Here is a 56,147-nt window from a genome sequence, read left to right as displayed (position 1 = left end):
GCCGGAAGCGCATCGGCCGGCCCGAGACCTGCGGATGCAGCACGGTCGTCACCATCGCGCCCCAATCGCGGACTTCGTCCAGCTCATCCTTCCACATCGACAGCACGTGCTCTTTCGGAAAGATCGAGCGCGGCGAGAACCGCGCCGACAGGCCGTGCATCCAATCGTCATAGCTCGCGGTCACCGGGATCTCGATCGTGCCCGGCGAGCCGGAGGCCAAGCGATGGCGATAGGGCCTGACGTCATCGCGGAACGAGGAGGTGTAGACGATGCCCTGGCGCACCAGCGCTGTCAGCAGCTCCTCGCAGAACTCGCCGAACGGCGCGCGGTAGCCGATCGGCCGGATGCCGAGCCGGCGCTGGATCGCCTCGAAGCCGCGCTCGATCTCCTCGACGATGAAGGGATCGCCGGGATCCGGCAGCAGATGGTGATAGCCGTGATGGCCGATCTCGTGGCCCGCCTTCAGCACCGCTTCCGCCATCGCCGGATGCGCGTCGACCGCCCATCCCGTGATGAAGAACGTCGCCTTGAGATCGAGCTCGGCGAGCAGCTCGAGCAGCTTCGGCGTGCCGACGCGCGCCTCGAAGCCGCCGAAGCTCATCGTGACCAGACGCGCCGCATGCGCGGGATCCTTCGAGGTCCAGGCGCTCTCGGCGTCGATGTCGAACGACAGGAACATCGCCGCTCTGTGCGGCGCAGGCCATGGATAGTCCGGCGCCGGCGGCGCGGTGTTGGCGGGAACGACCGGGATTCCCGCGAGCGCCTTACTGTCCAGCATTGATCAGCACCTTCTCGATTCCGTTGTCGCTCAGCTTCCACTTCGCCAGCAGCGCCTTGTAGCTGCCGTCGGCAATCAGGCCCTCCAGCGCGGCGCGCAGCGCCTCGCGCAGTTCGTCCGCCTTCACCGGCGTCGCCAGCCCCGTATATTGGTACGCGATGGGCGTGCCGACCGGCACGTAAGTGTTCGGCTCGAGATCCATGATGTAGGGCAAGGTCTCGTTGCCCTGCACGGCGGCGTCGATGCGGCCCTGCTTGAGCTGCGTGCGGGCGTCGGCCGAGCCCTCGGTGCCGACGAACTCGATTCCGCTCGCGCCGCAGTTCTTCTCGCTCCAGGCGGCGATGTCCTTCGGGAACATCGTGCGCCTGGAGGCGCCGACCCTCTTGCCGCACAGCGCCGTCGGCTCCTTGAACTCGCTGGCGCGCGAAGCCTGCACGAAGAATCGCGGACCGCTGCGCAGGTAGTCGATGAAGGTCGCGGTATCCTGCCGGCTCTTGTAGTCGGTCATGCCGGTCAGGATGATGTCGAAACGCTGCGTGGCGAGGCCCGGCATCAGCTGGTCGAAGCTGGTCTCCTGCCACACCGCGTTGACGCCGAGCTTCTTGGCCAGCGCCTCGCCGAGCTCGACGTCGAAGCCGGTCAGGGTCGCGGTGGCCGGATCCTTGAACTCCATCGGCGGATAGTTCGGCACCACCGCGATGCGCAGGCCGTTCTGCTTGATATCGGCCGGCAGCTCGGCGGCGAGAGCCGCGCCCGCCACGGCCGCGCTCATGAGCCCAGCCAACACGATCGACTTCAATTCCATCACCTCACCCCACTTCAGCTGCCAGAAATGCCTTGGTCCTCGCCTCGCGCGGCGCACGCAGCACCTCGCCGGCCGGACCACTCTCCACGATCACGCCCTGGTCCATATAGACAACCCGGTCGGCGACCTCGCGCGCGAAGCCGAGCTCATGCGTGACGACCAGCATGGTCATGCCGGACCTCGCCAGCTCCTTCATCACACCGAGCACCTCGCCGACCAGCTCCGGGTCGAGCGCCGAGGTCGGCTCGTCGAACAGCACCAGCCGCGGCTTCATTGCGAGCGCGCGTGCGATCGCCACGCGCTGCTGCTGACCGCCGGACAGTTGCGCCGGATAGGACTGCGCCTTGTCGGCAAGGCCGACCCGGCGCAGCAGCGACAAGGCCTCGTCCTTCGCCTCGGCAAGCCTGCGCCTCTGCACCTGCACCGGCCCCTCGATCACGTTCTCCAGCGCCGTCATGTGCGGGAACAGGTTGAAGCGCTGGAACACCATGCCGCAGGCGAGGCGTTGCCGCGCGATCTCGCGCTCCGACAGCCGATGCAGCCGACCGGCCGTCTCGCGGAAGCCGAGCAGCGCGCCGTCGAGCCAGATGCCGCCGCTGTCCGCCGTGGCCAGCTGGTTGACGCAACGGAGCAAGGTGGTCTTGCCGGAGCCGGATTGCCCGATCAGGCACACCACCTCGCCCTCGAAGACATCGAGCGAGACTTGCTTGAGCGCCTGGAATTCCCCGAAGCGCTTGCTGACCTGACGGATGGCGACGAGCGGCGTCATCAGCGCCCCCGCGCGATGCCACGGGCAAAACGGTGTTCGAGCAGCATCTGCAGCGGCGTCAGGACCGAGACCACGAGCAGATACCAGAGGCCGGCGACGATCAGGAGCTCGATGACGCGCGAATTGGCGTAGTAGATGTTCTCGGCCGAGTGCAACACCTCCGGATACTGGATCACGCTGGCGAGCGAGGTCGCCTTGACCAGGCCAATGAACTCGTTGCCGAGCGGCGGGATCACCACGCGCATCGCCTGCGGCAGGATGATCCGGCGCAGCGCCTGCAGCCGTCCCATGCCGATCGCCTGCGCCGCCTCGTATTGCCCGATGTCGACCGAGAGCAGCCCTGCCCGCATCACCTCCGAGGTGTAGGCGCCCTGGTTGATGCCGAGCCCGAGCAGCGCGGCCAGGAACGGCGTCATCACGTCGACGGCGCGCGCGCTCCACAGGCCGGGGATGCCGATGGTCGGAAACACCAGCGCGAGGTTGAACCACAACAACAACTGGAGGATCAGCGGCGTACCGCGAAACAGCCAGGTGTAGCCGGCGGCGACCGACCGCAGCACCGGATTGGGCGACAGCCGCATGATCGCGACGACCACGCCGAGCGCGATGCCCAGCGCCATCGCCGCGACGGCCATGACCATGGTGTTGACGATGCCGCGCAGGATCACCGGCGCGGTCACGAAGCGTTCGACGTAAGACCATTCGATCTGGCCTCTGGCGAAGGCGCGGCCGATCGCCAGCAGGATCACGACAATGACGGCAGCCGTAAGCCAGCGGCCCCAATGCGCCTTGCGCGCGATCCTGTGCGCCGACAGGTCGGGAAAGCCATCGGCCAGTACGTCGGCGCGGCTCATTGCGGCGCCGCGTTGAGCATCGGCTCGCGCACCGCATTGGCGCCGAGACCCCATTTGTCGAGAATGGCCTTGTAGCTGCCGTCGGCGATCATCGCCTTGAGCTGTTCGGTCACGACCTCGCGAAAGCCTGCATCGTCCTTGCGGAACATGATGCCCTGGTAGCCGAAGGCGATGGGCTCACCGACGATGCGATACTTGCCGGCCTCCTGCGACTGCGCATAGGGCAAGGTCTCGCTGCCCTGCACGGCGGCATCGATGCGGCTCTGCTTGAGCTGATTGCGGACATCGATCGAGTTCTCCCCCGGCACATATTGCGCGGCAGGCTTGCCTGCGGCCTCGCAATTGGCCTTGCTCCATTTCTCGATCTCCTGCGGGAAGCTCGTCGAGCGCGTGGTGCCGATCTTCCGGCCGCACAGATCGGTCGCGACCTTGGCATCGCTCTCCGCCAGCACGAAGAACTGCGGGCCGGTGACGAGATAGTCGACGAAGTCGGCGGTCTCGCGCCGCGAGGCACGGTCGGAGATGCCCGAGATGATGAAGTCGGCGCGCCGGGTCTGCAGCGAGGGAATGAGTTCGGCGAACGCCGTCTCGCTCCACACGATCTTGACGCCGAGCCGCCTCGCCAGTTCGTTGGCGAGATCGATGTCGAGCCCCTTCAGCTCGTTGGTGGCGGGGTCGTGATATTCCATCGGCGCGTAGGTCGAGTTGACCGTGAGCTTGAGTACGCCGGCCTGCTTGATCTCAGCGGGCAGCTCCGCGGCCCCCGCCGGAGCAAGCGAGGTGAGGATGACGAAACCTGCGAACAACGAACGGCGCATCCTGCAACTCCCCACGTGAACGGCTAATCGACCACGGCCGGCTCGACGGCGCCGGCGCGCTCGGTGATGAGCCTGTACTGATCCGGCCGGCGATGCGCCGCGAAGTTGAACATCTTGTCCTTGCCCTGGCGGCACAGATCGAGGTCGATGTCGGCGACGACGACCTCGTCGGCGAGCGTCTTCGCCCGCGCCACGATGCAGCCATTGGGATCGACGATGCAGGAGCCGCCGATCAGCCCGCTGCCGTCCTCGTCGCCCGCCTTTGCGACCGCGATCGCCCACGTCGCATTCATGTAGGCGTTGGCCTGCGCCACCAGGGTCGAATGGAAGGTGCGCAGCGAGGCATCCTCGGTGTTGCCGCCATTCGGATCATAGGCCGCGGAATTGTAGCCGACGCAGACCAGCTCGACGCCCTGCAGCCCCAGCACCCGCCACGATTCCGGCCAGCGCCGGTCGTTGCAGATCATCATGCCCATGATGGCGCCGCCCCACTCGCGGCCGGCGCGCACGGCCGGAAAGCCGAGATCGCCATAGCTGAAATAGCGCTTCTCCAGCTGCTGATACTTGGCACTCGGGCGCGGCTCGACGGAGCCGGGCAGATGCACCTTGCGATATTTGCTGATGATCTCGCCGTCGGGATCGACCAGGATGGAGCTGTTGAAGCGGCGTCCGTCCGGTGTCAGCTCGGCATAGCCGACATAGAAGCCGACGCGAAGCGCCCGCGCCCGGTCGAACAGCGCGGCAACGGACGGGTTCGGCATCGCGCGCTCGAAATAGCTGTCGAGCTCATCGCCTTCGAGGATCCAACGCGGGAAGAAGGTCGTGAATGCGAGTTCCGGAAACACCACCAGCTTCGCGCCCTGGGCGGCCGCCTGTTCCAAGAGCCCGATCATGCGCGACAGCGTGTGCCCCCGGCTGTCGGCGCGCTGGGTCGGCCCCATCTGGGCGGCGGCGGCGCGGAAGATACGGCTCAAAACTCTGCCTCCGATCTGTGCGTCATGCCTTTCCAGCAGGCGGCAGCACCGCCCCCTGCGACGCGCAAGAGAAGCATCAATGAAGCGAAACCGGCGCAGGAATTGCAACCAGTCGGGACGACCTCGGTCTATGATATTTTGGCCGAGACCATCACCCGGGCTAATAGGGCGACCATGCCATGAACCTGCGCCAGTTGGAGATCCTGCGGGCGGTCATCCGCCACCACACCACGGTCGCTGCGGCCGAGGAGCTCGCGCTGTCGCAGCCTGCGATCAGCAATGCGCTGAAGGCGATGGAGGCGCAGGCCGGCTTCACGCTGTTCGAGCGCGTCAACAACCGGCTGTTCCCGACACCCGAGGCGATGACGCTCTATGAGGAGAGCGAGGCGATCTTCACCCTGCACGTCCGGCTGGAAAACCGCGTGCGTGACCTGCGCGAGCAGAAGACGGGTCATCTGTCGATCGTCGCCACGCCGCCGCTCGCCTACAGCATCATCCCGCCGACCTTGTCAGGCTTCCTGCGGCGCCGGCCGCAGACGCGGATGTTCTTCGACGTGCGCCGCTACGAGGGCATCATCGAGGGCGTGCTCGGCAACGTCGCCGAGCTCGGCTTCGCGCTCGGACTGTCCGATCATCCCGGGATCGCCCATGAGGTCGTGCATACCGGGGAGATGGTGTGCGTGATGCCGGCCCGGCATCCGCTTGCCGAATGCGACGTGATTTCAGCGCGGGATCTCGCCGGCTCCCCGCTGATCGGCCTCGAACGCGGCACGCGCCTTGGCGAAGCCGTGCGCGAGAGCTTCCGGCAAGCCGATGCCGACTTCCAGCCGACCGTCGAAGTGCGTTACTGCAACACGGCCTGCGTGCTGGCTTCGACCGGCGTGGGCGTCGCCGTGGTCGATCCATTCTCGCCGCGCCAGGGCGCGCATGATCTCGCGGTACGGCCGTTCACGCCGAGCACCAAAGTCTCGGCCTATGTGCTGTGGTCGGAGGCGCGGCCGCTGTCGAACCTGGCGAAGACGTTTCGCAGCGAGGTGCGAAACGCGAGCCGCAGTCTTGCGGACGGCCTCGACGCGATCGGGGCTCCGAGCCTCGCCGCTTCCGCGCAGCGCGGCTGAGCTTGCCGATCGGCATGCGTCCATCAAACCCGTGGACGTATCGTTTGCGGCGCATCATCCGAAACGCCCGCCTGCGACGGGCTTCTCGGGAGGATGCTCCGCGTCACTGTCATCTTGCGGCTGGCGGCGGAATTGGTGCAGTGGACCATGGCTCGCCCGCCCGCAATCGCGCCGCCAGCGCCGCCGCGCAGCCGGCGAGCAGCTTCTCGCCCTTTGCAGCAGATGCCTTGCGCGCATCGCCTGCGACGCCGGAGGTGGTGATGTCGGCGAACGATCTGAACATTTTCAGCGACGGGACCAGCGAGCCCATGATGTCGAAGCTCGGCCCAAAGGCAGCGTCGAGCCTCGCCGCGTCGACGAGGCCGGGATGAGCCGCCATCATCATCGAGGTCTCGGCTTCGCAGGCATGCATCACGCCCTCCTGATCCTCGAGGACCTTGGCCATGGTCTCCCGCCCTTCCATGAAATAGGTCGTCGTCGCGATCGGCGCATTGAGCTCGCGCGTCAGTTCGCCGGTGAGGGTGGCCAGCGCCTGGATGTTGCCGCCATGGCCGTTGACGATCACGATGCGGCGGAAGCCGGCATTCAGAATCGAGCGGCACAGGTCTCTGAGCACGGCGTGGTAGGTGGAGAGACCGAGGGTGAAGGTGCCACCGAACGGAACGTGATGGTCGGCGAGCCCGCACCAAACGGTCGGCGCGACCACGATGGGATGGTCTGGAGTCAGCTCCAGCGCGGTGCGACGGCAGACCTCGCTGCACAGGAAGTCGTCAACTCCCGTCGGCAGATGCGGGCCGTGCTGCTCGGTCGAGGCCACCGGCAACAGCACGATCGCGTCTCGGGCCGCGAGCGCGCGAAGCGCTGCGGCGGAAAGTCTGTTCCAGGCGGTTTCGGTCATGATGGCTGCTCGCATGGTCGGAGATGAGGCAGATTGGCTCATATCACGCAGCCACCGCAACAGCCCATCTCGGCGTATCTGGCGCGCAGGCCGACAGTCGCCTGCGTGCACCCCAGCCCGCACGCCACTGCGCGATACTGCGCCCTCTCCCACAGGGACGAGGACGCGGCGACCGGCACCGTACCCTCGGCTACATCAGGAGCATGCTCTCCATGCACTCAAACATCGACAGCGATTGCGGCCTCGACAAGGTGCAACGGCCTTGCCGTCCTCACAACACCACGCCCCGCGCGGCAGGCCAGTCTCACGCCCGCGTCAATTCGATGTCGTGGGTCTGCTTCGTCTCCGCGTCGTACACCCTGATCTGCAACATCGGAAACCGGCGCTTGAGGTCATGCGCGCCGTTGTGTGCGCCATCCTTGGTCTTGAATTCGGTCTTGATCTGACCATCGACCACGACGGCATAGCCGGTCAGCGGAAGGTCTTTGCCGGATTTGTCTTGAGCAGGCTTGTTGTGAACAGACTTCTCTTGGGCAGACTTGAGCATTGCGAGCCGACGTCGATTCGTGAGTTGAAGGGGTGTCGAGCGCGCGATCTCTCCGCCTCGGACGACTCCGATGTAAGGTGAGTCTGTCGCGACGAGCAAGCGAAGACGTGTTCTTCACAAGCAGGGCGATTACGGGTTCAACCTGACGGCGCAGCGCCGGCTCGCGATGATCTCGGGATGTTCAGCGTGACCGAGGCGCGCAAGTTCCGGACTTGCAACGCGAACGTTCCGGTCGCTCGCCATCATGCTCGCCACCGCGAACGAGGAGCGCCGTGGTCGCGCGTCTCTCAGCGTCCGCAGCGCCCACCTCGCGCCGCCCCCAAGGCAGCAGCCCGATTCCAACTCGAGATGCGCTCTCCGACTGAGCACGGGTAGACGCAAAATCCCGGGGCCATCGGACGAACGAATCAGCATGACCGCCATGCGCGAATTGCCCGTCGTGCCAGTCTGCCGCAGATAAACAGCTTGCACCGTCGGGCAAATCAGGACGACATTTCCGCGCATCCCGCCTCATGAAGAGGGGCGTGTCGCGAACGTCACGAGACGTGGAGTGCGGGATGCGATGGACGCGACGTGTCGCAGCGGGTGTCATGCCTGCGGACGAACGGCACGGCGCGGACGGCGAAGTCGCATGGTCCTGGCGCCGCGACGCTGGCGTCAAGCTCGTGACGAGGTTTCAGCCTCGCGCGGGTGACGGTGGCAAGACAGCCCGTTCACCGGGGAGAATGCGTATAAGCCGTAACACTATCGCGCAGGGAAGGCCGGGATGTCTCAGCCGAACCTGTGGTTCCTGCCCCGTGCATTCTTTCCGCACGGGGGCCACGGGGGCGGCGAGCTCCCGGCCTTCCCTGCGCCCTCTCACTTGAAGAGGGCTCCGTCAAGCAAGACTCGGGCGCGATAGGCGCCGCGAGATCGCGACGTGCTGATTTGTAGACGTTCTGTTTGTCGATGGCTGTTTGTCGATGGCTGTTTGTCAGAGTGAACTGCTGACCATTGTCACGTGCCGTGCACGGGACCACGACGATCCCCGTAAGATGACGGATGGGCTTGCCGACCGCCGGTGCCGCTGCGGTAGCAAGGGATCGTAAACGACTGCGCCGGACGTTGACCCGCCATTTACCTCACGGTCCAACCACGACATCGTGATTTGATGCAGGTCAACATGCCCGGCCCGAACGCACCACCTACTGACAAGGCGTTCAAGCGAATCAGGCCTTGCCGTTACCTCGTTCGGCGTCCCTCGAACGGTCCTGTGCACTTGTCATCATGGAGAACCACATGAGCGAGACCGGCGTGACCGCCCTGGATCACACCGTCCAGGAAACCAACATCTGGCTGAAGGCCATCGAGCAACGCCTCGCGCTGGCGAGCCGGCAGCAGGCCTACAATGCACTGCGTGCCGTGCTGCATGTGCTGCGCGACCGTATGCCGATGGCCGTCGCCGTGAATTTCGGCGCCCAGTTGCCGATGCTCATTCGCGGGATCTACTACGAGGGCTGGCACCACGCGGCAACCCCGACCAAGGACCGCCATCTCGAATATTTCGTCGATGACATCTTCCGCCAACTGCCGCCGCAATTCCCGGTCGATCCGCTCACGGCTGCGCGCGGCATCTTCGAAATTCTCTGGGAGAAGCTCGATCCCGGCGAGTTCGACAAGCTGATGGGCCACCTGCCGGTGCCGCTGCGCAATCTGCGCGAGCCGGCGACCTGAGGGCCGGACCCCTTCGATCAGCTGGCCGGTATCGGTCGTCGGTACGGCGGCAGTGCGCCTCTCGCCTTCAATGCGCGAGCTGCCGGTACAGCGCCGGCAGCGCGGCGGGCAGTCGCCTGATGTTGCCGACGATGGCGTAGCCGCCGCGGCCGAACAGGGTGGGAAAATACGACTGCGCCGACGCATCGATGGTCACGCCGAACACCGCGACGCCGCCGCGCCGCGCTTCCTGCACCGCCTTGCGCGTGTCCTCGATCGCGAACCGTCCCTCATAGTGATCGACGTCGTTCGGCTTGCCGTCGGTCAGCACCAGCAGCAGGCGCTTGCGCTCGGATCGCTCGGCGAGCTGGCTGGCGGCATGACGCACCGCCGTGCCGATACGCGTATAGTAGCCGGGCCTGAGCGCGCCGATGCGGCGCTCGACCCGCCCGCTCATCGGCTCGTCGAATGCCTTCACGGTCTCCAGGCGGACCCATGAGTTGCGCCGCGAGGTGAAGGTGAGAATGCTGTGGCTGTCGCCGCAGGCCGACAGCCCATGCGCCAGCACCAGCAGCGCCTCCTTCTCGACGTCGAGAACGCGCACGCCGTCGATCCACGCATCGGTCGATAGGGACACGTCGACCAGGAGAGTCACCGCGAGATCATGCGCGAGCGGGCGCATCGCCAGATGCACGCGATCAAGTCCGCCATGGCCGGCATTGAGATCGCTGCGCGCGCGCACCAGCGCGTCGATGTCGAGGTCGTGGCCGTCGGCCTGCGCGCGCATCACCTCATGACGCGGCCGCAAGGTCTCGAACCTGCGCCGCACGCTGCGGATGCGCCGGCGCATCGCATCGTCCGGAGACCACGCCTCGCCCGCCTCGGCGGCATCGCCGGTCACGACGCGGCAATGGTCCGGCAGATAGGCCCCGCTGCGATAATTCCACTCGGGATACAGCCGACCGCTGTCGAGCCGGGCCGTGTCCACCGCCTCGGGCGGCAGGTCGAGATCGAACTTCAGCTTGCTCGCCGGACACCCCTTGCGCCTGGCGATCGCGAGCTCATCGAGATCGTCGGCAGCCTTGCGGGCGTCGTCATCGTCGGTATCGTCGGAAGGGCGATCGACATTGACCATCTCCGCCATCGCCAGGATCTTCTCGAAGCGGTTGAGAATGAATGGATCGCGCTTGGCCGTGTCGTCGCGCTCGCGCCGCGCGAAGCGTTTGCGGGTGTCGGGTGCACCCTCCTGCTCTGCGGGCGTCTGCGTCTCGTCGTCCTCGCGCGCCGCGGCAACGGCATCGCGGCTCCAGCAATCGCCCCACAGCGGACACGGCAGCATCGGCCGATAGCCGGGCGGGGCGGCCTCCGGCAACGCGCCGCCAGCGATGACCGCATTCCACAGCGCGCCCTTGGGCGGCGCGCCGGCGCCGAGCAGGGCCATGACGATGTGCTCGACCTGCTGCTCGAGCCGAGGCAGCGGCCGCCGCGGACGCGCCACAGCCAGCGCTTCGGCGAGTTGCGCATGCGGACGCGCCAGTCCAGGGAAGCGCGCCAGCACCAGCGAGGTCGTCTCACAGGCCCGGCGCAGCGCCAGCAGATCATGCCGCAGCGGATCGCGCTCCGCGATCGGCTCGACCGCCATGGTCGCGAACCACGCCGCGAGCCAGTGATAGAGCTGCGTATTGAGCGCGCGACCCGGCAGCAGCGCGATGGTCTCCGGCAGGAACACGGTGGCGCCATCGCGCCCGGCCTGATCGAGGCATTCGTCGCCGAGGCCAATGCGCTGGCGCCAGCCGAGCCGATGGCCCGATTTGCGCGCCTTGGCTCCGGCGACCTGCACGCCGCTCTCGCCGCCCAGCGCGCGGAACATCACGGCGATGCGGCCGCTGATCTCGTTCAGGGCGACGGCCTGATCCGGATGGACCGGATAGCTCGAGGTCGTGCCGACCAGGCGATGCCAGGCGCGGCCGACGGTCTCCTCCAGTTCGAGGAAGTCGAGCATGGCTCACCCGATCACGGCATGCGCGACCTCGCGCAACGCGGCCTTGACGTCGGCGTCGTCGGTGAGCGGCTCGATCATCGCGGCGAGCACGGCGTCCGCGATGGATGCTCCGGCAGCGACGAGCGTCGCGCAATAGACCAGGAGCCGCGTCGAGACGCCCTCCTCCAAGTCATGGCCTTGCAGCGCTCGCAGCCGATGCGCGAGCGCCACCAGCGGCCGAACGCGCTCCGGCGCCAGCCCGCTCTCGGCGGCAACCACCGCGATCTCCTGCTCGGCGGGCAGGAAGCCGAATTCGATGGCGATGAAGCGCTGCCGTGTCGATGGCTTCAGCGCCTTGTGCAGCGACTGATAACCCGGATTGTAGGACACCACCAGCATGAAGCCGTCGGGCGCGAGCAGCTCCTCGCCGGTGCGCTCCAGCGGAAGAATGCGGCGGTCGTCGGTGAGAGGATGCAGCACGACGGTCACATCCTTCCGCGCCTCGACGACCTCGTCGAGATAGCAGATGCCGCCCTCGCGCACCGCGCGGGTCAGCGGGCCGTCGGTCCACACGGTGTCACCGCCCTTGAGCAGATATCGCCCGGTGAGGTCGGCGGCGGTGAGGTCGTCGTGACAGGCGACCGTGTGCAGCGGCAGGCCCAGTCGCGCCGCCATGTGCGCGACGAAGCGGGTCTTGCCGCAGCCGGTCGGCCCCTTCAGCAGCACCGGTAAGCGATGTCGGAACGCATGCTCGAACAGCGCGCATTCATTGCCGGTCGGCGTGTACGAGGGGAACGACAGGACGGTATCGATCGCGTGCAGCACGAGCTTCATGATCACTCTCCGAATCGGGGGATGCAGGCGGCGGCATCGGAGCCGCCGCCTGCGGGGTTTTACTCCGCCGGCTGCAGGGCGCCGGGGATGATCGCCTGCTTGGCGCGGCCGGGCACCAGCACGGCCCAGACGAACATCAGCGCCGCGATCGCCACGAACACACCGGAGCCGAGCCGAACCCAGTAGAACATCGCGAGCTGGTCCTGCACGTCCATGTAGCTCTGGCCGAGCACGCGCTGCAGATGCACCTGGATGATGCCGGCGAAGGTCAGCGCAAAGGTCATCGTCATCATCGCCGTGCACATGATCCAGAAGCTCGCCATCGAGAGCCACTGATTATACGGCGCACGCTGGCGCAGCTGCGGCACCGCATAGGCCATGACCGCGAGGTTGAGCATCACATAGGCGCCGAAGAAGGCGAGATGGCCGTGCGCGGCGGTCACCTGGGTGCCGTGGGTGTAGTAGTTCACGCTGGACAGCGTGTGCAGGAAGCCCCACACGCCGGCGCCGAGGAACGCCATGACGGAGCAGCCGACCGACCACAGCAGCGCGGCGCGATTCGGATGCTTGCGTCCCGCCTTGAGCGTCATCTGCACCGTGAAGATCACCATGGTGAAGAACGGCGCGACCTCGAGCGTTGAGAACAGCGAGCCGATCCACTGCCAATAGCCGGGCGCGCCGATCCAGTAGAAATGATGGCCGGTGCCGAGGATGCCGGAGAACAGCGCCAGGCCAATGATGACGTAGAGCCACTTCTCCACCACCTCGCGGTCGATGCCGTTGAGCTTGATCATCAGGAAGGCCAGGATCGAGGCCATGATCAGCTCCCAGACGCCCTCCACCCAGAGATGGACGATGTACCACCAGTACATCTTGTCGACGGCGAGATTGGCTGGGTTGTAGAAGGCGAACAAAAAGAAGATCGCGACGCCCCACAGACCGAACAGCAGGATGTTGGTCACCGTCGTCTTGCGACCCTTCAGGGCGGTCATCGTGACGTTGAACAGGAACATCAGGCAGACGACGACGATGCCGACCTTGATGATGAAGGGCTGCTCGAGGAACTCACGGCCCTCATGGTAGTGGAAGAGATAGCCGACGACGGCCGTGCCGGCCGCGCCGAAGAACATCCAGAACTGGATCTTAGCGAGCAGCGGGCTGTAGAGCTCGGTCTCGGTCTCCTCGGGCAGCAGGAAGTAGGTGGCGCCCATGAAGCCGATCAGCGACCACACGATCAGCGCGTTGGTGTGGATCATGCGGACGATGTTGAAGGGAAGCAGGACCGACAGCGTGTTCGGCAGCACGTAGATGGTGCCGGCGAGCAGGCCGAAGATGACCTGGGCGAGGAAGAGCGTCAGCGCGCCGTAGAAATACAGCATCGCGACCTTCTGGGTCTCATATCTCATCGCGGATCTCTCTCATGACGGGGACGGGATGCCGGCTCAGCCGGCCTTGTTCGGCGGCCAGTCCTGGCGCTTGATCGTGTCGGTCCATTGCAGGAAGTCGGCGAGGTCGTTGAGCTCCTGGTCGGACAGATTGAACTGCGGCATCTGCCTGCGGCCGGGCGCACCGGAGGGTTGCGACTGCATCCAGGATTTCAGCATCTCGCGCGCGGCGGCCGGGTCCTGCCTGCCGCCCCAGCGGTCCCAGACATTGCCGACCTCTGGCGCGAAATAGGCGCCCTCGCCGAGCAGGGTATGGCAGTTGATGCAGGAGTTTCTCTCCCAGACGTGCTTGCCGCGAGCGACTCCGTCGGACAGCGTCGACGCATTGGTCGAGGTCGTGACCATGTAGTAGTGGCTGTGCGCTGTGAGCCCGAGGAAGATCGCAAAGAAGAAGGCCGAACCGCCGTAGAAGACGTTCCGTGCGGCCGACTTGGTCAGGCGTTCCGCCATGACACGTCCTTTCCGTTTTGGTGAAGGTCGATGGTGAAGGCAATCTACCGGCACTGCCGGGAGTCTCTTTGTCGCGGCGCAAGCAGCACGGCGATGGCCCGTCAGACCAGCGCGCGGAGCGCCACCGCCAGCCCGGCGAGCGCAACCAGGCCTAGGAGCCACGATGCGAGCAGGCCGCGCCACAGCGCGGGCGCATGGCGCAGGCCGAGAAAATCCAGCACGATCACCCTGCCCTTTGCCAATGCGAGCGCGAGCACGAGGGCATCGGCGAGCCAGCGATTCGGCAGCAGCAGCGAGGCCGCGAGCGTGGCAACGGCGAAGCTCAGCAATTGAAGCCAGGCGAGCGTGAGGCGATCGCGGACCATGACTCATCCCACCAGATAGAGGATCGGGAACATCACGATCCAGACCAGATCGACCATGTGCCAGAACGCCGTCCCGGTCTCGACGCTGGTGGGCGCGGCATGACGACCGACGATTCCGAGGATGACCATCCCGAGTACGACGTGAAGCAGATGGAAGCCCGTGAGCAGAAAATAGAGCGTGAAGAACGGCGACGTCTCCAGGCCTGCGCCGGCGGCAATCTCCCTGCCATACTCGGTCAGCTTGACGGCAATGAAGGCCGTGCCGAGCAGGATCGCCAGCATGATCCAACGCCGTGCTGTGGCCGGCGATCCGCCTCTCGCCGCCGCCGCCCCGCGCGCCGCAGCCCACCCGCTCGTCACAAGCACGATCGTGTTCAATGCGGCGAGAGGTCCGTCCAGCATGGCCTGCCCGGCTGCGAACACGACTGGATTGACTGCGCGCGCCACGACGAAGGCGCCGAGCAGCAGGCCGAAAGCGACAAGCTCGCTGAGGATCAGGACCCACATCATGGGGTCGCCCGGCAACCCGTCGAGCACGCCCCAGCGCTCCGTTGGTTCCGGTTCGTATGTGAGTGCCGACACCGCCACCTCCGATCAGATGTCGGCAAAGCTAATCGGGGCGGCAGACATGCTCTTTGTCGGCGCACAAACAGCACGGCGCCTGGATGCGCTACGGGATCGACATCAGGAGCATGTCCATGACCGAAGCGCAGCTCGGCCTCGTCACCGCTACCCCGATCATCATCGTGTTTGCAGCGGCGCTGCGGCGCATGGGCGTGCTGTCGACCACGGGGACCGTGTCCGCGATCGCGCTCTCCGTTGCGATTGCGGTTGTCCTGTTCACCACGCAATAACCTGGCCTGGAACCTTTGCCGTCCTCGGGCGTCAGATCGTCCGGAGGTGCCGCATGGACGACAACCGGTTCGCAGAGCTGCTCGGCAACGCCGCCATCGGCGTCTGGGGCGACATGCCGCGCGACATCCAGGAAGCGCTGTTCGAGACGGCGATGCGCGGTCACGACGATCTGAGGCACGAACTCGCCAAGCTGCTTCACGACCGGCATCCGCGGACACAGCATCCGCCGCATCCGGCTTGAGCGGTCTCAGTCGCGATGATCATCAGCCCCGAACTGTGATGGCTCGTCGTAGCCCTTGCGGCTGCTGTAGAACAACAGCACCATCAGCCCGATCCCCACGATGAGCGAAAACACCACGCCGAGCGTGAGCGCGATCCAGCCCTCGGTCGGCATCGGATCGCCGGGCAAGGTCATGCCCTGATAGGCGAAGACGACGGCGGCCGCGAGAATCAGCAGCAATGCGACGATGATGGTGATGGGTCCTGCACGCATGGCGGTCGCACTCCTGACACGAGAACAGGACGCGACCACGATCGTTCCTGGACGGGTGCGGTAACGGCGCACGGCGGCAGTTCCGAAATTTGAGGACGGCGTCCCCATCCTTCTCGCTGCGCCGCCGAAAGCATCGCGCTGCATCCAATCGCGGCATCATCTGCTCAAGGATGACGCGCGCTCCACCGCGCCTTGCCGCGCGCCGCATGGCTGCTCTCGCGGCGGATCGCTAGGCGTCGGGGAACTTAGCTGATAACCATACCGGCCCCCTATCGGCAGCAGAGGACAAGGACCGGAGATGGACAACCGCAGCGAGATCTGGCGCGGCGTCGACGCGATCAAGACCCGTTTCATCGAGCTCAGCGACCGGGTGTGGAGCATGCCCGAGGTCTGCTACACCGAGGCCCGCTCGTCCGCCGAACACCTCGCCGAGTTGAAGCACCAGGGTTTTCGGATCATCGAAAAGGTCGCGGGCATCCCGACCGCGCTGATGGGCGAATGGGGCGAAGGCGGTCCGGTCATCGCGTTCATGGGCGAATACGACGCCCTGCCCGGCCTCAGCCAGGAGGCCGGCGTCGCCGAGCATCGTCCGATCGAGACCGGCGGCCATGGCCATGGCTGCGGCCACAATCTCCTGGGCTCGGCGGCGCTGCTCGCGGCAACCGCCGTGAAGGACTGGCTCGCCGCCAACAAGGTTCCGGGACGCGTGCGCTACTACGGCTGCCCTGCCGAGGAAGGCGGCGCCGCAAAGGCCTTCATGGTGCGCTCAGGCGCGTTCGAGGATGCCGACATCGCAATCACCTGGCATCCGTCGAGCTTCTGGGAAGTGGTGATGACGCCCTCTCTCGCCAACACGCGCGCCGACTTCATCTTCACCGGACGCACCTCGCATGCGGCCGCCTCGCCGCATCTCGGCCGCAGCGCGCTCGACGCGGTGGAGCTGATGAATGTCGGCGTCAACTACATGCGCGAGCACATGCCGAGCGACGCCCGCGTGCATTACGCGCTGCTCGACACCGGCGGCATTGCGCCCAACGTCGTGCAGGCGCATGCGCGCGTCCGCTACTCGATCCGCGCGCGCGACCTGCCCGGCATGAACGAGCTGGTCGGGCGCGTACACAAGATCGCGCAAGGTGCCGCGATGATGACCGAGACCAAGGTCGAGATGAAGATCATCTCGGCGGTCTCCAACATCCTGCCCAACACGCCGCTCGAAGAGGCGCTGCACGGGATCATGGAGGAGCTGGGGCCGCCGCATTTCGACGCGAGCGACAAGGATTTTGCCGGTCAGATCCAGGCGACCCTGACCGACAAGGACATCGAATCCGTCTACTACAGCATCGGCATGGATCCGACCGACAAGCCGCTGGCCGACTTCCTGGTGCCGCTGAACGCCAAGCGCAATCCGCAGATCGGCTCGACCGATGTCGGCGACGTCAGCTGGGTGGTGCCAACGGTGCAGGTGCACGCGCCGACGGTGGCGATCGGCACGCCGTTCCACACCTGGCAGGTCGTTGCGCAAGGCAAGACGCCGGCCGCGCACAAGGCGATGGTGCAGGCCGCCAAGGCGATGGCCGGTCTCGGCATCAAGGCGCTCAATGAGCCGGCGCTGATCGCAGCCGCCAAGGCCGACCTGAAGAAGCGGACGCTGCGCACGCCCTATGTCAGCCCGCTGCCCGCCGAGGTCGAGCCGCCGCTGACCATGTCGGTCGTTTGAGAGATACACTGGGGGGAAACACAATGGCGAAAACAGCGACAAGGAAGAAGCCGGAGGCAAAGACCGCCAAGCCGGCTCCGAAGCGCGTGGCCACGCGCGCCACGGCCAACAGGAAGCCCGCAAAGGCGAAGCCGCAGGCCAGACCACAGGCGAGGGCCGCCGCGCCGAAGCCGCGGCTGCCGAGAGGACCGGTCTGGCAGTGGTCGGCGCTCGACACCGCCGCTGCGATCCGCTCGGGCGCGGTCTCCTCGGTCGAGGTGACCGAGGCGCACATCGCGCGCATGCATGAGGTCAATCCGAAGCTGAATGCGGTCGTCGTCGATCTGTCCGAAGAAGCATTGAAAGCTGCGCGCGCCGCGGACAAGGCGCGCAACAAGGACGGCCTGCTGCATGGCGTGCCCGTCACCATCAAGGAGAACGTCGACTACCAGGGACGGCCAAACCCCAACGGCGTTCAGGCGCAGATGGGAATCATCGCGCCGTCGGACGCGCCCGTCGTGCGCAACCTCAAGAACGCGGGCGCGATCGTGCTCGGCCTCACCAACACGCCGGAATTCTCATTCCGCGGCTTCACCGACAACCCGCTGCACGGACTGACCTTGAACCCGTGGGATCCCGAGATCACCTGCGGCGGCTCGTCGGGCGGCGCTGGAGCTGCGGTCGCCGCCGGTATCGGCACCATCGCGCATGGCAACGACATCGGCGGCTCGCTGCGCTGGCCGGCGCATTGCAACGGCGTTGTCACGATCAAGCCGACGCAGGGGCGCATCCCGGCCTACAACGAAAGCGCCGCGGCCGAGCGGCCGATGCTGGCGCATCTGATGTCGTCGCAGGGCCCGCTGGCGCGTAGCGTCGCCGACGTCAGGCTGGCGCTGGAGGTGATGAGCCGGCGCGATCCGCGCGATCCCTGGTGGGTGCCGGCCCCGCTCGAGGGCGAGAAGCCCAAGCGGCCGATCAAGGTCGCGCTCGCCAAGATCCCCGATGACATGGACGTCGATCCTTCGGTGCAGGCCGCGCTGCGGCAGGCCGCCGATCATCTGGAACGCTCCGGCTACCGGGTCAGCGAGGTCGAGGTCCCCGACATCTCCGGCGTCTGGCAGACCTGGTGCGACGTCATCACCACCGAGGTGGTCGTGATGCAGGAGGCCAAGATGCTGGCCGTCACCTCGGAAGACTTCCACAAGGCGTGGGGCGGGATGCGGGCCAAGGCCGAGATCCTCGACCTCGCGGGCTGGATGAACGCGACGGCGCAGCGCTCCACCCATATCCGCGCCTGGCAGCTGTTCTTCGAGGATTATCCGGTGGTGCTGGCGCCGACGACGGTCAAGCCGACGCCGGGCCCGCGCGAGGACACGGTAAGCCCGGAGCGCGTGCGCGAAATCTTCTTCAACGAGATCCGCTTCATCTCGGCCATCAACGTGCTCGGGCTGCCCGGCGCGGTGGTGCCGGTGGCGGTTCACAATGGCCAGCCGATCGGCGTGCAGCTGATCGCCGGCCGCTATCGCGAGGATCTCGCGCTCGATGCCGCCGCGGCGATCGAGAAGCGTGCGGGCATGCTGGTGCGGCAGCTCTGGGAGCGGATGGCTTAGTCTCGCGCCGGCCCGAGAACCCCGGCTCTCGGGCCGTCATGTTTCCAACATCGCTTCAGCCTCGATTGTCGAAAGTCGTACACTGACGCCCATCGCGTTTGCCCGAGGGGCCCCTCGGGTTGACGGGACGTCGCCGACCTGTCTATTTTGATGTATACGAATGAATATAGCACGGCATCGGTACGGGCGCTGCGCCGGAACGGGACTTGCAATTCACCGAAGCGAACCCGTCTCTGCGATATGAACGAGGACAATTGTGATGAGATCGATGCGCTTCGTCGCCGCTGCCCTGTGCGCGGCTGCCGCTCTCCTGACTGGCGCAAATGCGTTCGCCGGGAGCGCCAACATCGCCGTGGCCGCCAACTTCACCGAGCCGGCCAAGGAGATCGCCGGTCTGTTCAAGGCCAAGACGGGACACGAATTGGTGCTGAGCTTCGGCGCGTCCGGACAGTTCTACACCCAGATCAAGGAGAACGCGCCGTTCGCGATCCTGCTCTCCGCCGACGACGAACGGCCGAAGAAGCTGGTCGACGAGGGCCTCGGCGTCGCCGGGAGCCGTTTCACCTACGCGATCGGCAAGCTCGTTCTGTGGAGCAAGGACCCGAACGCGGTGAGAGGCGAGGAAACGCTGAAGGCGAACGCGTTCAACAAGCTGTCGATCGCCAATCCCGCCGCCGCGCCCTATGGCGCGGCTGCAGTGGAGACGCTGAAGGCGCTCAATCTCTATGAGACGATCAAGCCCAAGATCGTGCAGGGCAACACGATCTCGCAGGCGTTCCAGTTCGTCGATACCGGCAATGCCGAGGTCGGCTTCGTCGCACTGTCGCAGCTGATGCCGAATGCGGGCGGCTCGCGCTGGCTGGTGCCGCAGAACCTCTACAGCGAGATCCGTCAGGATGCCGTGCTGCTGAAGGCATCCGCCGGCAACGAGGCGGCGACCGCGTTCCTGACCTTCCTCAAGACTCCGGAAGCCCGTGCGGTCATCGAGAAGTTCGGCTATGCTCTGGACCCGAAGTCCGGCAGCTGAGCGCTCACGTCGATGAACTTCCAAGGATGAACTTGCACGTCTCGGCCGATATCTGGCAACCGGTCAGTCTGACCCTCGAATTGGCAGCGATCACGACCGTCATTCTGATGATCGTGGGAACACCGATCGCATGGTGGCTGGCGCGGTCGCAGGCGTGGTGGAAGGAGGCGGTCGCAGCCCTGGTGGCGATTCCGCTCGTGCTGCCGCCGACCGTGCTCGGCTTCTATCTGCTGGTCGCGCTCGGCCCGAGCGGTCCGGGCGGGGCGCTGGCGTCCTTGTGGGGTGCACGCACCCTCGCCTTCACTTTCCCAGGCCTCGTGATCGGCTCGGTGCTGTTCTCGATGCCGTTCGTGGTGCAGCCGATCCGCAACGCCTTCGAGGCCATGGGCGAGAAGCCCCTGGAAGCAGCCGCCACGCTGCGGGCCACGCCCTGGCGCGCGTTCTGGACGATCGCCGTGCCGCTGGCGAGCCCCGGCTTCCTCACCGGCGCGATCCTCGGCTTTGCCCACACCGTCGGCGAGTTCGGCGTCGTGCTGATGATCGGCGGCAACATTCCCGGCAGGACAAAGGTGCTGTCGATCGCGATCTACGACTACGTCGAGACCTCGCAATGGACCGAAGCCTCGGTGCTGGCGCTCGGCATGGTCGTGTTCTCGTTCGGCGTCATTCTGACGATGATGCTGATCGAGAAGAAGATGACGCGACGCGCGTCATGAGCACCGTCAAGGTCGATTTCCGCGGTACGCTCGGGCGCTTCGAGCTGAACGCGCGGTTCGAGGTGCCAGCGCGCGGCGTCACCGCGATCTTCGGCCCGTCCGGCTGCGGCAAGACCGCCGTCATGCGCAGCATCGCCGGCCTCAACCGCCTGGACGGACGATGCTCCGTCGCCGGCGACGTCTGGCAGGACGAGAAGACCTTCCGCCCGGTGCACCGGCGCCCGATCGGCTACGTCTTTCAGGAAGCCAATCTGTTCCCGCACCTCTCCGTCCGCCGCAACCTGATGTACGGGCATCCCGGCCCGTCCGGCCCCACCGCCATCGGCTTCGATGAGGTCGTGTCGCTGCTCGGCATTGCCAAGCTGCTGGAGCGCTCGCCGCGCCATCTGTCCGGCGGCGAGCGGCAGCGCGTGGCGATCGGCCGCGCGCTGCTCAGCCAGCCGAAGCTGCTGCTGATGGACGAGCCGCTGTCGGCGCTCGACCAGATCACCAAGGACGAGATCCTGCCCTATCTGGAGCGGCTGCATGCCGCGCTCGACCTGCCGATCCTCTACATCAGCCACGATATCGCGGAGGTCGAGCGGCTCGCCGATCAGCTGGTGCTGATGCGCAATGGCAGCGTCCTGGCTTCAGGTCCGCTGTCCGTGCTCCAAGCCGACCTGACACTGCCGCTCGCGCTCTCCCGCGATGCAGCGGTCAGTCTCGACGCCACCGTTCTGAAGCACGACGCCATCGACGGCATGGTGACGCTTGCGGTGCCGGGCGGGCATTTCGTGCTGCCGGCCGAGCCGCTTGCGCCGGGAACACGCCGCCGCCTGCGCGTGCTGGCCGATGATGTCAGCCTCGCCTTGGAAACGCCGAGCCGCAGCACCATCGTCAACGTGCTACGCGCGAAGATCCTGGAAATCCGCAGCCAATCGGACCACCGCGTCACCGCCCTGCTCGGCCTCGGCGAGGACGGCCAGGGTGCACGATTGCTGTCGCGGGTCACCCAACGCTCGTGGAACGAGCTCGGCCTGCAGGCAGGGCTTGCCGTCTACGCCCAGGTCAAGGGCGTCGCGCTGGTGCGCCGCGAAGAGCCCATCGCCTGATCGGCACGCGCCGACCTGCCCCACCATCACGACATGTTGTATAAGCGACAATATAGCATCCGCTGTTATATCCTAGACAATACAGCTCTGGATCAGACAAACCGAGGCATGCCTGCTTTTCCTCAATACAATGAACAAGTTGATCGGCGCGCAACGATCTGGCCCGCGGCTTGCTCATTCGATCTCGCAACACGAGGTCATCAGCATGAAAGCCGCCGCCGTCACTTGGCATCCGAACGCGCCCAAGCCGCTCGCGCTGGTGCTGGGCACCAACGAGATCGCCTCCGCGATCGCGGCCAAGCTCAACCATGAGCGCTTCGCGCTCGTCCTCTGTCACGACGCCTTTCCGCCGGTGATCCGACGCGGCATGGCCTTCCACGACGTCCTGTATGGCGAGGCCTGCGACATCGACGGCGTGGTCGGCTGCCGGGCCGAGGGCATCGCGGACGTCGTGCGCATTCATCGCGAGCCCAGCCAGGTCGCCGTCACCGGGATGCATCTCACCGACATCATCGCGTTCCGCTATCCCGCGGTCATCGTCGACGCACGGATGCAGAAGCATCTGGCCACGCCGGATCTGCGCGGCGTTGCCGGCATCGCCCTCGGCATCGGACCGCGCTTTGCGGTCGGGCACAATTGCGACATCGCGATCGAGACGCATCCTTGCGAGACCGGCGCGATCGTGGCGCACGGCACCACGCGCGACGCTGACAGCAAGGCGCGCGCGCTCGGCGGCGCCGGCCGCGAGCGCTTCGTCTATTCCAATCAGGACGCCGTCTGGCATACGCCGCTCGACATCGGCACCCGCGTCTACAAGGGACTGCAGCTCGGCTCGCTCGGCGGCACGCCGGTGCTGGCCCCGCTCGATGGCGCACTGCGCGGCATCGCGCGCGACGGTTTGCGCGTGCCGGCCAACGTCAAGCTGCTGGAGATCGATCCGCGCGGCCGCCACGCCGCATGGACCGGCATGGACGGCCGCGGGCGATCGATCGCCGCGAGCGTCGTCTCGGCTGTCCACGAGATCATGCAAACCGGTCGGAAGGCGGGCCGCGTCTCCGCCAACGTGTGAGGAGGACTGCCATGGGTGTCGCGGAGGTCGGGACGTGTCAGATCGTGGCGCTGCAGGGCGCTGCGTCCACCGTCATCCAGGAGCTGCTCGATGAGCTCGCCACGCGGCTCGCAGGCATCGGGCTGCGCGTCTCCGGCGTGATCGAGAGCAGCGCCGACAAGACCAGGCCGTGCAAGGCCATGATGCTGCGCAGCCTCGACGACGACCGCGTGTTCTCGATCTCGCAGGATCTCGGCCCGGGATCGCAGGCCTGCAATCTCGATCCCGAAGGATTGGTGCTGGCCTGCGCCGCCGTGCAGCAGTCGATCGCGCGCGGCACGGATGTCGTGATCCTCAGCAAGTTCGGCAAGCAGGAGGCGGCGGGAGGAGGCCTCGCCGACGCCTTCGGCTCGGCGATGTCAGCCGGGCTTCCGATCATCACGGCGGTATCGCCCGCGATGATGGAGGCGTGGACGCGCTTCGCCGGCGTGTTCGCCGAATGCGTCCCGGTCGATGTCGCGCGCCGTCCCGGCTGGATCGAGGCGTGGTCCGGCCGCATGGTGACAGCGCGAAGCCCGCGTGACATGATCGGCTCACAACGCGAGCGGATCGGAATAGGATGAAGCGCGAAGCTCAGATCGCATTGACCATCACTTTCGGCAACGGCGGAAGTCTGTCGCCCGAAGATCTGCTGCTGATCGACTTCATCCGCCGGGAGCGCTCGATCCTCGGCGCCGCGCGCGCGAGCGGCATCTCCTACCGCAAATGCTGGCTGATGGTCGATGCGCTCAACCGCACCTTCGAGACGCCGGTGTTCGAGACTCATCCGGGGCGACGGGGCGGCGGCGCCGAGATCACGCCGTTCGGCGAGCGGCTGATCGCGCTGTATCGCTCGATGGAGCGGCGCACCCGCACGGCCACCGCCGCGGCGCTCGCTGAGCTGCAGAAGGCTACCGATCCCCGCTATCAGAAGCGGGCCAGCGGCGCGGCCGAGGCAGCTCCGAAGGCCGAACCGCGCCGGGTCCGATCGCGACGCTCTTGATCATCGCCCAGGCCGACAGATCCGGCTCCAACGCCAGCCGCTCGACGGACTCCAGCGTGACCAAGGCGTGCAGCTTCGTCGCACCGAGATCGAACGTCACGCGCACATAGGGCGGATCGAGCGGCAGGATCTCCTCGATCCGGCCGGGTAGCCGGTTGGTGATCGAAACATCCATCGGCCGCGACAGCGCGATCGACACGTCGCGGGCCTCGATGGTCACGGAGACGCCGGCGTCGATCGCGGCGTCGACCATCGGCACGCGCAACTCGCCGTCGGCGAAGAACAACGTCGACATGCCATATTGCGGATCATGGCGCAGCACGCGCGCCGGCACCGTCGTGCTGAGAACGACGGTCGAGGCTGAGGACGATGCAGACGAGCCGGTCATCGCGCGGCAGCCTCCACAGCCTCAGGGCCGGTCGTGATCGTACAGGACGCGAACGCGGATCGTGCCCTCCACCGCGCGCAGCTCCGACAGCAGCGCCTCGCCCTCACCGCCGACCACGTCGGTCTCGAGCACGACATAGCCGACCTCGGGATCGGTCTGCAGATATTGCGCGAGGATGTTGATGTTGTGCCGCGAGACCGCCTCGTTGACCTGGCGCAGCACGCCGGGCACGTTGCGATGAACGTGGATGAAGCGCGTGCCCGTCGGGCGCGCCGGCAGTTGCACCTGCGGGAAGTTCACGGCGCCGAAGGTCGAGCCGACATCGGAATAGTCGATCAGCTTGCGCGCAACCTCGCCACCGATGCGATCCTGCGCCTCCTCGGTGGAGCCGCCGACATGCGGGGTCAGGATCACGTTGGGCAGGCCCTGCAGCGGCGAGACGAACGGATCGGCGTTCGATGCCGGTTCGACCGGAAACACGTCGACGGCAGCACCTGAGAGCTTGCCCTCGCGCAATGCGCTGGCCAGCGCCTCGATGTCGACCACCGTGCCGCGCGAATTGTTGATCAGATAGGCCCCGTCCTTCATGTGACGGATCTGGCGCTCGCCGATCATGTTGGCGGTCGCCGGCGTCTCCGGCACGTGCAGCGACACGACGTCGCTCATCGCCAGGAGCTCGTCGAGGCTCTCGACCGGCTCGGTGTTGCCGTGACGGAGCTTGTCGGTGAGATCGAAGAAGATCACCCGCATGCCCATGGCCTCGGCGAGGTTCGACAGCTGCGAGCCGATGTTGCCATAGCCGATGATGCCGAGCGTCTTGCCGCGCACCTCTCGGCTGCCATTGGCCGACTTGTCCCAGCCGCCGGCATGCGCCGACACCGAGCGCGGGAAGATGCGGCGCATCAGCATCACGACCTCGGCGATCGTCAGCTCGGCGACACTGCGGGTGTTCGAATAGGGCGCATTGAACACGGGGATGCCGAGCCGCTTCGCGGCATCGAGATCGACCTGGTTGGTGCCGACGGAGAAGCAGCCGACCACCATCAGCCGGTCGGCGGCCTGCAGCACATCGGCGGTGAGATGCGTCCGCGAGCGAATGCCAAGCATGTGCACGCCCGACAGCATACGCTTCAACTCCGCCGAACCGAGCGCCTTCGGCAACCGCTCGATTTCCGTATAGCCGTTGGCCTCGAACATGCGGACGGCCGAGTCGTTCACGCCCTCGAGGAGCAGAACGCGGATCTTTTGCTTGGGAAGCGATAACGGCATGGGCCTGGCCTGGTTCAGTCGTGGATGTGGCGTAGTGTAGCGGTTGTTACAGTCGCGATGCGTTGAAACTTGGTGAATGCGACGCGGCAGGGTCGCTTTCTGTCGCTTTCTCAGGGTCTTGTCCACTCCGTCGCGGCCTTTTGACCGGCGATGCAAAATCAGCGCCTGGCATACCGGCCGCACCGCACGGCCCGCACTGCAACAACCGCAGATCGCTGTTTTGGCTGCTGACAAACCATGCGAGCAGAGCTAGCCTTTCTTCCAATCACAAAATCATCGGGAGGTCAGCATGTCAGACGGGGTTGTCGAGACACGCGCGTCGGAGGTGTCGGGCGGTGAAACGCAGACGGTCGATGTCGCCGTCGTGGGTGCCGGATTTGCGGGACTTTACCTGCTGCACCGCCTGCGCAAGGCGGGCTTCTCGACCGTGGCTCTGGATACGGCCAACGATGTCGGCGGCACCTGGTACTGGAACCGCTATCCCGGCGCGCGCTGCGACATCCAGACCGTCGACTACAGCTACACGTTCGATCCCGAGCTCGAGAAGGCGTGGCAATGGTCGGAGAAATACGCCACCCAGCCGGAGATCCTGCGCTATCTCGGCTTCGTCGCCGACCGCTACGATCTGCGCCGCGACATCCGCTTCGGCACCCGCGTCCTCGGCGCCTCCTGGGATGACGCCAAGGAGCGCTGGCTGCTGACGACCGACAAGGGCCCCGCCGTCTCCTGCCGCCACTACATCATGGCGACCGGCTGCCTGTCGCAGCCGAAGCCGCCGGAGATCGACGGCGTGCACGACTTCAAGGGCGAGATCTACTTCACCAGCCGCTGGCCGCATGACGGTGTCGACCTCCGCGGCAAGCGCGTCGCGGTGATCGGCACCGGCTCGTCCGGCATCCAGTCGATCCCGATCATCGCCGAGCAGGCAGCACAGCTCACGGTTTTCCAGCGCACGCCGAACTTCGCACTGCCGGCGCATAACGGCCCGCTCCCGGCCGATCGCGCCGCGCAGCTCGCAGAAGATCGCAACGGGCTGCGCGAGCAGGCGCGCTGGTCGATGGCTGGCGTGCCGATCCCGCCGGCCACCGACTTCAGCTGGGCGTTGAGCGAGGCCGAGCGCCGCGAACGCTTCGAGAAGCTGTGGGCGTCGGGCGACCTCGTCGGCATGCTGACGCAGCTCTGGGCCGACCAGGGTGTCGACCCCGACGGCAATGCGCTGCTCGCCGACCTCATCCGCGAGAAGATCCACGAGATCGTCAAGGATCCCGAGACCGCCGCCGCGCTCACGCCTCACGACCATCCGTTCGGCGCCAAGCGCCCGTGCTTGGACACCAACTACTATCAGACGTTCAACCGCCCCAATGTCACGCTGATCAATCTGCGCCAGGAGCCGATCACATCCATCACCGCTGATGGCATCAAGACCGACAGGCGCAGCTTCGACATCGACGTCATCGTGTTCGCGACCGGCTTCGATGCCATGACCGGTGCGATCCGCGCCGTGCATCCGATCACCGGGCGCGGCGGCAAATCGCTGGAGGATGTCTGGGCCAACGGACCGCAAACCTATCTCGGGCTCACGGTCGCAGACTTTCCCAATCTGTTCCTGATCACGGGTCCCGGCAGCCCATCGGTGCTGTCGAACATGGCGGTCTCGATCGAGCAGCATGTCGACTGGGTCGTCGATCGTCTCGTCGCCCTGCGCGAAGCCGGGTTCACGACCATCGAGGCCACGGAGACTGCGCAGGCCGGCTGGGCACGCCACATGGCGGACTGCGCGACCGTGACGCTGCATCGGCTCGCCAACACCTGGTACACTGGTGCCAACGTGCCGGGCAAGCCGCAGACCCTGATGCCCTATACTGGCGGCGTCGGCCCCTATCGCGGCATCTGCAACGAAATCGTCAGCCGCGGCATGCTCGGCTTCAAGCTGTCAGGTCCGAACGGCGCGTCCCAATGCAATGACGGCGAGATCGTGCGGCTGCAGCCGGATGTCAGGCTGGTGCTGAACATGCTGGCCGAGATGAACTTGCCGCCGATCGAATCGATGGGCGCCGCTGGCGCCCGCGAATTCGTTGCGCAGTTCAACGCGACGAGGCCGCCTGGACGTCCCGTTGGCGAAGTCAAGGGTGGCACATTGCAGGGCGCCGACGGTCCCCTGCCCTATCGGCTTTATCGGCCGGCGACGCCCGGGCCGCATCCGATCGTCGTCTACTTCCATGGCGGCGGCTGGGTGCTCGGCGACGAGCAATCGGACGATCCATTCTGCCGCGACATGTGCCGCCGCTCCAACATGATCTTCGTCAGCGTCGGCTATCGCCATGCGCCCGAGCACCGCTTCCCGGCGGCGGCCGAGGACGGCTATGCGGCGACGCGCTGGGTGGCCGAGCACGCCGCCGAGCTCGGCGGACGCGACGGACCGGTGCTGGTGGCCGGCTGGAGCGCCGGCGGAAACATCGCTGCGGTCACTTGCCAGCTCGCGCGGGATCGCGGCGGGCCTCTCGTCGGCGGACAGTTGCTGGTCTGCCCGGTGACCGATTGCAGCTTCGATCGGCCGTCCTACACCGACAACGCGGCCGGCTACTTCCTGACGCGCGGCCTGATGTACTGGTTCTGGGACATCTACTGCTCGCCGGCGGATCGCACCGATCCGCGCGCGTCGCCGTTGCGGGGCAAGCTGCAGGGCCTGCCGCCGGCCTACATCGTCACCTGCGAGTTCGATCCGCTGCGCGACGAGGGCGTCGCCTATGCGGAGGCGCTCGCCGCCAACGGCGTGCCGGTCGGGCAGCTCAAGGCCCACGGCCACTTCCACTCGTCGTTCACGATGGTCGACGTCGTCATCACCGGCGTCGGCGGCCGCATGCAGATGGCGGAGGCGCTGCAGGCATTCACGCAGTCTGCGGAAGAAGGCGAATCGCCGGAGATCAACGCCGCCGCCAGCTGACCAGCGGAGGCTGCGGCCGAGACGTATCGCGACGGCCCGCAACTTTGCGGGTCGTTGCCGCAACACGCAGCTTGCGCCGGATCGCCCACGCTGTCACCGAGACGACGAGCCACGCCGTCGTTGCGGCGACGAAGGCGGCCGCGACGCTTGACTGAACCAGCGTGGAGAATACGGCCGCGAACGCCAGCATGCCGAGACTGCCGAGCACTGCACCTGCGGTGTCGAGTGCAGCCGCTTCGCGTCCGCGCCGCTCGCCGGAGAGTCCCTGACGGCGCTTGCGCCTGATCTCGTGCGCCTCGATCAGGGTGACGCTGGCACAGAAGATCGCCGGCAATGCCAGGAAGAGGCCGCCGATCGCAGGACCGAAGGCTTTGGCAATGAGCCCGGTCGCGACTGTGGCGGCGCCGCCCAGCGCAAAGCGGATGACGTATTCGTGCCACTTGCCGTCCTTCAGCGCCGAGGGCGAGATGCAGATCAGCATCACGCCCCTCCGGAGAAGACCGCCTGCAGTCCCAGCGCTGCGACCAGCCACACGGCCGTTGCGAGCAGGCTCGCGCTCAATGCGCGCATATGCTGCCGCATCAGCAGCCGGCACACGGTCATGCTATAGAGACAGAGCGCGGCTGCGCCGAACATCATCGAATGGCTCTGGACCGCCGCATAAGCGGCATCATGCGTGACAACCGCAACGCCCAACGTCGCCAGCGCGACCGAGGGCGCGGCTCCGAACAGGCCGGCAAAGCTCTTCGGACGCAACACATCGCCAATGATCGCGAATGTCGAAACGATGACGCCGCCGATCAGGAAGCGGATGACGGATTCGGTCATGTCCGGCTTGCTCCCGGTTGTTCGTAGCCGGTCCATGCGCGCAAGCTGCGTTCAAGGGCCGCCCGTTCCGGAGGCGCGGACCAAGACTCTTGCGAGCACGAACAATTGGTTCCCTTCCAACGCCGAGCTCTGACGACAGTTTCAAGACAGCGTCACGAAGCCGTCATGGAGCGTGATCTGCTCAGCCCGTGGCTGCGATGGCATCGTCATAGGCACGCACGGAAGCGACCGCGGTGTCTCGCACATCGCTCGCGCTCATCCCCGGCTTGTACAGGCTGGAGCCGAGTCCGAAGGCTCGCACACCGGCTACGGCATAGGAGGCGAGATTCTTGTCCGACACACCGCCGACGGCACCGACCACGACGCCTTTCGGCAGGACGGCAAGTTGCGCTGCAATCCCCGACGGACCGAGCACCGACGCCGGAAAGTATTTCAGGGCCGAGGCGCCGCAACGCAAAGCAAGAAAGGCCTCCGTCGGCGTGAAGACCCCGGGCATGGTGACCATGTCGTAGGCCTGCGCCGTCGCCAGCACTTCGACATCGACGTTGGGGCTGACCATCAGACGCCCGCCGGCCTCCGCGACACGCACGCAATCTGCGGCATTGACGACCGTCCCTGCACCGATCAGGCAGTCCTTGCCGAACCGGGCGGCGAGACGCTCGATCGAGACGAACGGTTCCGGCGAGTTGAGAGGAACCTCGATCAGCTCGAAACCGGCTTCGATCAGGACATCGACGATGGCCTCGGACTCGTCGGGTTTGATACCGCGCAGGATCGCAACCAGCGACCGCTTGACATGCGGCCAGGCAACGGACTTTGTCATGGTCGGAAACGCGCTCCCCAGATCTGCCGCGCGGCCTTGACCAGGCCGCGCCGGGACGCCTGCTCGGCATCACATTCGTTCACGTCGAAACCAGCAGCGGCCAGCGCCGCGCGATAGAGCCGGCCGAGCCGGCCCGCTCCGATCAACCGGAGTGGAAGCTCGGCGCCAAACCGCGCCCGAGCGTCGGCGATCTCACTGCCGATCAGAAGCCCGGAGAGCCTCGCAGCCCCATCGGACCGCTGCTCAAAACCGAGGAGCTGGGCTGCGCGCAGCCGGAACAGCGCATTGGTCAGTGCCGTCGGCGCGGCAAGCGACGCTGCGAAGCTCTCGCGGAACGCCGCGTCGTGCTCGACGGCCGAGGCCTCCGGTTCGACGGCGTGCATCAAAATGCTATGTTGAGAGACGACCGCGAACAGCTCGCCGGTCATGTAGGTGGCAAAGTCGATCACAGCGCCGGCATCGATCCGGATCCATTTGCTGTGGGTGCCCGGAATGCAGACGATCCCGGTGAAGTCCGGCTCGGTGACGCCGAGCAGCTGGGTTTCCTCGCCGCGCATCACGTCCGGCTGATCCGCCCGCGCCTGCGCCAGTCCCGGCAGAATCCTGACGTCGCCATCCGTGTCGACGCCAATCGCGCCGGCATGCAGCGCCTCCAGCCGGGTGGGCGTGTGCAGATAAGGCGCCTCGACCCAGCCTTGCCGCGCGCCGGCCATGCCGCAGATCAGCACCGGAACATCGGCCGGCGCGCCGAGCTTCGCCAGATGGTCGCGCAGCACCGGCGCGAAGCCAGATGTCGCGCAATGCAGCATGCCCTCGCTACCGCGGCTCCCGGCCAGCTCCGTCCCGTCTCCGGCCATCAGCCAGGCGCGGAAGCTGGATGTCCCCCAGTCGACGGCGACAAGGGCCGGCGTTGCTGACGAATAGACGGCGGTCACACCTTGCTCCCGATCACTTCGACCTCTGGCAATGCCATGCCGCGCGGGCCGCGCAAACAACAAATTGCGCAATGCACGATTATGCACGTTGTTATTCTTGTTTATGCCTGATATGAGGACGGCATGTCAGACCCTCCACTGGCGCGCCGCGACCAGATCGCCGGCCGCCTCTCGGCGGGGCACGCGGTCGTCGCGGCCGCCCTGGCCCACGAATTCGGCGTCTCCGAGGATGCCATCCGGCGCGATCTTCGTGCGCTTGCCGCCGAAGGACGCTGCCGCCGGGTGTATGGCGGCGCATTGCCGATCGCCGGCGGCATGACACCGATGGCGGCGCGGATCGGGCAAGATCGCGAACGCAAGCTGGCGCTCGCCCGGACGGCCGCCCGCGGCATCGCGCGTGGCGAATTTCTCTTCCTCGATAGTGGCAGCACCAATCTCGCCCTCGCTGAAGTCCTGCCCGATGATTTCGATCTCACCGTCGCAACCAACGCCATCGACATTGCCGCAACCGTGCTGCACCGGCAGGACCTGCAGTTGATCATGATCGGCGGCTCCGTTCATCCCGCAGTCGGCGGCTGTGTCGACGCCGATGCGCTCATGCAGGTGCAGCGCTTGAACATCGACCGCTGCTTCATCGGCGCCTGCGCTGTATCGGCGCAAGGCGGCATCAGCGCGGTTGATCCGACTGACGCAGCATTCAAGCGGACGCTGCTGTCGCTGAGCCGCGTAAGCGTCGCAATGGTCACCAACGAGAAGCTCGAGACCCGAGCCCCCCACCGTATCGCCGGCGCCAAGACCATCAGCCAGCTCACCGTCGAGCATGATGCGCCGGCGGCCCGGCTCGCCCTGCTCAAACGGGCGGGAGCCACCATCATGACGGCCGCCCCGCCGGTCTGACAGCGCCCTTCAGAAAGTCAGGAATCTTCCAAATGAGTTCTGATCACAGCGCGGCGCGGCTCGCGACCCGCCTGGCCTTCTTCGTCGCCGGCTTCGGCATCGCCTGCTGGGCACCGCTGGTGCCGTTTGCCAAACAGCGGCTCGGCGTCGATGATGCGACGCTCGGGCTGCTACTGCTCTCGCTCGGCGTGGGCTCGGTCGCATCGATGCTGGCCGCCGGACTGCTGAGCGCCCATTATGGCAGCAAGCCGGTCGTCATCGTCAGCGGTATCGCTCTCGCGCTGTTCCTGCCGCTGCTGGCGATCGCAGCAACGCCAGCGACTCTCGCACTCGCATTGTTCGCCTTCGGTGCGGCGCTGGGCTCGCTCGACGTCGCGGTGAACATCCAGGCGATCGACGTCGAGCGGCTGAGCGAACGTCCGCTGATGTCAGGTTTCCATGCCCAGTTCAGCATCGGCGGCTTCGCGGGCTCCGGCGTCATGACCGCGCTGCTCGCGTTCGACGTCGCGCCGCTGCTCGGCACGCTCGCCTGCTGTGCCCTCGCCCTGGCCGCGATGATCGTGGCTGCCCCGCGACTGATGGCGAGCAAACCCGCGCAATCGGGGCCTCTGCTCGTGCTTCCGCACGGCGCGGTGCTGCTGCTGGCGGCACTCGCCGCAATCATGTTCCTGGTCGAGGGCGCGATGCTCGACTGGAGCGCGCTGCTGCTCGCCGGTTCCGGCCGCCTGCCGGCCGCGCAGGCCGGATTGGGCTACATCATGTTCTCGATCGCAATGACCGCAGGGCGCCTCGTCGGTGACGCCGTGGTTGCACGGATCGGTGATCGCGCAACGTTGCTCGGGGGCAGCGCCATCGCCATCGCGGGCTTCGTCCTGCTGCTCACGGCTCCGTGGGTTGCTGCTGCCATGGCGGGCTTTGCGCTGATCGGCCTCGGCGCGTCGAACCTGGTCCCGGTGCTGTTCCGCCGAGCCGGGGCGCAGACCGCCATGCCGGTCGGGCTGGCCGTCGCGGCCGTCACCACCGCAGGCTACTCAGGCGTGCTGCTGGGCCCCGCAGGCATCGGCTTCATCGCCGCAGCCACCAGCCTGCCGGCCGCATTCTGGATGTTGGCTGCGCTGCTGGTGATCGTGCTGCTAAGCGCGCCGTTGGCCGCGCGGACGCCGCGCTAGGAACGCCGTGCGCGGCTCCGGTTCCGGCATCTCATGCCTCGGCCATTCGTCTGCACGAAGCGACGTCGTCTATCGCTGAGCTGCCGGTCTCACGCCGGCGCCGAACCATCTTGGAGCACGCTCTCGCGCATTTCCTGATAGCGCGCACCGGTCTGCGGCTTGACGAACAGCGCCGCGACGATCGGATGCCGCGCCCTCAGCTCGCTCTCGATCGCAACCACGGCGCGCTCAATGTCGTCGGCGCGCTGATCGTCCGCAAACTCGATGCTCAGCGCGACAACGACATGCTGCGGTGACAGCTGCACCGTGAGCAGGCCATTGGCTGACTTGACGCCCTTCCTCTTGCGCGCGATGTCGAGGATCGAACGCGCCAGCTCCGGGTCCGCCGGCTCGCCGATCAGGAGACTCTTGCTCTCCCGCGCGAGCACCATCGAGGTCGCCGCAAGCAGCACACCGATCAGGATCGATCCGATGCCGTCCCATGCCAGCTCATCGAAGGCGACGGCCGCAGCCATCGCGGCAGCAGCAATCACGATGCCGATCAGTGCCGCGCTGTCCTCGAACACGACCATGAAGGCCGGCGGGTCCTTGCTGCGCCTGAACGCCTCGAGATAGGAGAGACCCGGCGCAGCCGCGCGAAACCGCCGCACCGCCACCCACCAGGAGCCTGCCTCGAACACGAAGGAGAGCCCGAGCACGACGTAGTTCACCGTCGGGTCTTCGATCGGCCGCGGATGCATCAGGTGCGTCACGCCTTCATACAGCGAGACGCCGGCGCCCAGCGCGAACAAGAGCAGCGCGACGATGAAGCTCCAGAAATAGAGCTCACGGCCATGGCCGAGCGGATGCCGCTGGTCGGGCGGACGGCTTGCGCGATGAAAGCCGTAGAGCAGCAGCAGTTCGTTCGAGGTGTCGACGGCGGAGTGGATCGCCTCGCTCATCATGGCCGAGCTGCCGGTCCACACCGCCGCGGCGGTCTTGGTGCAGGCCACGAGCAGATTGCCGGCAAGCGCGGCATAGACGGCAACCTTGGAATCCGCGTTTGCCGCCATGTCGCCTGCCTGTTCCCTGCGCTCGTGCGCCGGGCAACGCGAGCTGCGGGGCATCGGTTCCCGTGGCGCGCTTGCGGACGTCGCCGCGCCGGAGCAGGATCGCCCGATCCGCAACGGAGCAGAGTGACGATGGCGCCGAGAGATGAGGCGAGAGACGGACAGAGGCAAGCCGGCGCCCAAGACCGGGACGCAGATTTCCTGCGCCACAGCTTCGCCATCGCCCGCCGCGCGACATCCAACGGCAATCATCCATTCGGAGCGGTGCCGATCGCTGCCGACGGCCGCGTTCTGATCGAGGCCGAGAACGGCTACATGCCAGCTCATGACGCCACGGCCCATGCCGAGCGGCTGGTCGCGACCCAGGCCTGCGTTTCGCTAGCGCCCGAGATCAGGGCGGCGGCCACGCTGTATTCGTCGGCAGAGCCGTGCGCGATGTGCGCGGGCGCCATCTACTGGGCCGGCATCGGACGCGTGGTCTATGGCCTCAGTGAGCGGCGGCTGCGCGGCATTACCGGCAATCATCCGGAGAACCCGACCCTCGACCTGCCGTGCCGCGACGTGTTCGCGAGCGGCCAGCGTGCGACCGAAGTCGTCGGCCCCCTGTTGGAGGAGGAAGCCGCGACGCTGCATGAGGGAGCCTGGGACAAATGAAGCAGGCGCCGCGACCGGAGGCGCGGCGCCTGCTTGCGTGGCTCGATCGATATCAGAACTTCACGGTCACGCCCGAATACAGCGACGACTCGGTGCAGGCGCCCGTGGCGACGCGGGTGCCGCCGACACCGGCGACGGAACAGCCGACCGCGTTGTTGTGGTCGAGGCCGAACTTGTTCTGCCAGTAGCGATAGGCCACCCAGACGTCGATCAGGTGGCTCTGCTTCTCACCCCACATCGCCTTCGACGCATCGAAGGTCAGGCGGATCGGCTCGGAATTGAACTCGATCTTGGTCGGATAGACGCCGTTCGCGACGCTGGCCGGGAGCGGCTCGGTGTCGGTGCCCTTCTTGCCGTACCAGCCGGCGCGGCCCGAGATCGAGAAGAACTGCATGCTCTCCGGCAGGAAGCCGAGATCCATGTAGTAGTTGGTCTCGACGGCCCAGGTCGGCTTGAACGAGGTATTGCCGTCATTGATGCAGGGGTTCGACCAGCCGGCCCCGCACTGCGAGAACGAATTGTGGTTGGCGAACTCCCAATACATCAGGGGAGCGACGTTGAAATAGCCCTTGTAGGGCAGGTTGAACGCGAACTGCAGGCCGGCAACCACGTCGCGTTTGGCGGCGCCGAAATAGCGGTTCTCGGTATTGGCATCCATGCCCACCTCGAACGAAATGTTCTGCAGCGGGCCCATCGTGAAGGCCTTGGTGTTGAAGATCTGGTTCCAGCCGAAGGTCGAGCGGAACAGTCCGTAGATTTCGGTCGCACCGGCACAGCTCGCCGGCGTGAAGGCGAAACCTGCGTTGGGCGACACGATCCCGCCGGTCTGCGTGCACGGCCCAGCGGGGTCGTTGTGGTCCGACTTGAACAGCGAGATCGTGAAGAAGTTGGTGCCGTAACCCCAGACGTCGAAATGGGTGAACGAGTAGACCTGCTTGGCGGTCTTGGCGTTGAATGTGCCGTTGCCGTTGACACTCCATGCACCAGGCTGGCTGGCATCGAAGATATAGGAGTAGCTGACGCGATTGTCGACGACGAGGAAGAACGGCACCTCGGCCGGCGCCTTCTTCGCGATCGCCTTGGCGGACAGGTCAGCGGCCCCCGCTGCACCGACCGACGTCAGCGCTGCCGCGCCCATTGCGACGACCGCCGCGATTGTTTGACGTAACGACATTCAGAACACCCCCAGTTGACAAGCGCCGATTCCCGACTTGCATGCACAGTTGCGCCGTTCCACGGGTGGGAGAAGCCTCAACTTTCTCCAGGACTTGCCCGCAGTTTGATCAAGGTTCCGCCGTATTGCAGCGGCGACGACATCGGTCGCGAGCTTGGGCATGGGACGATTGGCCGCGGCCACGATGCTCCCAGACCCCGATCTTGCGGCTTCACATTGCTGAAGTTTTTCCGAAAAGCCCCGCCTGGCCTTCCGCGCGCGTTCGCGGCAACGCGCGAGCGCAAGCGCGCCCCTGGACGCGCATGGGATGACGCTGCTCATCCAACGGGCAACGTGCTGCGGGCGGATCGATTTCCGGCCGGTGTCTCAAAACTGCCACAGAACTTTATCGTTCGCTCCGCTCGACCGATTGCGGGACGTGATGCCTGCAACCGCTGGCGCACTGCATTCGCCGAACGCGGCGCGATGGACGCTTGGACAAGAGTTGGGCAGACGATGGCGCTTTTCGCCTCTTACGCGCCGCGGCAAATTAGATCACAATTGAGGCAGCTTCATTCCCCTGCCCCATGACGCAGCAAATGCCTGACCCCGCGCCGGCCGATCCGAACCCTACGCCTCCGCTCCTGCAGACGATCGGATTGACCAAGCGCTATGGCGACTTCGTTGCCAACGACAAGATCGACATCGAGATCCGGCCACGCGAGATTCACGCCTTGCTCGGCGAGAACGGCGCCGGGAAGTCGACGCTGGTGAAGACTATCTACGGACTGGTGCAGCCGAGCGCCGGTGAGCTGCGCTGGCAGGGTGTGCCCATCACGCTGTCCGGTCCCGCGGAAGCGCGATCCCTCGGCATCGGCATGGTATTTCAGCATTTCTCCCTGTTCGACAACCTCACGGTGGCTGAGAACGTGGCGCTCGGGCTCGATGGCAAGGAGCCACTCAAGGCCATGTCGGCGCGGCTCGCGGACGTCGCGCGCGACTACGGACTGCCGCTCGATCCGAAGCGCGAAGTCTGGCAATTGTCGGTGGGCGAGCGGCAGCGCATCGAGATCGTGCGCGCGCTCATGCAGAATCCGAAATTCCTCATCCTGGACGAGCCCACCGCCGTGTTGACGCCGCAGGAGGCCGACCAGTTGTTCGTCGTGCTCGAGCGACTGAAAGCAGAAGGCCGCGCCATCCTCTACATCAGCCACAAGCTCGAAGAGGTGAAGCGGCTGTGCGACACTGCCACCATCCTGCGCGGCGGCAGGAAGGTCGCGACCTGCAATCCGAAGCTGGAGACGGCTGCCTCGCTGGCGCGCATGATGGTGGGGACCGAGATCAAGGACGTGAAGCCGCCGGCCGAGCGGCGCACCACCGTGCCGCGTCTGGTCGTCAATGATCTCACCCTCGCCCCCAGCGAGCTGCATGGCGTGGGCCTCAAGAACGTTTCCTTCGAGCTGAAGGGCGGCGAGATCCTCGGCATCGCCGGTGTCGCCGGCAACGGCCAGGACGAGCTGTTTGCTGCGTTGTCCGGCGAACGCCTCGTCAAAGAGCCCAGCGCGATCATCATCGACGGCCTCGCCTGCGGCAATCTCTCGATCACCGAGCGCCGCAAGATGGGCGCGGCGTTCGTGCCGGAGGAGCGGCTGGGGCATGGCACCGCGCCGCGGATGAGGTTGTCCGAGAATGCGCTACTGACCGGACACGCCGCGGGCGACATGGTCCGGCACGGCTTCATCAACGCCGCAGCGACATTGCGGACGGTCGATCTGACGACCGAGACGTTCGATGTCCGCAAGGCCAAGCGCGATCCGGAAGCGGCGAGCCTGTCCGGCGGCAATCTGCAGAAGTTCGTCGTCGGCCGCGAGATCCTGCGCACGCCGGCTGTGCTGGTCGTCAACCAGCCGACCTGGGGCGTCGACGCAGGTGCCGCCGCGATCATCCGCCAGGCGCTGATCGATCTCGCCAGCGCGGGCGCTGCCGTCCTCGTCACCAGCCAGGACCTCGACGAACTGATCGAGATCGCCGACCGCATCGCGGTGATGTTTCACGGACACTTGTCGGAGGCGCTGCCACGCGCGGAGGCGACGCGGGAAAGGCTCGGCCTGTTGATGGGTGGCGCCAGCCTCGAGAAGGAGGCGGCGCATGCAGCTCGTGCTTGAGAAGCGCGCCGAGCGTTCGCGCACCATCGCGCTGGTTTCGCCGCTGATCGCGATCGGACTGACGCTGGTGACCATGAGCGTGCTGTTCGCCGTGCTCGGCAAGAACCCGATCACCGCGCTCGGCGTCTACTTCATCGCGCCGCTCACCGACGGCTATTCTCTGCAGGAGATCGCGGTGAAGGCCACGCCGCTGGTCATGATCGCGATCGGCTTGTCGCTGTGCTACCTCGCCAACGCCTGGAACATCGGTGCCGAGGGCCAGTTCCTGATCGGGGCCGTTGCCGGCAGCTGGATCGCGGTGAAGACGCAAGGCACCGAAGCGGGACACTGGGTGCTGCCGGCGATGCTGGTCGCAGGCGCCGCAGCCGGCGCGCTCTATGCGCTGATCCCGGCGCTGTGCCGCGTCAAGTTCGGCGCCAGCGAGATCCTCATCAGCCTGATGCTGGTCTATGTCGCCGATCTCCTGCTCGACTATCTCGTTCGCGGCCCCTGGCGCGATCCCGCCGGCTTCAACTTCCCCACCACGGCGGAGTTCGATCCGGTCGCCACCGTGCCGGTGCTGATCGAGGGCGGACGCCTGCATCTCGGCAGCATCATCGCACTGATTGTCGTTGCCGGCGCCTTCGTGCTGCTCGAGCGCACCATCAAGGGGTTCGAGATCCGAGTCGTGGGCGTGGCGCCGCGTGCGGCACGGTTCGGCGGCTTCAATGCGAACCAGCTCATCCTTCTGACGTTCGCCGTGTCGGGCGCATTGGCCGGTCTCGCAGGGATCATCGAGGTGGCGGGACCCATCGGACATCTGCAGCCTGGCATCTCGCCGGGCTATGGCTTCACCGCGATCATCGTGGCCTTCCTCGGACGGCTCAATCCGGTTGGAATATTCATTGCAGGGCTTTTTCTCGCATTGACGTTCATTGGCGGCGAGCAGGCCCAGATCACGATGAAGATTCCGCTCGATGTGACCAAGGTGTTCCAGGGCATCCTGCTGTTCTACGTGCTCGCCTGCGACTCGCTCATCCTCTACCGTTTCAAGCTCGTCTTCGCCGCGCGGCAGGTGCAAAGTGGTGCTGGTTGAAGCAATCATCCTGTCGGTGCTCGCCGCATCGACGCCGCTGCTGCTGGCGGCCACCGGCGAGCTGGTCACCGAGCGCTCGGGCGTCCTCAACCTCGGCGTCGAGGGCATGATGATCGTCGGCGCGGCCTGCGGCTTCGGCGGGGCCTGGCTGTCCGGCTCGATCATCGTCGGCGCGCTGTGCGGCATCGTCGCCGGCATGCTGATGTCGCTGATCTTCGCGTTCATGACCCTCGGCCTCGCCGTGAACCAGGTGGCGACGGGCCTCGCGCTGACCATTCTCGGCACCGGTCTGTCCGGCCTGATCGGCGCGCGCTTTGTCGGCGAACGCATCAGCACCGCGCCGCACCTTTCCATTCCCGGCCTCAGCGACATCCCGCTGGTCGGCCGTATCGCGTTCGGCGAGGATGCGTTCGTCTATCTGTCGCTCGTCTTGATCATCGCCGTCTGGTGGTTCCTGTACCGCACCCGTGCCGGCCTGGTGCTGCGCGCCTGCGGCGACAACCATGTCTCCGCCCACGCGCTCGGCTATCCCGTGCTGCGCATCCGTTTGCTCGCGGTGCTATTCGGCGGCGGCTGCGCCGGGCTCGCCGGCGCCTATCTGCCGCTGGCTTATACGCCGTTCTTCATCCCCGGCATGACCGCGGGGCGCGGCTGGATCGCGCTGGCGCTGGTCGTGTTCGCATCCTGGCGACCGGGCCGCCTTGTCATCGGCGCCTACCTGTTCGGTGCGGTGACGATCCTGCAGCTGCATGCGCAGGGCGCCGGCGTCGGCATCCCCTCGCAGTTCATGTCGGCGCTGCCGTACCTCGCCACCGTGATCGTCCTGGTGCTGCTGTCGCGCGCCCGCACCGGCGGCTCCACCGCGCCGGCAGCGCTGGGGACGGTGTTCGTGCCGGATCGCTGAACCAATCATCCGGAGCGCCAGCGATGGGGCGCTGCGCTCTGGCTCACGAGGTTTTCCCCGGATTGTTTGGAGGCATGGACGATGATGAAAAGGCTTCTGGGGGCTGCCGCCGCGCTGGTGCTGGCGGGAAGCGTCGCCGGCGTGGCGCACGCCGCCGACAAGCTGAAGGTCGGCTTCATCTATCTCGGGCCGATCGGTGACCTCGGCTGGACCTATCAGCATGAGCTCGCGCGCCAGGCGTTGGTGAAGGAGCTCGGTGACAAGATCGAGACGACCTATCTGGAGAACGTACCGGAAGGCCCGGACGCCGAGCGCGCCATCGAGCAGTTGGTCCGCGCCGGCAACAAGCTGATCTTCACGACCTCGTTCGGCTACATGGATCCGACCCTGAAGGTCGCCAAGAAGTATCCCAACGTGCATTTCGAGCACGCCACGGGCTACAAGCGCGACAAGAACATGTCGACCTATTCGGCGCGCTGGTATCAGGGCCGCTACATCCAGGGCATCATCGCCGGCACGATGTCGAAGGCCGGCGTGCTCGGCTATATCGGCTCGTTCCCGATCCCGGAGGTCATTTCGGGCATCAACGCCACCATCATCGGCGCGCAGACGGTCAATCCGAACATCAAGGTCAAGATCATCTGGGCCAACACCTGGTTCGACCCGGGCAAGGAAGCCGACGCCGCCAAGGCACTGATCGACCAGGGCGCCGACATCATCATGCAGCACACCGACAGCCCGGCTGCCATGCAGATCGCAGCCGAGCGCGGCAAGCTCGCCTTCGGCCAGGACTCCGAAATGATCAAGTTCGGCCCCAAGGCGCAGCTCACCTCGATCCTCGACACCTGGGGCCCCTACTACATCGCGCGCGTCAAGGCCGAGCTCGACGGCACCTGGAAGTCGGAGGACACCTGGGGCGGCCTCGATTCCAAGATGTTCGAGATGGCGCCCTATACCAACATGCCCGATGACGTGAAGAAGCTGGCCGAGGAGACCCAGGCCGCGATCACCGCCGGCAAGCTGCACCCGTTCAAGTGCCCGGTGCTCGGCCAGGACGGCAAGGAGATCGAGTGCAAGGGCGGCGACCATCTCGCCGACGGCCAGATCCTCGGCATGAACTTCTACGTCAAGGGCGTCGACGACAAGGTGCCGGGCAAGTAGACGCAGCACCCGGCAAGAACTCCCCCCACACGTCGGGGGGAGTTCTCGAGCGGATATTTTCCAACGCTGCGCGCTTCACCCTCCCCGCATGGCCTTGGCGGCCGCGCTGTGCCGATCGATCAGCCCGCCGACGTCCAGTCCCGGAATGGCGCCGTCGATCACGGTCCAGCGGCCGCCGACCATCACGCGGTCGGCGCGATGCGCGCCGCACAGCACCAGCGCGGCGATCGGATCCCCTGAACCCGAGAAGCGCAGCTCGTCGAGTTTGAACAGTGCGAGGTCGGCGGCCTTGCCCACCGCGATCTCGCCGAGCTCCGGCCGGCCGACGCAGGCGGCCGAGCCCTTGGTTGCCCAGCGCAGCGCATCCTTGTGGCTGATCCGGCCAACGCCGTAGCGCGCCCGCTGCAGCAGGAACGCGGCACGCACCTCCTGCATCAGGTTTGAGCCGTCGTTCGACGCCGAGCCGTCGACGCCGAGGCCGATCCCGACGCCCGCCTCCTCCATCTCGCACACCGGGCAGCAGCCGGATGCGAGCAACTGGTTCGAGCAGGCGCAGTGAGTGATCGCGGTCTTGGCCTTGCCGAGCCGTTTCATCTCCTCGGCATTGAAGAAGATGCCGTGCGCCAGCCAGGTTCGCGGTCCGAGCCAGCCATGCTTCTCCAGATAGTCGAGCGGACGGCAGCCGAACATCGCCTCGCAGAAGCGGTTCTCGTCCTCGGTCTCCGCGAGATGGGTATGCAGCCGCACGTCGAGCTTGTCGGCGAGATCGGCCGTCTTCTGCATCAGCGATCCCGTGACCGAAAACGGCGAGCACGGCGCCAGCGCGATCTGCACCATCGCATCCGGCCCGCGCTCGTGATAGGTCGCGACCACGCGCTCGCTGTCGGCGAGGATCGTATCCTCGTCCTGCACCACACTGTCCGGCGGCAATCCGCCGTCGCGCTCGGACAGGTTCATCGAGCCGCGGGTCAATAGCACTCGAATGCCCAGCCGCTTCGCCGCCGCCACCTCGATGCCGACCGCGTCCTCGAGGCCGGCCGGAAACACGTAGTGATGATCGGTCGTCGTCGTGCAGCCGGACAGCATCAGCTCGGCCATCGCAACCGTGACCGCCGCATCCAGTGCCTCCGGCGTCAGCTTCGCCCAGATCGGATAGAGCGCCTTCAGCCAGGGGAACAGCTCGCGGTCCATCGCGGCCGGCAGCGCGCGCGTCAGCGTCTGGTAGAAGTGATGATGGGTGTTGATCAGCCCGGGGATCACGACATGCCCGCTGGCATCATAGATCGCCGCATCAGCGGTGGCCGGCTCGGCCCCGGCAGGCACCAGCTCGGCGATGCGGCCGTCCTTCACGACGACACCGCGCGCAGCACCCTCGGCGAGAATGGCGAGCGGGTCCTTGATCCAGATCGGCGTCGTGCTCATGGCTGTCTCGTCTCGGTGATTGGGCGTTTGCATGTGCCGGTAACTTGCAAGCGGAAGGCCAGCGTCATCCTATTGCCAGTTGGCGCTGGTCTTGCAAGGATTCCACCCGCGATAGGCTGCGCCCACGAGCTGGCTTCACCATGGATCTGAACACCATCACGGCGGTCGTGCGCCCGAGGACGCGGGCCGAGCTGCCCAGCTGGCAGGCAGGCGATGCCTGGCTGGCCGGCGGCACGTGGCTTTTCTCGGAACCGCAGCCGCGCCTGTCGCGGCTGATCGATCTCAGCGATCTCGCCTGGCCGTCTCTCAGCATCAGCGATCAGGGCCTGTGCATCGCCGCGACCTGCAGCGTCGCCGATCTGGACGCGCTGCCCTGCCCGGCCGAGTGGATCGCGGCGCCGCTGATCGATCGATGCTGCCGCGCGTTCCTCGCTTCGTTCAAGATCTGGAAGACGGCGACCGTGGGCGGCAATCTCTGCATGTCGCTGCCGGCCGGGCCGATGATCTCGCTGCTCGCCGCGCTCGAGGGCGTCTGCACGATCTGGAAGAACGACGGCAGCGAGCAGCGCATCCAGGTCACCGACTTCGTCACCGGAAACAACAGCAACGTGCTCGCGCCTGGAGATCTGCTGCGCCAGATCGACGTTCCGCTGGCCGCGCTCAAGCGCCGCGCTGCCTTCCGCCAGATCGCCCTCACACCGGTCGGACGCTCCGGCGCGCTGCTGATCGGCACCTCGGGCCGCAGCGGCGACCTGCTGCTCACGGTAACCGGATCGACGATCAAGCCGCAGCAGCTGCGCTTCGCCACGATGCCCGACCCAACCGAATTGCGCGCCGGCATTCTCGGCAGCATCCCAGACGCGTCGTATCATGATGATGTTCATGGCAAGCCCGCCTGGCGCAAGGCGATGACTCTGCGCCTCGCCGAGGAGATCCGCGCCGAGTTCGCGGGCTTCAGGCCATGAGCGTGATCGTGGATGGCAAGGAGGTCGATGCTGCCCCGCGCCCCGGGCAATGCCTGCGGACCTTTCTGCGCGACACCGGCCATTTCGGCGTCAAGAAGGGCTGCGACGCCGGCGATTGCGGTGCCTGCACTGTGCTGCTCGACGGCGAACCGGTGCATAGCTGCCTGATCCCTGCCTTTCGTGCCGATGGCAAGGCGGTCACGACTGTCGAAGGCCTCGCGACCGATGACGGCCTGCATCCGATGCAGCAGGCCTTCCTCGATGCGCAGGCGTTCCAATGCGGCTTCTGCACCGCCGGCATGATCGTCACCTGCGCCTCGTTGAACCAGGCGCAGAAGAAGGATCTCGGCGCGGCGCTGAAGGGCAATCTGTGCCGCTGCACCGGCTATCGCGCCATCGAGGACGCGCTGCTCGGCCACGTTCATGTCGAGCAGGTCACAGCCGGCGAAGCCTTCGGACGCAGCCTGCCCGTCCCCGCCGGCCCCGACGTCGTACGCGGCCGGGCGCGCTACACCTTCGACACGACGGTCGAAGGCCTGCTGCACGTCAAGCTCGCGCGCTCGCCGCACGCGCATGCGCGCATCGCCGGCATCGACAAGAGGGCTGCGCTGGCGGTGCCGGGCGTGCACGCCGTGCTGACGCATGAGGATGCGCCGGCGACGCTGTTCTCCACCGCGCGCCATGAGCAGGCCTGGATGGATCCGGCGGACACCCGCGTGCTCGACGACGTCGTGCGCTTCATCGGCCAGAAGGTCGCGGCCGTCGTCGCCGAGACCGAAGCAGCGGCCGAAGAGGCCTGTCGGCGTCTCGTCGTCGACTACGAGATCCTGCCTGCCGTGGTCGATCCCGCTGACGCGATCGAGCCCGGCGCGCCGGTCATTCACGCCGGCCGTGGCAGCGCGCATCGCATCGCGGACGTCGCCCGCAACATCGTCGCCGAGACCCATGGCGAGTTCGGCGACGTCGCCGCCGCGCTCGCGTCCGCCGCCGCGACCTATGAAGGCACCTTCACCACCCAGCGCGTGCAGCATGCGGCGCTGGAAACGCACGGCGGTCTCGCTTGGCTTGACGAGAAGGGCGTACTCACCGTCCGTTCCAGCACGCAGGTGCCGTTCCTGACGAAACGGGCGCTGTGCGAGATCTTCGACCTCGCGCCCGATAATGTCCGCGTGTTCTGCGAGCGCGTCGGCGGCGGCTTCGGCGGCAAGCAGGAGATGTTCGTCGAGGACATCCTCGCGCTCGCCGCGCTGAAGACAAAGCGCCCCGTGAAGCTCGAATTCACCAGAGAGGAGCAGTTCATCGCGACCTCGACGCGGCATCCGATGCGCGTCACGGTCAAGGCCGGCGCCGACAAGGATGGCAAGCTGACCGCGCTGCAGCTCGATGTTCTTTCCAACACCGGCGCCTACGGCAATCATGCCGGGCCCGTGCTGTTCCATGCCTGCGCCGAGTCGATCTCGGTCTACAATTGTCCCAACAAGAAGGTCGACGGCCTCGCCGTCTACACCAACACGGTGCCGGCCGGCGCCTATCGGGGCTACGGCCTGCCGCAAACCACGTTCGCGGTCGAAGCCGCGATCGACGAGCTCGCGCGGCAGCTCGGCATCGACGCTTTCGAGATGCGACGCCGCAACATCGTCAGGCCGGGCGATGCCATGCTGGCGCCGCCGGCATCCGGGCACAGCGACGTGCTGTACGGCTCCTACGGGCTCGACCAGTGCCTCGATCTGGTCGAGCGCGCGATGGCCGAGGCCACGCCGACGCCGGAGCTGGCGGCCGAGTGGCTGAAGGGCGATGGCATCGCGCTGACGATGATCGACACCGTGCCGCCCGATGGACATATCGCCGATGCCACCGTCAGCCTGCGCGACGACGGCGGCTTCGTGCTCACCGTCGGCACCGCCGAATTCGGCAACGGCACCAGCACCGTCCATCGCCAGATCGCCGCGACCGTGCTCGGCACCACCGTCGATCGCATCACGCTGAAGCAGTCCGACACGGCGCATGGCGGCCACGACACCGGCGCCTATGGCTCGACAGGCACCTTCGTCGCGGGACGCGCGACCCAGGCTGCGGCCGAGGCGCTGGCCGAGACGATCAAGCGGTTCGCTGCCGACAGGTGGAACGTCGCTCCCGGCGCCTGCGTGATCGCCGATGATGCAATCACCTGCGGCGCACACCGTCTCGCTTTCGCCGAGCTCGCGAACGCCAGCGGATCGCCGCTCACCGCGAGCGGCAGTTCGCAGGGCACGCCGCGCTCGGTCGCGTTCAACGTCCAGGGCTTTCGCGTCGCTGTGAACAAGGGGACCGGCGAGATCAGGATCCTCAAGAGCGTGCAGGCCGCGGATGCCGGCCGGGTCGCCAATCCGATGCAGTGCCGGGGCCAGGTCGAGGGCGGCGTGGCCCAAGCGCTCGGTGCCGCGCTGTACGAGGAGATCGTGATCGACGACATGGGCCGCGTGATCAATCCGCGCTTCCGCGACTATCACCTGCCGTCCTATGCCGACGTGCCGCGCACCGAGGTGCTGTTTGCCGACACCCACGACACGATCGGCCCATTGGGGGCGAAGTCGATGAGCGAGAGCCCCTATAATCCGGTCGCCGCCGCGCTCGGCAACGCGCTGCGCGCTGCGACCGGCATCCGCTTCGCGGCCGTGCCGTTCAAGCCGGACCGGCTGCTTCCGCAGTTGCAGGAGAAATTCGGCGAATGAGCCGGTCTGGGGAAACGGCTGCGCTATGGCTTGGGCCGGCGATCGTACGACCAACCGAACACGCCGCTCCGCTGGGTCTCGGGCTCCGCTTCCGCAGCCGGCTCCGACCGCTGGGCGGCCGCCTGTGGCGGGGCGGCGGGAGCGACCGGCTTGGGGATGCTCTCGCATTTCATCGCATAGACCAGCTTGCCGTCCTCGGTTCGTCCGATCGGCGCGCAGGCATCGGCGCGCTTGGCCGTGCTCTGCTTGGGTGCGGTCTGCGCCGCCGCCAGAGGCACACTAGCGAACTGTCCCAGCACCAGCATGATCAGAACCAGTCTCGTCATTCCGCCCGTCCCGCTTGTCAGACCGCCACATTGAACGCAATCGCGCCGCCGGAGTCCACCGCATCACGCGCGCATGACAGCTAATCTGTTGTGCACTGACTGCCACAGCGACGCGCTGGAAATCAGATGCGATCGATGCCACAGATGAGACGCCGGCACTCGGCTCTGGACTTGCCCTGTCGAAGGAGATGAGCGCACGATGTGGGCTTCGATCATATCGGAATGGCTGAGCCTGATCTTCCGCTGGCTGCACGTGATCGCCGCCGTCGCCTGGATCGGCAGCTCGTTCTACTTCATTGCGCTCGACCTCGGCCTGAGGCCGCGCGAGGGCCTGCCGACCGGCGTGATGGGCGAGGCCTGGCAGGTGCATGGCGGCGGCTTCTACCACATCGTTAAATATCTGGTGGCCCCGGCGCAGATGCCGAGCGAGCTGACCTGGTTCAAATGGGAGGCCTACACCACTTGGCTGTCCGGCTTCGTGCTGATGATCGTGGTGTACTATCTCAACGCCGACCTGTTCCTGGTGGACAAGTCGATCCTCGATCTCACGCCCCTTCAGGCCGGCCTGTTCAGCTTCGGCTCGCTGGCGCTGGCGTGGCTGCTCTACGAGGCCGCCTGCCGCAGCGGCCTTGCCCGGCACGAGCTGCCATTCGCGATCGGCGGCTACATCTTCCTCGTCGCGCTCACCTACGCCTTCACCCACGTGCTGAGCGGCCGCGGCGCCTTCAACCAGATCGGCGCCATCATCGGCACCATCATGGTCGCCAACGTGTTCGCGGTGATCATCCCCAACCAGAAGAAGATCGTCGCCGCGCTGCTCGCCGGCGAGGCGCCGGATCCCAAGCTTGGCAAGGCCGGCAAGGAGCGCTCGGTCCACAACAACTATCTGACCCTGCCGGTGGTGGTGCTGATGATCAGCAATCACTATCCGCTCTTGTTCGGCACCCGCTACAATTGGGTGATCGTCGCCATCGTGCTCGCGCTCGGGCCGGTCATCCGCCACTTCTTCAACGAGCGTCACAAGGGCAATCCATCGCCATGGTGGGTGTGGGGCGTCGCAGCCGCGGGCATGATCGGCATCCTGCTGCTGTCCGCAGCGGGTCCCCGCGACGCCAAGACGGCCCTGAGCGCCCCGCCGAGTTTCGCGCAGGTCGAGGAGATCGTGACCTCCCGCTGCAGCATGTGCCATGCCGCCGAGCCGGTGTGGGACGGCATCGTCAGCGCGCCCCGGGGCGTGCGGCTCGACACCGCCGAGCACATCCAGCGCAATGCGCGGCTGATCGCGCGCAACGCCGCCTGGTCCAACGCGATGCCGCCCGGCAACATCACCGAGATCACCGGCGAGGAGCGCGCCGTGCTTGCGGCGTGGGCCAGCGCGCAGTAGCAGCACGTCTGCCGATCGTCTTGCTGGCCATCTCAAACAGCCGGTCTCGTCGGGTACTGATGCGCAGAAACGCATTTGATCCGTTACTCGGAGAGATGACGCGGCTTCGCGTTGCCGCGACGCGATGCGCCCGGATCGTGCGATATCTCGGCCCTCATCGTAACGAGAGGGCGCAGGGAAGGCCGGACCTCGGCGACGATGGATGCTCGCTTCGGTTCCCCACGACGAATGCGCGAAGCCGGCACAAGGACAACCGGATCTTCGCAACGCGGAGTTGAACTGCGACGCGTGCGACGACGATTGAGCTGGAGCACATCCGATTGTCGTCATGACCTTGCGGCAAAATTTACCACCCATTGGGACGCGGCTTGGCGGCAGAAAACATGGCGCTAGAGTGGCGCCCACAATCAGCTACCAGCGAAACGCCCCATCATGTCGATCTCCGTCAAAGGCCGGCTGGCCATTGTCGCGCTCATCGCGCTTGCCTGCTTCGCAAGCTCGGTGCTGAAGCTCTATCTGGGGCTGCTGTGCATCTCGCTGCTCTTGAGCTTTGCCGTGGTCGGCGTCGTGGCCCGGCTGGTCGAAGGGATTGCCATCAGGCGCGACCGGAGCAGCGAGCGGCGTCTGGCACGTCGTCGCGATCGCTCCGCTCTCATCGACGAGCCGCAGCCGGTGTCGATGGCGACGATGGATCATGTCGACACGCCGTCGCCGGCGGGCCCCGTGCGATGAGCGGGATGCGTACGTCCGCGCCGGCCTCGTCGTTCCGCCTGATCGTCAGCATCGTCGCCAGCGCCGAACGACGTCTACGGTCATCGATCCACCGTCTCGCGATCGCGCGCTGAAGGACTGCGATGATCGCACATCGGAGAATGGCAAATGGCGCTACGAGCTCGACCGTTGGAACGTCGAAGACCAGATCGTCCTTCCGGCCCAGCCGATCGCGGACACGGCGACGCCGCGCACAGTGGCGATGCATCGGAAGAGCAGCGCGTGGCCGTTCAAATAGCTGCCCTGATCGCATCGATACGCCGCCTGTACCTCATGCCTTCGTCCGCTTCCGCTTCGCCTCGAGAGCGTTCAGATAGGTAGCCATCATCTCCGGCAACGCGGCCACCACGACGTCGCGACTGCGCGGATCCTGCTCGCGCGTGAACAGCAGGGTGCCGAGCACGACGGCATCGAGCGTAGTGGCCGCCTGTTTGCCCAGTTCGTCGCCAAGCCTGGCGCGCATGACGCGGTCGATGACGGCCCTGAACTCGGCATGCACGGTCTGGTCGTGCAGATCGAGCGTCGCCAGCGCATCGGGATTGCGGACGAAGTAGCGGATCGCCCAGCCGATCAGTTGCTCGATGACCTCGGCGGGCGCCAACGCTGCCCATTCCGCATCGCTCCGCTGCAGCACGCGATCGAATGCCGGCTGCAGCTCGGCATCGTGACGTTCGGCGAGCGCATCCAGCATCTGATCCTTGTCGCGGAAGAAATGATAGACCGAGCCGATCGAGGCGCCGGCGCGCTGGGCCGCGGCATGCATGCTGACGGCACCAATCCCGGACTCGGCGATGATGGCGGCTGCGGCGTCGAGCAGCTGCTCGCGCCGCTCACGGCCCCGCGCCTGGCGCGGCGCACGTGATGTCGTGCGCGCGGGGTCATTCAGGTCAGTCGCAGCTTTGCGTCGCACGTTCGCGTCATGCCTTGGCTCACCGCGGCGGCAGCGATGGCCGATGTCCCAACGGGAGCGCCCGGCAACCCGCACAGGGGGAATTCGAAACCGCCACGAGAATGTTACTAGACGAATTATTCTAGATTTGATTGTCTAATTCACGCACTGTCAAGAGGATGGTGTTCAACTTTCGCGTGAACCTTGCCTGCAACGGCGGGCGGCTGCGCGGGTTCTGCGCGCTGCTGACGACCAACAGGCGCTTTCCGGTCCTTGCGTGCTTGCGCGGCAGGACGGGAATGATCGCCACCACCCAACCGGGCCGAAGATACGACCATGTCTCCAATCACAGGATTCCCCTTCCTTCGGGCGCCGGGCTCACGCCTGCTGACCGCGGCCGGCTGTGCTACCGTCGGCCTGCTGCTGGCCGGCTGCGAGCAGAAAACGGCCGCAACCCCACCGCCGTCCCGGCTGGTGCGAACCGAGGTGGTCAAGCTGTCGGAGCGCCGGCAATCGATCACGCTGACCGGCGACGTCCAGGCGCGCGTGCTCGCCGACCTGTCGTTCAGGGTCAGCGGCCGCGTCACGGAGCGGCTCGTCGAGGTCGGCGCGCACGTCAAGGCCGGACAGTTGCTCGCCAGGATCGATCCGGCCGAGCAGCAGGCCGACCTGGATTCCGCCGAGGCCGCCGTGACCGCCGCGGAGTCGCAGGTGAAGGTCGCGACCTCCAACTTCAATCGGCAGCAGACGCTGCTCTCCAGCGGCTTCACGACGCGCGCGACCTTCGACCAGGCCCAGGAGACGCTGCGGACGGCGGAAGGCTCGCTGGAATCCGCCAAGGCCCAGCGCGACACCGCCAAGGACGCGCTGACCTTCACCGAGTTGCGCGCCGACGCCGACGGCACGATCACCGCGCGCAATATCGAGGTCGGCCAAGTGGCGCAGGCGGCGCAGTCCGTGTTCACGCTCGCGCGTGACGGCGATCGCGATGCCGTGGTCGACGTCTACGAGGCGGCGCTGTCGTTGAAGTTCGACGGCACCAAGGCCGCGATTGCGCTGCTCTCGGATCCCTCGGTGACGGCCAAGGGTCAAGTGCGCGAAGTCTCGCCGACCATCGATCCCAAATCCGGGACCGTCCGTGTCAAGATGGCAATCGAAAATCCGCCGCCCGAGATGATCCTCGGCAGCGCCGTCAGCGTCACCGGCTTCATCAAGCCGGAGCAACGCATTGTGCTGCCCTGGAGCGCGCTCACCGCGGCCGGCAAGAAACCGGCGGTGTGGCTGGTCGATGCCGCCGACAAGACCGTGTCGCTGAAGCCGATCACGATCGAGGACTACGAGACCGGCGCGATCGTGGTGTCGGCCGGGCTGCAACCGGGTGACCGCGTCGTGACCGATGGCGGCAAGCTGCTCAGCGTCGGCCAACAGATCGTATTCAACGAGGAGAAGCGGTCGTGATGACGCCCATGCGTTGTGTTCTTCCGCTCGGCGCGCTCGCTCTGCTCGCCGGCTGCAACGAAAAGGCCGCCGCTCCCGAGCCGGTCCGGCCGGTGCTGTCGATGAAGATCGAGCCGCAGGCGGCCAACGGCTCGGCCGTCACCGGCACGATCGAGCCGCGCTACAAGGCCGATCTCAGTTTCCGCGTGCTCGGACGGCTGATCGCCCGGCCCGTCTATGTCGGCGACATGGTCAAGCAGGACCAGGTCGTCGCGGCGATCGATCCCGCCGCGCTCGAGCTCGCCGTGCGTGCCTCGGCCGCCGAGGTCTCGCGCAGCCAGGCACAACTGACCAATGCGACCGGCACCGAGGGCCGGCAGCGCACCCTGCTGGAAACCGACGCCACCACCAAGGCGACCTTGGAGAGCGCCGAGCAGTCGCGCGCGGCCGCCCAGGCCTCCGTCGTCAAGGCGCAGTCCAATCTCGCCAAGGCGCGTGAGCAGCTCGGCTACGCCCAGCTCAAGGCGGATTTCGCCGGCATCGTCACCGCCGTCGGCGCGGAGGTCGGCCAGGTCGTCTCGCCGGGACAGAGCGTCGTCACGGTGGCGCGGCCCGACATCCGCGAGGCCGTGATCGATGTCGGCGACGACATTGCCGGGGCCTTGCAGGCCGGCACGCCGTTCACCGTGCGGCTGCAGGTCGATCCCAGCGTCAGCGCCGCCGGCAAGGTGCGCGAGATCGCGCCGCGCGCCGACGCCACCACGCGCACGCGCCGCATCCGCATCACGCTCGACAATCCGCCCGAGATCATGCGGCTCGGCACCACGGTGACCGCCTCGCTCGATATCGAGCAGAAGACCGTCATCCGGCTGCCGCGCTCGGCTGTGCTCGAGCAGAACGACAAGAGCTTCGTCTGGCTGGTCGACGCTACCAGCAAGACGGTGAAGCGACAGGAAATCACGATCGCCCGCAACGAGGACGGCAGCGTCCGCGTCACCGGCGGCCTCGAAGCCGGGCAGCGCGTCGTCACCGCCGGCGTGCACAGTCTCAAGGATGGCCAGTCCGTCCGCATCGATCAGGAATCTCAGCCGTGAAGTCCTTCAACCTCTCCGACTGGGCGCTCGAGCACCGCTCGCTCGTCTGGTATTTCATGATCGCCTTCATGGCTGCGGGCCTCTTCTCCTACGTGCATCTCGGCCGCGAGGAGGATCCGTCCTTCACGATCAAGACGATGCTGATCCAGGCCAAATGGCCCGGCGCCTCCGCCGAGGAGATGACGCGGCAAGTCACCGACCGCATCGAGAAGAAGCTGGAGGAACTGCCGGCGCTCGACTACACCAAGAGCCTGACGGTGCCCGGCCAGACCACCGTGTTCGTCAATCTGCGCGACACCACCAAGGCACGCGACGTCGTCCCGACCTGGCTGCAGGTGCGCAACCTGATCAACGACATCAGGGGCGACTTCCCGTCCGGCGTCGTCGGGCCGGGATTCAACGACCGCTTCGGTGACGTGTTCGGCAACATCTACGCCTTCACCAGCGACGGCCTCAGCCAGCGCCAGCTGCGCGACCGCGTCGAGGAGGTTCGCGCCAAGGTGCTGACCGTGCCCAATGTCGGCCGGGTCGACATCGTCGGCGCGCAGAACGAGGTGATCTATCTCGAATTCTCGCCGCGCAAGGTGGCCGCGCTCGGCATCGACCAGCGCACCATCCTCAACGCGCTGCAGGCGCAGAATGCGGTGTCGCCGTCCGGCGTGCTGCAGGCCGGCCCCGAGCGCGTCGCCGTACGCGTCTCCGGCCAGTTCACCTCCGAGGAGAGCCTCAAGGCGATCAACCTGCGCATCAACGACCGCTTCTTCCCGCTCACCGACGTCGCCACCATCACCCGCGGCTATGAGGACCCGCCGACGTCGCTGTTCCGCTTCAACGGCCAGCCTGCGATCGGGCTTGCCATCGGCATGAAGGCCGGCGCCAATCTGCTCGACTTCGGCGAGGCACTGAAGGAGGAGATGACCAAGGTCATCGCCGACCTGCCGGTCGGCGTCGGCGTGCATCTCGTCTCGGACCAGCCCAAGATCGTCGAGGAAGCCGTCGGCGGCTTCACCAAGGCGCTGTATGAGGCCGTGATCATCGTGCTCGCGATCAGCTTCGTCAGCCTGGGCGTGCGCGCCGGCCTCGTGGTCGCGATCTCGATCCCGCTGGTGCTCGCCATCACCTTCCTGTTCATGGCCTACACCGGCATCTCGCTGCAGCGCATCTCGCTGGGCGCGCTGATCATCGCGCTCGGCCTCTTGGTCGACGACGCCATGATCGCGGTCGAGATGATGGTGGCGCGGCTCGAGGTCGGCGACTCCTTGCGCAAGGCCGCAACCTACGTCTACACCTCCACCGCCTTCCCGATGCTGACGGGAACGCTGGTGACGGTCGCGGGCTTCATTCCGATTGGCCTCAACAACAGCGCCGCCGGCGAGTTCACCTTCACGCTGTTCGTCGTGATCGCGGTGTCGCTGGTCGTGTCCTGGATCGTCGCCGTGCTGTTCGCGCCGCTGCTCGGCGTCACCATCCTGCCCGCGACCTTGCCGAGTCACCATGCCGAGGGCGGCCGGCTGACGCGGATCTTCCGCGCCATGCTCAATGCCTGCATGCGGAACCGCTGGACCACGATCGTCGCCACGGTCCTGATCTTCGGGCTGTCGGTGTTCGGCATGCGCTTCGTGCAGCAGCAGTTCTTCCCCTCCTCCGACCGTACCGAGTTGGTGATCGACTTCAACCTGCCGCAGAACTCCTCGATCGCCGAGACCAACGCGCAGATGGCGCAGTTCGAGCAGGAGGCGCTGAAGGGCAATCCCGACATCGACCATTGGTCGACCTATGTCGGCTCCGGCGCCCAGCGCTTCGTGCTGTCGTTCGACGTGCAGCCGGCCGACGTGTCGTTCGGCCAGATCATCATCGTCACCAGGAGCCTCGAGGCGCGCGACCGCGCCCGCGCCAAACTGCAGGCCTATCTGACCAAGACGTTCCCCGGCACCGACGCCTATGTGCATCTGCTCGACATCGGCCCGCCGGTCGGCCGCCCGGTGCAGTATCGCGTCAGCGGGCCCGATGTCGCCAAGGTGCGCGAGATCGCGCAGGAATTGGCCGGCGTCCTGCGCGGCAACAGCCATCTCGGGGCGGTCATCTTCGACTGGATGGAGCCGGCGCGCGTCGTGAAGGTCGACGTGCTGCAGGACAAGGCGCGCCAGCTCGGCGTCACCTCGGAGGACATCGCGAATGCGCTGAACAGCGTGCTCGACGGCACCTCGATCACCCAGGTGCGCGACGACATCTATCTGATCGACGTACGCGGCCGCGCCCAGGCCAAGGAACGGCAGTCGCTGGAGACCTTGCGCGACCTGCAGCTCTCCGGATCCAACGGCCAGTCGATCCCGCTCGCGGCGCTCGCGACCCTGCGCTACCAGATCGAGCAGCCGGAGATCTGGCGCCGCTCGCGCCAGCCGACGCTGACCTTGAAGGCCAGCGTGATCGATCAGGTGCAGCCGAACACGGTGGTCGATCAGCTCAAGCCGGCGATCACGGCCTTCGACGCCAGGCTTCCGGCCGGCTACAAGGTCGTCACCGGCGGCAGCGTCGAGGAGAGCGCCAAGAGCCAGGCGCCGATCATCGCGGTCGTCCCGATCATGCTGTTCACCATGGCCACCATCCTGATGCTGCAACTGCAGAGCTTCCAGCGGCTGTTCCTGGTGTTCGCGGTGGCCCCGCTGGCCTTGATCGGCGTCGTCGCAGCACTGCTGCCGAGCGGCGCGCCGCTGGGCTTCGTCGCCATCCTCGGCGTGCTCGCGCTGATCGGCATCCTGATCAGAAACTCGGTGATCCTGATCGTGCAGATCGAGCATCTGCGCGAAGAAGGACGGCCGCCGTGGGAGGCCGTGATGGAGGCGACCGAGCACCGCATGCGGCCGATCATGCTGACGGCGGCCGCGGCCTCGCTGGCGCTGATCCCGATCGCGCGCGAAGTGTTCTGGGGTCCGATGGCCTATGCGATGATGGGCGGCATCATCGTCGGCACGGTGCTGACCTTGCTGTTCCTGCCGGCGCTCTACGTCGCCTGGTTCCGCATCAAGGCGCCGGACACGACGGCGACGTCCGAGGCCACGCCGCACGGGGCGTGAATCGCGGATAATTGCGTGGGATAAGCCGTTCGCGTGGGTTAAACGCCACGCGGCGGCCGGTTAGATTCGGCTTTCATGGAAGGAAGCGAATCATGACCGATCCTCAGATCGTCTGCCCCTCCTGCCGCACCGAGATCAAGCTGACCGAGCAGCTCGCAGCGCCCCTGATCGCGGAGACGCGCCGGCAGTTCGAGAAGCAGCTGCAGGCGAAGGAAGCCGATTTCGGCCGCCGCGAGGCGCAGCTCAAGGCGGCGCAGGAGCAGATCGCGCAGGCCAGGGCCGCGATCGATCAGCAGGTCGCCGCCAAGCTGAAGGCCGAGCGCGCTGCGATCGCGCAAGCCGAAGCCGAGAAGGCGCGCCAGGCCGTCGCGGATGAGATGGGCAATCGCGATCGCCAGCTCGCCGAGTTGCACGAGACCATCCTCAACAAGGACGCCAAGCTCGCCGACGCCCAGAAGGCGCAGGCCGAGATGATGCGCAAGCAGCGCGAACTCGACGAGGCCCGCCGCGAGCTCGATCTCACCATCGAGACCAAGGTGCAGGAGAGCCTTGTTGCCGTGCGCGACAAGGCGCGGCTGGAGGCCGAGGAGTCGCTGAAGGCCAAGGTCGCCGAGAAGGAAACCCAGATCGCCGGCATGCAGCGCCAGATCGAGGAACTCCGCCGCAAGGCCGAGCAGGGCTCGCAGCAGCTGCAGGGCGAGGCACTGGAGATCGAGCTGGAATCGCAGTTGCGTGCGCGCTTTCCCCGCGACCT

54 protein-coding genes (2 of these 54 only partly in view) are annotated in these 56,147 nt (G+C 66.5%); 28 read left to right on the top strand and 26 right to left on the bottom strand.

The window, feature by feature from the left end; translation table 11 throughout:
* The 6 genes in view from QX048_RS10870 to QX048_RS10845 are tightly spaced (at most 23 nt apart) and all read right to left on the bottom strand, a layout consistent with a single transcriptional unit that may run on beyond the window.
* Positions 1-778 carry the 5' portion of a polysaccharide deacetylase gene (locus tag QX048_RS10870; RefSeq protein WP_315750305.1) on the bottom strand. Its footprint begins 116 nt before the window's first position, so 778 of the gene's 894 nt are visible here — the first part of the coding sequence; the start codon lies at positions 776-778; the stop codon falls past the left edge of the window.
* On the bottom strand, positions 765-1,583 hold the full coding sequence (locus tag QX048_RS10865) for an ABC transporter substrate-binding protein (RefSeq protein ID WP_315827067.1): 819 nt from the start codon (positions 1,581-1,583) through the stop codon (positions 765-767). The genes QX048_RS10870 and QX048_RS10865 overlap by 14 nt, the downstream gene beginning before the upstream one ends.
* Before the next feature lie 4 nt (positions 1,584-1,587).
* The gene (locus QX048_RS10860; protein ID WP_409998623.1) at positions 1,588-2,352 is read right to left on the bottom strand and encodes an amino acid ABC transporter ATP-binding protein; all 765 of its coding nucleotides are present in this window, start codon (positions 2,350-2,352) and stop codon (positions 1,588-1,590) included.
* Complete coding sequence (locus QX048_RS10855) at positions 2,352-3,206, bottom strand: amino acid ABC transporter permease (protein ID WP_315717751.1); 855 nt, start codon at positions 3,204-3,206, stop codon at positions 2,352-2,354. The genes QX048_RS10860 and QX048_RS10855 overlap by 1 nt, the downstream gene beginning before the upstream one ends.
* Entirely contained in the window at positions 3,203-4,024 is an 822-nt protein-coding gene (locus QX048_RS10850; RefSeq protein ID WP_316200709.1) for an ABC transporter substrate-binding protein, read from the bottom strand. The genes QX048_RS10855 and QX048_RS10850 overlap by 4 nt, the downstream gene beginning before the upstream one ends.
* 23 nt (positions 4,025-4,047) lie before the next feature.
* The gene (locus tag QX048_RS10845; protein ID WP_316200710.1) at positions 4,048-4,998 is read right to left on the bottom strand and encodes an N-carbamoyl-D-amino-acid hydrolase; all 951 of its coding nucleotides are present in this window, start codon (positions 4,996-4,998) and stop codon (positions 4,048-4,050) included.
* A gap of 179 nt (positions 4,999-5,177) precedes the next feature.
* Between QX048_RS10845 and QX048_RS10840 the strand changes: the two genes are divergently transcribed.
* Positions 5,178-6,116 (top strand): LysR family transcriptional regulator, encoded by a 939-nt coding sequence (locus tag QX048_RS10840; protein WP_316200711.1) that lies wholly within the window; start codon positions 5,178-5,180, stop codon positions 6,114-6,116.
* Positions 6,117-6,225: 109 nt separating this feature from the next.
* Here QX048_RS10840 and QX048_RS10835 read toward each other — a convergent pair whose 3' ends face one another.
* Together QX048_RS10835 and QX048_RS10830 are read right to left on the bottom strand one after the other, a co-directional pair.
* Positions 6,226-7,014, bottom strand: a complete 789-nt coding sequence (locus tag QX048_RS10835) for a creatininase family protein (protein WP_316194353.1) — start codon at positions 7,012-7,014, stop codon at positions 6,226-6,228.
* Between the two features lie 304 nt (positions 7,015-7,318).
* Positions 7,319-7,660: a hypothetical protein gene (locus QX048_RS10830; protein ID WP_410052179.1), complete on the bottom strand. Its 342-nt coding sequence runs from the start codon at positions 7,658-7,660 to the stop codon at positions 7,319-7,321.
* Positions 7,661-8,839: 1,179 nt separating this feature from the next.
* Here QX048_RS10830 and QX048_RS10825 point away from each other — a divergent pair.
* Entirely contained in the window at positions 8,840-9,274 is a 435-nt protein-coding gene (locus QX048_RS10825) for a DUF2267 domain-containing protein (RefSeq protein ID WP_315750299.1), read from the top strand.
* Between the two features lie 67 nt (positions 9,275-9,341).
* Here QX048_RS10825 and QX048_RS10820 read toward each other — a convergent pair whose 3' ends face one another.
* The 6 genes from QX048_RS10820 to QX048_RS10795 form a co-directional block, all read right to left on the bottom strand.
* Positions 9,342-11,255 (bottom strand): nitric oxide reductase activation protein NorD, encoded by a 1,914-nt coding sequence (locus QX048_RS10820; protein WP_316200712.1) that lies wholly within the window; start codon positions 11,253-11,255, stop codon positions 9,342-9,344.
* Positions 11,256-11,258: 3 nt separating this feature from the next.
* Positions 11,259-12,068 carry a CbbQ/NirQ/NorQ/GpvN family protein gene (locus QX048_RS10815; RefSeq protein ID WP_316167627.1) on the bottom strand — a complete coding sequence of 270 codons (810 nt, stop codon included), beginning with the start codon at positions 12,066-12,068 and terminating at the stop codon, positions 11,259-11,261.
* Between the two features lie 59 nt (positions 12,069-12,127).
* Positions 12,128-13,474: a cbb3-type cytochrome c oxidase subunit I gene (locus tag QX048_RS10810; protein ID WP_316167625.1), complete on the bottom strand. Its 1,347-nt coding sequence runs from the start codon at positions 13,472-13,474 to the stop codon at positions 12,128-12,130.
* Between the two features lie 36 nt (positions 13,475-13,510).
* Positions 13,511-13,963, bottom strand: coding sequence for a cytochrome c (locus QX048_RS10805; RefSeq protein WP_315717761.1), 453 nt, complete (start codon positions 13,961-13,963; stop codon positions 13,511-13,513).
* Between the two features lie 101 nt (positions 13,964-14,064).
* A complete protein-coding gene (locus QX048_RS10800; RefSeq protein WP_315717762.1) occupies positions 14,065-14,328 on the bottom strand; it encodes a cytochrome C oxidase subunit IV family protein in 264 nt (87 codons plus the stop codon).
* Between the two features lie 3 nt (positions 14,329-14,331).
* Positions 14,332-14,910 carry a cytochrome c oxidase subunit 3 family protein gene (locus QX048_RS10795; RefSeq protein ID WP_315750296.1) on the bottom strand — a complete coding sequence of 193 codons (579 nt, stop codon included), beginning with the start codon at positions 14,908-14,910 and terminating at the stop codon, positions 14,332-14,334.
* A gap of 116 nt (positions 14,911-15,026) precedes the next feature.
* Here QX048_RS10795 and QX048_RS10790 point away from each other — a divergent pair, with 116 nt between their 5' ends.
* Complete coding sequence (locus QX048_RS10790; RefSeq protein WP_315717764.1) at positions 15,027-15,182, top strand: hypothetical protein; 156 nt, start codon at positions 15,027-15,029, stop codon at positions 15,180-15,182.
* A gap of 53 nt (positions 15,183-15,235) precedes the next feature.
* Positions 15,236-15,424: a hypothetical protein gene (locus QX048_RS10785; RefSeq protein WP_172112235.1), complete on the top strand. Its 189-nt coding sequence runs from the start codon at positions 15,236-15,238 to the stop codon at positions 15,422-15,424.
* Between the two features lie 6 nt (positions 15,425-15,430).
* On the opposite strand, the gene QX048_RS10780 is transcribed toward QX048_RS10785, so the two are convergent.
* Positions 15,431-15,676 carry a hypothetical protein gene (locus QX048_RS10780; RefSeq protein ID WP_315717765.1) on the bottom strand — a complete coding sequence of 82 codons (246 nt, stop codon included), beginning with the start codon at positions 15,674-15,676 and terminating at the stop codon, positions 15,431-15,433.
* Positions 15,677-15,974: 298 nt separating this feature from the next.
* Here QX048_RS10780 and QX048_RS10775 point away from each other — a divergent pair, with 298 nt between their 5' ends.
* The 8 genes from QX048_RS10775 (at position 15,975) to QX048_RS10740 (ending at position 23,906) form a co-directional block, all read left to right on the top strand.
* Positions 15,975-17,393: a M20 family metallopeptidase gene (locus QX048_RS10775; RefSeq protein ID WP_315827071.1), complete on the top strand. Its 1,419-nt coding sequence runs from the start codon at positions 15,975-15,977 to the stop codon at positions 17,391-17,393.
* 23 nt (positions 17,394-17,416) lie between these two features.
* Complete coding sequence (locus QX048_RS10770; protein ID WP_315827072.1) at positions 17,417-18,982, top strand: amidase family protein; 1,566 nt, start codon at positions 17,417-17,419, stop codon at positions 18,980-18,982.
* 259 nt (positions 18,983-19,241) lie between these two features.
* A complete protein-coding gene (modA, locus tag QX048_RS10765; RefSeq protein WP_315827073.1) occupies positions 19,242-20,009 on the top strand; it encodes a molybdate ABC transporter substrate-binding protein in 768 nt (255 codons plus the stop codon).
* A gap of 26 nt (positions 20,010-20,035) precedes the next feature.
* Positions 20,036-20,725 carry a molybdate ABC transporter permease subunit gene (gene modB, locus QX048_RS10760; RefSeq protein ID WP_315827074.1) on the top strand — a complete coding sequence of 230 codons (690 nt, stop codon included), beginning with the start codon at positions 20,036-20,038 and terminating at the stop codon, positions 20,723-20,725.
* Entirely contained in the window at positions 20,722-21,816 is a 1,095-nt protein-coding gene (gene modC / locus QX048_RS10755; protein WP_315827075.1) for a molybdenum ABC transporter ATP-binding protein, read from the top strand. The genes modB and modC overlap by 4 nt, the downstream gene beginning before the upstream one ends.
* A gap of 205 nt (positions 21,817-22,021) precedes the next feature.
* Positions 22,022-22,885, top strand: coding sequence for a xanthine dehydrogenase (locus QX048_RS10750; protein WP_316191888.1), 864 nt, complete (start codon positions 22,022-22,024; stop codon positions 22,883-22,885).
* Positions 22,886-22,896: 11 nt separating this feature from the next.
* Positions 22,897-23,487 (top strand): DUF2478 domain-containing protein, encoded by a 591-nt coding sequence (locus tag QX048_RS10745; RefSeq protein WP_315750289.1) that lies wholly within the window; start codon positions 22,897-22,899, stop codon positions 23,485-23,487.
* Complete coding sequence (locus QX048_RS10740) at positions 23,484-23,906, top strand: LysR family transcriptional regulator (protein WP_316171716.1); 423 nt, start codon at positions 23,484-23,486, stop codon at positions 23,904-23,906. Before QX048_RS10745 ends, QX048_RS10740 begins: the two co-directional genes overlap by 4 nt.
* Here the strand turns inward: QX048_RS10740 and QX048_RS10735 are convergent.
* Both QX048_RS10735 and serA read right to left on the bottom strand, forming a co-directional pair.
* Positions 23,815-24,294, bottom strand: a complete 480-nt coding sequence (locus tag QX048_RS10735; RefSeq protein WP_315750288.1) for a TOBE domain-containing protein — start codon at positions 24,292-24,294, stop codon at positions 23,815-23,817. The two genes, QX048_RS10740 and QX048_RS10735, sit on opposite strands and share 92 nt — an antisense overlap.
* A 21-nt stretch (positions 24,295-24,315) precedes the next feature.
* On the bottom strand, positions 24,316-25,563 hold the full coding sequence (serA, locus tag QX048_RS10730) for a phosphoglycerate dehydrogenase (protein WP_315750287.1): 1,248 nt from the start codon (positions 25,561-25,563) through the stop codon (positions 24,316-24,318).
* Between the two features lie 289 nt (positions 25,564-25,852).
* Here serA and QX048_RS10725 point away from each other — a divergent pair, with 289 nt between their 5' ends.
* The gene (locus QX048_RS10725) at positions 25,853-28,507 is read left to right on the top strand and encodes a flavin-containing monooxygenase (protein ID WP_316191889.1); all 2,655 of its coding nucleotides are present in this window, start codon (positions 25,853-25,855) and stop codon (positions 28,505-28,507) included.
* Here the strand turns inward: QX048_RS10725 and QX048_RS10720 are convergent.
* The 4 genes from QX048_RS10720 to QX048_RS10705 all read right to left on the bottom strand — a co-directional run bounded on the left by QX048_RS10720 (position 28,488) and on the right by QX048_RS10705 (position 31,093).
* A complete protein-coding gene (locus QX048_RS10720) occupies positions 28,488-28,988 on the bottom strand; it encodes a DUF3147 family protein (protein WP_316167619.1) in 501 nt (166 codons plus the stop codon). The genes QX048_RS10725 and QX048_RS10720 overlap by 20 nt on opposite strands.
* A complete protein-coding gene (locus tag QX048_RS10715) occupies positions 28,988-29,335 on the bottom strand; it encodes a DUF3147 family protein (protein WP_315717779.1) in 348 nt (115 codons plus the stop codon). The genes QX048_RS10720 and QX048_RS10715 overlap by 1 nt, the downstream gene beginning before the upstream one ends.
* A 181-nt stretch (positions 29,336-29,516) precedes the next feature.
* Positions 29,517-30,158, bottom strand: a complete 642-nt coding sequence (locus tag QX048_RS10710) for a 2-dehydro-3-deoxy-6-phosphogalactonate aldolase (protein WP_316167618.1) — start codon at positions 30,156-30,158, stop codon at positions 29,517-29,519.
* The gene (locus QX048_RS10705; protein WP_315827080.1) at positions 30,155-31,093 is read right to left on the bottom strand and encodes a 2-dehydro-3-deoxygalactonokinase; all 939 of its coding nucleotides are present in this window, start codon (positions 31,091-31,093) and stop codon (positions 30,155-30,157) included. The genes QX048_RS10710 and QX048_RS10705 overlap by 4 nt, the downstream gene beginning before the upstream one ends.
* Before the next feature lie 123 nt (positions 31,094-31,216).
* Here QX048_RS10705 and QX048_RS10700 point away from each other — a divergent pair, with 123 nt between their 5' ends.
* Both QX048_RS10700 and QX048_RS10695 read left to right on the top strand, forming a co-directional pair.
* Positions 31,217-31,990, top strand: a complete 774-nt coding sequence (locus QX048_RS10700) for a DeoR/GlpR family DNA-binding transcription regulator (RefSeq protein ID WP_315827081.1) — start codon at positions 31,217-31,219, stop codon at positions 31,988-31,990.
* Between the two features lie 32 nt (positions 31,991-32,022).
* Entirely contained in the window at positions 32,023-33,159 is a 1,137-nt protein-coding gene (locus QX048_RS10695; protein WP_315827082.1) for an MFS transporter, read from the top strand.
* A gap of 89 nt (positions 33,160-33,248) precedes the next feature.
* Here QX048_RS10695 and QX048_RS10690 read toward each other — a convergent pair whose 3' ends face one another.
* On the bottom strand, positions 33,249-34,211 hold the full coding sequence (locus QX048_RS10690; RefSeq protein ID WP_315827083.1) for a cation diffusion facilitator family transporter: 963 nt from the start codon (positions 34,209-34,211) through the stop codon (positions 33,249-33,251).
* 129 nt (positions 34,212-34,340) lie between these two features.
* On the opposite strand from QX048_RS10690, the gene QX048_RS10685 reads away from it, so the two are divergent.
* Positions 34,341-34,862, top strand: a complete 522-nt coding sequence (locus QX048_RS10685) for a nucleoside deaminase (protein ID WP_315827084.1) — start codon at positions 34,341-34,343, stop codon at positions 34,860-34,862.
* 52 nt (positions 34,863-34,914) lie between these two features.
* Here the strand turns inward: QX048_RS10685 and QX048_RS10680 are convergent, their stop codons facing one another.
* Positions 34,915-36,036 (bottom strand): hypothetical protein, encoded by a 1,122-nt coding sequence (locus QX048_RS10680; RefSeq protein WP_315827085.1) that lies wholly within the window; start codon positions 36,034-36,036, stop codon positions 34,915-34,917.
* Positions 36,037-36,614: 578 nt separating this feature from the next.
* On the opposite strand from QX048_RS10680, the gene QX048_RS10675 reads away from it, so the two are divergent.
* The 4 genes from QX048_RS10675 (at position 36,615) to QX048_RS10660 (ending at position 41,320) form a co-directional block, all read left to right on the top strand.
* The gene (locus QX048_RS10675) at positions 36,615-38,180 is read left to right on the top strand and encodes an ABC transporter ATP-binding protein (RefSeq protein WP_315827086.1); all 1,566 of its coding nucleotides are present in this window, start codon (positions 36,615-36,617) and stop codon (positions 38,178-38,180) included.
* The gene (locus QX048_RS10670) at positions 38,164-39,255 is read left to right on the top strand and encodes an ABC transporter permease (RefSeq protein WP_315750273.1); all 1,092 of its coding nucleotides are present in this window, start codon (positions 38,164-38,166) and stop codon (positions 39,253-39,255) included. Before QX048_RS10675 ends, QX048_RS10670 begins: the two co-directional genes overlap by 17 nt.
* Positions 39,242-40,159 (top strand): ABC transporter permease, encoded by a 918-nt coding sequence (locus tag QX048_RS10665; RefSeq protein WP_315717789.1) that lies wholly within the window; start codon positions 39,242-39,244, stop codon positions 40,157-40,159. Before QX048_RS10670 ends, QX048_RS10665 begins: the two co-directional genes overlap by 14 nt.
* 81 nt (positions 40,160-40,240) lie before the next feature.
* Entirely contained in the window at positions 40,241-41,320 is a 1,080-nt protein-coding gene (locus tag QX048_RS10660) for a BMP family ABC transporter substrate-binding protein (RefSeq protein ID WP_315827087.1), read from the top strand.
* 75 nt (positions 41,321-41,395) lie between these two features.
* Here QX048_RS10660 and QX048_RS10655 read toward each other — a convergent pair whose 3' ends face one another.
* Positions 41,396-42,742 carry an 8-oxoguanine deaminase gene (locus tag QX048_RS10655; protein WP_315717791.1) on the bottom strand — a complete coding sequence of 449 codons (1,347 nt, stop codon included), beginning with the start codon at positions 42,740-42,742 and terminating at the stop codon, positions 41,396-41,398.
* 140 nt (positions 42,743-42,882) lie between these two features.
* On the opposite strand from QX048_RS10655, the gene QX048_RS10650 reads away from it, so the two are divergent.
* Positions 42,883-43,707 (top strand): FAD binding domain-containing protein, encoded by an 825-nt coding sequence (locus tag QX048_RS10650; RefSeq protein ID WP_315827088.1) that lies wholly within the window; start codon positions 42,883-42,885, stop codon positions 43,705-43,707.
* Positions 43,704-46,418, top strand: coding sequence for a molybdopterin-dependent oxidoreductase (locus QX048_RS10645; RefSeq protein ID WP_316200713.1), 2,715 nt, complete (start codon positions 43,704-43,706; stop codon positions 46,416-46,418). Before QX048_RS10650 ends, QX048_RS10645 begins: the two co-directional genes overlap by 4 nt.
* A gap of 23 nt (positions 46,419-46,441) precedes the next feature.
* On the opposite strand, the gene QX048_RS10640 is transcribed toward QX048_RS10645, so the two are convergent.
* A complete protein-coding gene (locus QX048_RS10640) occupies positions 46,442-46,744 on the bottom strand; it encodes a hypothetical protein (protein WP_315827090.1) in 303 nt (100 codons plus the stop codon).
* A 199-nt stretch (positions 46,745-46,943) separates the two neighbouring features.
* Here QX048_RS10640 and QX048_RS10635 point away from each other — a divergent pair, with 199 nt between their 5' ends.
* Positions 46,944-48,128, top strand: coding sequence for a urate hydroxylase PuuD (locus tag QX048_RS10635; RefSeq protein ID WP_315827091.1), 1,185 nt, complete (start codon positions 46,944-46,946; stop codon positions 48,126-48,128).
* 432 nt (positions 48,129-48,560) lie between these two features.
* Positions 48,561-48,860 carry a hypothetical protein gene (locus tag QX048_RS10630; protein WP_315827092.1) on the top strand — a complete coding sequence of 100 codons (300 nt, stop codon included), beginning with the start codon at positions 48,561-48,563 and terminating at the stop codon, positions 48,858-48,860.
* A 310-nt stretch (positions 48,861-49,170) separates the two neighbouring features.
* On the opposite strand, the gene QX048_RS10625 is transcribed toward QX048_RS10630, so the two are convergent.
* Entirely contained in the window at positions 49,171-49,809 is a 639-nt protein-coding gene (locus QX048_RS10625) for a TetR/AcrR family transcriptional regulator (protein WP_315717797.1), read from the bottom strand.
* 315 nt (positions 49,810-50,124) lie between these two features.
* On the opposite strand from QX048_RS10625, the gene QX048_RS10620 reads away from it, so the two are divergent.
* From QX048_RS10620 to QX048_RS10605, 4 genes are all read left to right on the top strand, one after another.
* Positions 50,125-51,246, top strand: a complete 1,122-nt coding sequence (locus tag QX048_RS10620; protein ID WP_315827094.1) for an efflux RND transporter periplasmic adaptor subunit — start codon at positions 50,125-50,127, stop codon at positions 51,244-51,246.
* Positions 51,243-52,319 (top strand): efflux RND transporter periplasmic adaptor subunit, encoded by a 1,077-nt coding sequence (locus tag QX048_RS10615; RefSeq protein ID WP_315769637.1) that lies wholly within the window; start codon positions 51,243-51,245, stop codon positions 52,317-52,319. Before QX048_RS10620 ends, QX048_RS10615 begins: the two co-directional genes overlap by 4 nt.
* Positions 52,316-55,393 (top strand): efflux RND transporter permease subunit, encoded by a 3,078-nt coding sequence (locus QX048_RS10610; protein WP_315827095.1) that lies wholly within the window; start codon positions 52,316-52,318, stop codon positions 55,391-55,393. Before QX048_RS10615 ends, QX048_RS10610 begins: the two co-directional genes overlap by 4 nt.
* Before the next feature lie 92 nt (positions 55,394-55,485).
* Positions 55,486-56,147: the 5' portion of a DUF2130 domain-containing protein gene (locus QX048_RS10605; protein ID WP_315827096.1), read on the top strand. Its footprint extends 613 nt past the window's final position; only the first 662 of its 1,275 coding nucleotides appear in the window; its start codon is at positions 55,486-55,488; the stop codon falls past the right edge of the window.

It is taken from the genome of Bradyrhizobium sp. SZCCHNS30572 (assembly GCF_032484415.1).
Classification (GTDB): domain Bacteria; phylum Pseudomonadota; class Alphaproteobacteria; order Rhizobiales; family Xanthobacteraceae; genus Bradyrhizobium.
This window is presented reverse-complemented; position numbering and strand designations above follow the sequence as displayed.

What these genes read in the sequence shown, in the direction of transcription:
- QX048_RS10835 (WP_316194353.1), bottom strand. Translation starts at nt 7,014, where the DNA reads ATGACCGAAACCGCCTGGAACAGACTTTCCGCCGCAGCGCTTCGCGCG.
- modB (WP_315827074.1), top strand. Translation starts at nt 20,036, where the DNA reads ATGAACTTGCACGTCTCGGCCGATATCTGGCAACCGGTCAGTCTGACC.
- QX048_RS10690 (WP_315827083.1), bottom strand. Translation starts at nt 34,211, where the DNA reads ATGGCGGCAAACGCGGATTCCAAGGTTGCCGTCTATGCCGCGCTTGCC.
- QX048_RS10650 (WP_315827088.1), top strand. Translation starts at nt 42,883, where the DNA reads ATGGATCTGAACACCATCACGGCGGTCGTGCGCCCGAGGACGCGGGCC.
- QX048_RS10725 (WP_316191889.1), top strand. Translation starts at nt 25,853, where the DNA reads ATGTCAGACGGGGTTGTCGAGACACGCGCGTCGGAGGTGTCGGGCGGT.
- modC (WP_315827075.1), top strand. Translation starts at nt 20,722, where the DNA reads ATGAGCACCGTCAAGGTCGATTTCCGCGGTACGCTCGGGCGCTTCGAG.
- QX048_RS10660 (WP_315827087.1), top strand. Translation starts at nt 40,241, where the DNA reads ATGATGAAAAGGCTTCTGGGGGCTGCCGCCGCGCTGGTGCTGGCGGGA.
- QX048_RS10635 (WP_315827091.1), top strand. Translation starts at nt 46,944, where the DNA reads ATGTGGGCTTCGATCATATCGGAATGGCTGAGCCTGATCTTCCGCTGG.
- QX048_RS10810 (WP_316167625.1), bottom strand. Translation starts at nt 13,474, where the DNA reads ATGAGATATGAGACCCAGAAGGTCGCGATGCTGTATTTCTACGGCGCG.
- QX048_RS10630 (WP_315827092.1), top strand. Translation starts at nt 48,561, where the DNA reads ATGTCGATCTCCGTCAAAGGCCGGCTGGCCATTGTCGCGCTCATCGCG.
- QX048_RS10790 (WP_315717764.1), top strand. Translation starts at nt 15,027, where the DNA reads ATGACCGAAGCGCAGCTCGGCCTCGTCACCGCTACCCCGATCATCATC.
- QX048_RS10620 (WP_315827094.1), top strand. Translation starts at nt 50,125, where the DNA reads ATGTCTCCAATCACAGGATTCCCCTTCCTTCGGGCGCCGGGCTCACGC.
- QX048_RS10640 (WP_315827090.1), bottom strand. Translation starts at nt 46,744, where the DNA reads ATGACGAGACTGGTTCTGATCATGCTGGTGCTGGGACAGTTCGCTAGT.
- QX048_RS10825 (WP_315750299.1), top strand. Translation starts at nt 8,840, where the DNA reads ATGAGCGAGACCGGCGTGACCGCCCTGGATCACACCGTCCAGGAAACC.
- QX048_RS10670 (WP_315750273.1), top strand. Translation starts at nt 38,164, where the DNA reads ATGCAGCTCGTGCTTGAGAAGCGCGCCGAGCGTTCGCGCACCATCGCG.
- QX048_RS10840 (WP_316200711.1), top strand. Translation starts at nt 5,178, where the DNA reads ATGAACCTGCGCCAGTTGGAGATCCTGCGGGCGGTCATCCGCCACCAC.
- QX048_RS10710 (WP_316167618.1), bottom strand. Translation starts at nt 30,158, where the DNA reads ATGACAAAGTCCGTTGCCTGGCCGCATGTCAAGCGGTCGCTGGTTGCG.
- QX048_RS10715 (WP_315717779.1), bottom strand. Translation starts at nt 29,335, where the DNA reads ATGACCGAATCCGTCATCCGCTTCCTGATCGGCGGCGTCATCGTTTCG.
- QX048_RS10860 (WP_409998623.1), bottom strand. Translation starts at nt 2,352, where the DNA reads ATGACGCCGCTCGTCGCCATCCGTCAGGTCAGCAAGCGCTTCGGGGAA.
- QX048_RS10655 (WP_315717791.1), bottom strand. Translation starts at nt 42,742, where the DNA reads ATGAGCACGACGCCGATCTGGATCAAGGACCCGCTCGCCATTCTCGCC.
- QX048_RS10700 (WP_315827081.1), top strand. Translation starts at nt 31,217, where the DNA reads ATGTCAGACCCTCCACTGGCGCGCCGCGACCAGATCGCCGGCCGCCTC.
- QX048_RS10750 (WP_316191888.1), top strand. Translation starts at nt 22,022, where the DNA reads ATGAAAGCCGCCGCCGTCACTTGGCATCCGAACGCGCCCAAGCCGCTC.
- QX048_RS10815 (WP_316167627.1), bottom strand. Translation starts at nt 12,068, where the DNA reads ATGAAGCTCGTGCTGCACGCGATCGATACCGTCCTGTCGTTCCCCTCG.
- QX048_RS10745 (WP_315750289.1), top strand. Translation starts at nt 22,897, where the DNA reads ATGGGTGTCGCGGAGGTCGGGACGTGTCAGATCGTGGCGCTGCAGGGC.
- QX048_RS10675 (WP_315827086.1), top strand. Translation starts at nt 36,615, where the DNA reads ATGCCTGACCCCGCGCCGGCCGATCCGAACCCTACGCCTCCGCTCCTG.
- QX048_RS10645 (WP_316200713.1), top strand. Translation starts at nt 43,704, where the DNA reads ATGAGCGTGATCGTGGATGGCAAGGAGGTCGATGCTGCCCCGCGCCCC.
- QX048_RS10775 (WP_315827071.1), top strand. Translation starts at nt 15,975, where the DNA reads ATGGACAACCGCAGCGAGATCTGGCGCGGCGTCGACGCGATCAAGACC.
- QX048_RS10695 (WP_315827082.1), top strand. Translation starts at nt 32,023, where the DNA reads ATGAGTTCTGATCACAGCGCGGCGCGGCTCGCGACCCGCCTGGCCTTC.
- QX048_RS10865 (WP_315827067.1), bottom strand. Translation starts at nt 1,583, where the DNA reads ATGGAATTGAAGTCGATCGTGTTGGCTGGGCTCATGAGCGCGGCCGTG.
- modA (WP_315827073.1), top strand. Translation starts at nt 19,242, where the DNA reads ATGAGATCGATGCGCTTCGTCGCCGCTGCCCTGTGCGCGGCTGCCGCT.
- serA (WP_315750287.1), bottom strand. Translation starts at nt 25,563, where the DNA reads ATGCCGTTATCGCTTCCCAAGCAAAAGATCCGCGTTCTGCTCCTCGAG.
- QX048_RS10685 (WP_315827084.1), top strand. Translation starts at nt 34,341, where the DNA reads ATGGCGCCGAGAGATGAGGCGAGAGACGGACAGAGGCAAGCCGGCGCC.
- QX048_RS10740 (WP_316171716.1), top strand. Translation starts at nt 23,484, where the DNA reads ATGAAGCGCGAAGCTCAGATCGCATTGACCATCACTTTCGGCAACGGC.
- QX048_RS10850 (WP_316200709.1), bottom strand. Translation starts at nt 4,024, where the DNA reads ATGCGCCGTTCGTTGTTCGCAGGTTTCGTCATCCTCACCTCGCTTGCT.
- QX048_RS10720 (WP_316167619.1), bottom strand. Translation starts at nt 28,988, where the DNA reads ATGCTGATCTGCATCTCGCCCTCGGCGCTGAAGGACGGCAAGTGGCAC.
- QX048_RS10770 (WP_315827072.1), top strand. Translation starts at nt 17,417, where the DNA reads ATGGCGAAAACAGCGACAAGGAAGAAGCCGGAGGCAAAGACCGCCAAG.
- QX048_RS10805 (WP_315717761.1), bottom strand. Translation starts at nt 13,963, where the DNA reads ATGGCGGAACGCCTGACCAAGTCGGCCGCACGGAACGTCTTCTACGGC.
- QX048_RS10780 (WP_315717765.1), bottom strand. Translation starts at nt 15,676, where the DNA reads ATGCGTGCAGGACCCATCACCATCATCGTCGCATTGCTGCTGATTCTC.
- QX048_RS10820 (WP_316200712.1), bottom strand. Translation starts at nt 11,255, where the DNA reads ATGCTCGACTTCCTCGAACTGGAGGAGACCGTCGGCCGCGCCTGGCAT.
- QX048_RS10785 (WP_172112235.1), top strand. Translation starts at nt 15,236, where the DNA reads ATGGACGACAACCGGTTCGCAGAGCTGCTCGGCAACGCCGCCATCGGC.
- QX048_RS10680 (WP_315827085.1), bottom strand. Translation starts at nt 36,036, where the DNA reads ATGTCGTTACGTCAAACAATCGCGGCGGTCGTCGCAATGGGCGCGGCA.
- QX048_RS10855 (WP_315717751.1), bottom strand. Translation starts at nt 3,206, where the DNA reads ATGAGCCGCGCCGACGTACTGGCCGATGGCTTTCCCGACCTGTCGGCG.
- QX048_RS10735 (WP_315750288.1), bottom strand. Translation starts at nt 24,294, where the DNA reads ATGACCGGCTCGTCTGCATCGTCCTCAGCCTCGACCGTCGTTCTCAGC.
- QX048_RS10800 (WP_315717762.1), bottom strand. Translation starts at nt 14,328, where the DNA reads ATGGTCCGCGATCGCCTCACGCTCGCCTGGCTTCAATTGCTGAGCTTC.